Source organism: Streptomyces sp. NPDC006332, from assembly GCF_040612855.1.
GTDB lineage: Bacteria > Actinomycetota > Actinomycetes > Streptomycetales > Streptomycetaceae > Streptomyces.
On the sequence record NZ_JBEXRA010000006.1, the window covers coordinates 113,819 to 170,896 of the forward strand.

Here is a 57,078-nt window from a genome sequence, read left to right on the forward strand (position 1 = left end):
GGCGAGCTTGCTCCGGTCGACCTTGCCGTTCTTGGTCAGCGGCAGTTCCTCGTGCCAGATCACGGCGGTGGGGACCATGTAGTCGGGCAGGTCGCGGCGCAGGGCCTCGCGCAGTTCGGCCACGCCGGGCCGTCGCTCACCGGCCGGCACCAGGTGGGCCACCAGCCGGTCGCCCTGGGCGCCGGGGCGTCCGGCGACGACAGCCTTGGCGACGGCGTCGAGGGCGACCAGCCGGGTCTCGACCTCGCCGGCCTCGATGCGGTAGCCGTTGACCTTGATCTGGAAGTCGCTGCGGCCGAGGATCGCGATACTGCCGTCGGGCAGATAGCGGCCCAGGTCGCCGGTGCGGTAGAGGCGTTCGCCGCGGCGGCTGTCGTGGCCGAACCGCTCGGCGGTGCGGGCCTCGTCACCCCAGTAGCCACGGGCCAGGCCGGTGCCCGCCGCGCAGATCTCGCCGGTCACCCAGTCGGGACAGTCCTGCCCGTCCCGGTCGAGCACATAGGCGCGGTTGTTGGCGTTGGGGCGGCCGTAGGGAATGGACTCGCTGCCGTCCTCGTCGGGGCCGACGGGGTGCAGGATGTTCCAGATCGTGGTCTCGGTGGGCCCGCCGAGCGAGATCACGTCCACGTCGGGCTTCAGCCGGCGCAGCGCGGCCGGCAGGGCCGGCGGGACGCGGTCGCCGCTCATCATCACCAGGCGCAGCGCGGGCGGGACGGCCTGGTCGGCGAGGGCCTGGTCGTGCAGCAGGGAGACGATGGCGGGCACCGAGTTCCAGACGGTCACCCCGGCGCTCTCGCACAGTTCCAGCCAGTGGGCGGGGTCGACGGCCCGGTCCCGGTCGGGCATCACCAGGGCCGCGCCGGCCGACAGCGCGCCGAAGACGTCCCACACCGACAGGTCGAAGTTGAACGCGCTGATGGCGAAGAACCGGTCCTCGGGCGTGATGCCGAACCGCTTGTGGCAGTCGGCCACCACGTTGGCGACATTGCGGTGGCTGACCATGACGCCCTTGGGCTCACCCGTGGTGCCGGAGGTGTAGAGCACATAGGCGAGGTCGTCGGGGCCGGCGCCCGGCAGCGGGCCCGGCAGGTCCGCCGGCGGGTCGGTGGCCTCGGCGGTGTCGGTGAGGTCGAGGTGCTGTACCTGTCGTTCGCCGTCGGGGTCCTGCCAGCCGGTGTTGGTGAGCACGTGGCGCACCCGGCCGTCGCGGAGCATGTAGTTCTGCCGCTCGGCGGGCAGTGCCGCGTCGACCGGCAGATAGGCGGCGCCGGCCAGCACGGTGGCGAGGATGCCGACGATCTGCTCGGGCCCCCGGCTCATCACCAGGCCGACCAGCTCGTCGCGGCCGACGTTCCCGGCGCGCAGCCGGGCCGCCGCCGCGGTGGCGCGGCGCAGCAGTTCGCCGTAGCTGACCTCACGTTCGGAGGTGATGACGGCGGGCGCGTGCGGGGTGCGTTCGGCCTGGGCGCGGAACGCGTCGCCCAGCATGGTCTCGGGCAGCGGCGCAGCGGTGTCGTTGGCCTCGCGGCGCCGCTCGCGCTGCGCCTCGGGCAGCAGGTCGAAGGTGTGGCGCTGCCAGGCGGCCTCGTCGAGGAGGGTGTCGAGGAGTGTGCGGTAGCCCTGGGCGAGGTCGTCGAGCAGGCCCTCGGGGAACAGCTCGTCGACGCCGTCGAGTTGGACGACGAGCCCGCCGTGCTGTTCCATCGCGAACGCGTTGAGCCACACCTGCGGGGTCTGGCTGACGGTGTACACCTCCGGCCCGAACAGCTCCAGCGCGGAGCCGTCGACATCGCCGCCCACATGACCGATCGCGCTGTTGAACGTGAACGGCATCCGGGCGCCGGCCACCCCACCGCGTCGTCGCGCCAGTTCCTGCATGACGTCGCTGCCGGAGAAGTGCCGGTGGTCGAGGTCGCGGCGCAGCCGGGTCTGCAGGGCGCGGGCCCGCTCCTCGAAGCTGCGGGTCCGGTCGACGTCGATCTCGACGAGCATGGTGTCGGAGAAGCTGCCGATGGCCTGGAAGGCCCGCGGGTGGATCGGCGGGCGGTTGGCCACCGTGGTGTTGAGGGTGAACCGCGGACCGCCGCCCCAGGTGGCGAGGGTCTCCGCGTAGGCGGCGAGCAGCAGCGCAGACGGGGTGAGTCCGGCGTGCGCGGCCCGCTCCTTCAGCGCGGTCCACGCCCGTGGGTCCAGGCGCACCTGCCGCTGGGAGAAGCGGGTGCGGGTGAGCGCGGACGGGCTGGTGCGCAGCGGCAGGTCCGGGTGCGGGGCGAGGTCGTCGATCCGTTCGAGCCAGTACTGGCGGGAGCGGCGGGCGGGGGCGCGGTCGCGCGCGGACTCCAGCGCGGCGACGTACTCCGCGTACGGCAGTTCGGTGGGCGCGCTCTCGTCGGTGCCGTCGCGGTAGCGCTGCCACCAGGCCTGGAAGAACAGGAACATGCTGATGCCGTCCATGATCAGCCCGTCGTGGCTGACGTGGAGGATCATGCGGTCGTCGGCGAGGATGGTCACCTCGACGGCGATCAGCGGCACCTGGTCGGTGGCGAGCACCCGGTGCGAGCGTTCCTCGCGCAGTTCGCGGCGGATGCGGGACTGTTCCTCGGGGCTCTCCCGGCGCAGGTCGAGGCGGGCGATCCGGGGCCGGTACTGGCGGAGTTCGGTGATCTGACGGTCGTCGCCGACGAAGCGGGAGCGCAGGCCGCTGTGCGCGTCCACGACCGCTTCCAGCGCCGACTCCAGGCGATCGACGTCCCACACTCCTTCGATCTCGTGGTAGACGTGGCTGGCCACGTCACCGATCTCGAAGATGCCGCTGCGGCCCAGCAGATAGGCGCGCTGCAGGGTGGTGAGCGGGAAACCGGGCCCGTGTCGCTGCTCCTCGGCGAGGTGGGCGATCAGTTCGTCCTTCACGCTCTTGACGCGGGCGATGAACGCGGGGTCCATGCGCTCACGGCCGCCCTGGAGCCGCAGGTCGTTGCCGGACAGGGCGACGGACAGGCCGCGGCTTTCGATCTCGTGCAGCACCTCGCGGTAGCTCATCGGACGTTCGCCTCCGTGAGCGGTTCGACGGCCGCGGGCTCGGCGCGTTCCTCGATGATCGTGGCGAGGGTGTCGATGTCGTGGCTGCCGAGGAGTTCCTCGACGCTGAGGTCCACGTCGAGGGCTTCGAGGACCTGGTACTGGAGGGTGACCGCCTGCAGGGAGCTGGTGTTCAGCTGGCTGAGGCTGCGCTCGCGGACAGCCGCGTCGTCGGGGAGTTGCAGCACGGCCCGCACCAGGCCGCTCAGCCACGGCGTCAGCCGGGGGCCGGTCTGGGTCGAGGAGGCGGCCGCCGGGAGCGGCGTCGGGTGGAAGAAGACGGCGTCCGTGAGGCGGATCTCGCTGCCGGGGGCGACGAGTTCGACGGTGCGCGGCCAGCTGCTCGGCTCGGGCATGCCGAGCGTACCGGCGAGGTGCGCGGCGAAGCGCGGCATGACGGGAGCGGCGACGTGGGCGAGGAGCCGGGCGGCGGCCAGTTCCAGGGCTGTGGCGGTGCGGGCCTCGTTCTCCCAGCCCGCGGTCTCGGCCAGCAGCGACTCCTGGCGGGAGAAGCGCAGGGTGTCCTGCACGATGCCGTCGAGTTCGGCGGCGGCCTGGTTGAGGGAGAAGCCGTCGGAGTCCAGGGCGCCGGTGACCGCGGCGAGTCGGGCGCCGAGCCGTCCGAGGAAGGAGGAGTGCTCGGGCGTCCAGTTGCCGGCGTCGGGGGCGGTGCCGCCGTAGTGCTTGGCGATCCGGGAGCCGAGGTCGTTCAGCCAGGTCTGCCAGGTGCCGATGAGGGTGTCGGTCAGGGCCGACTCGTAGGCCGCGCGCTGGAAGTTGGTGCGGGTGCCCTCGGGGCGGGTGGCGGCGAGGAAGTAGCGGACCGAGTCGACGGAGTCGGGGCTGAGGATGTCCTTGCCCCAGACGGCGTGCCGCCGGCTGGTGGAGAACTTGCTGCCTTCCAGCAGGTAGAACTCGTTGACGTGGTAGTCGATGTCCGGTGTCCAGTCGGGGAACGCCAGCCGGTACAGGGCCGGGTAGAGCACCGAGTGGTAGAAGCTGTTGTCGTAGCCGAAGAAGTGGACGATCTTCCAGTCCTGCTGGGGCGCGGACGCCTGCCAGTTCTCGCCCAGGCGGGAGCCGAGGGCCTGGATGCCGTGCAGGAAGCCGTACGACATCTCCGGCCACACCCAGATGACCTGGCCGTCCACGTCCTTCTCCGCCGGGGGGACGCCCCAGGAGGACGGGTGGGTGAGGGGGATGTCCATGCTGGGGCGGCTGAAGAGCCGGTCGGCGAGTTCCCGCAGGCGTGCCGGGACCCGGCCGAGGTGGTGGTGGGCGGCGATGTCGCCCTGGAAGGTGTGCAGGGGCAGCATCCACCGGGCCATCGGGCCGCGGCGGGGCGCCGCTGCCGACGCGGTGGAGACGGGCTCGGTGAGGTCCGTGACGGTGTTGGGCTCGCCGCACTCCTCGCAGATGTTGCCGCTGGTGCCCGAACCGCAGCCGGGGCAGCCGCCCTTGACGTCGACCTCGTAGAGGTACCGTCCGCTCTCCGCGTCGAAGAGCGCGTCGGCCTCGGTGACCTGGGCCGTGCCGGAGGAGACGACCCGGGAGAAGAAGTCCTTCAGCCCGCCCCGGTAGTCGGGGTCGTCGTTGGTGACCGTGTACTGGTCGGGTGTGATGTCCATCAGCGCGAGGGTCGCGGCTATCTCGGCGCTGTAGTGGGCCGCGGTCTCGGCGGGTTCGCGGCCCTCGGCGCGGGCGGCGGCCGGCACATAGCTCTGGTAGTCGTCGCTGCCGGTCAGGTGCCAGGCGTTGGTGCCGTTCATCCGCTGGTGCCGGACGAAGACGTCGGCGCCGAGGTAGGGGCCGGAGAGGTGACCGAGGTGGAGGTCGCCGTTGGGGGTGGGCGGGGTGGAGAACACGAAGACCGGCCGGTCGCCGAAGTTCTTGCGCTCACTGTTCCGCGCGGAGGCCAGGGCGCGTTCGGCGTCGCGCCAGTACTGGGTGAGGAAGACCAGGTCGTCGTCGCCGGTGTTCTCCAGGACGTGGGACTCGAAGGGCTCGAACAGCGCCACCGTGCCGGGGGCGGCCGGGTGGCGGCGCCCGTCGACGATGAACTCGCCGCGGCCCGCGACGATCACGAAGAACTCGGTCTCGTCGTGCTGATGACTGTCGGAGGCCTGACCGGGGGCGACCCGTCCCCAGCCGGCGCCCGTGCCGAGGCCCTCGATGGTGCTCATGTCGATACCGAAGGCCTCGGAGAGCACGGTCTCGTCGTACGTGTTGATGATCACGCCGCGTCCTTTCGCTGGGACGGAAGAGGGAGCAGATCGGCGGTCTCCGCCGCGATGGCGGGGCCCAGCCGGTATCCGGAGCCGTTGGCGGCGCCCGCGAAGACCACGCGCCCGTCGTCGGTGAGCGCGCGGACCAGGGGCTCGAAGTCGGGCCCGTACGCGTCGCAGAAGACTCGGCCGGAGGCGCAGTGCTCGACCAGGTGAGGGGCGTACCGGCGCAAGGTGGAGAGGGCCTCGTCACGGTCGGTCGGCGACAGCGCGGCCGGCACCGTGTCCGGGTCGACGTCCCACTCCTGGCAGGTGTAACTGAACAGCCAGTGGCCGCGCTCGTGGTACGGCAGCAGGAAGGCGTCCTCGTCCTGGAAGACCACGGCCTCGTCGTCGGCGGTCGGCACCGTCTCGATGTGCAGGGCCACGACCTTCTTCACCCGGGCGCCGAGCGGGGCGACGAGTCCCTTCCAGGCGGGGGCCGCGAGCCAGGGGCCGGGGGCGAGTACGACGTGCCCGGCGGTGAGCGTGTCACCGGTGCCGAGGTCCAGGCGCACCCCGTCCGCCGCCGGGGTCACCGCGGTGACCTGGGCTCCCTCACGGAACGTGGCGTTCGGGCGCAGCTCACGGGCCAGGAGTTGGCTGAGGGCGTAGACGTCCGCGTACTGGCAGCCGTCCCCCTCCCAGGCGCTCATGCCGTCGGGCAGCTGAGCGACGACCGCCGGGAGTGCCGCCGCGGGCCGCAGTCGTGCCTCGGGCAGGTAGACGCCGCGCAGCCGGGTCTCCTGCGGGGTGGGGGCGACGACCGTCATCCGCAGGCTGTGCACGGGCAGTTCGGGGCGGGCGTCCTTGAGTGCCGCGTACCACTGCTGGCTGTAGGAGGCCATGCGGCGGACGCGGGGCGTCAAGCCGCGCGGGAAGTGTAGGCCGGCCGAGCGGCGGGTGGCGCCGCTGCCGATGGCGTCCCGCTCCAGCAGCGCCACCGAGGCGTGCGGGTCACGGGCGAGGATCTCCCGGGTGATCAGGCAGCCGAGCACTCCGGCGCCGACCACCGCGTAGTCGTGGTCGGTGTGCCGCGCCGCCATCACGCCCCCCACGGCATCTTGGTGCCGGCCTTGGACGACCACTCGATGAACGACGCCAGCTGCTCGTCGCTGCGTACACCGGACAGCCGGTCGGCGATGCGCTGGCTGCGCCAGGCGTTGAGGCTGAGGTTGGGGTCGGCCAGGCCCCGCTGGCCCCGGGCGGCGTTCTGCACGAAGATGCTGCGGTCGGCGGGGCCGTCCCAGCGCACCGCGTAGTCCTCGTCGATGCGCAGTTCGTCGCCGTCCCGTTCGAGGCGGTCGGCGATCGGCGCGAGGAAGTCCATGGCGGCCGGCCGGAATCCGGTGGCCCACACGACGACGTCCGCCTCGAAGTGCTCCCGCGATCCGGGCTCGTCGTTGTGCCGGACGGTGATGTCCCAGCCACCCGCCGCGCCGGCCTCGACGCCGACCACCTCACGGTTGGGGTGCAGCCCGACCAGGTCGGGGTTGCCCTCCACGAACCGGTGGACGTAGATGCGCTGGTAGATGTCGCGCAGCGTGGACTCGGAGATGCCGTCGCTGGTGAGGATGTGCTGGGCGTTGAACGCGGCGCGCACGTCGGTGCCCAGGCTGAAGAAGTAGTCGGAGTGGTCGGGCATGTAGTAGTCGTTGGTGAACGGCGAGTCGTCGATGGGGAAGTAGTTGCGGCGCCGCGATATCCAGGAGACCCGGCGCGGCAGTTCGGCTCCGGAGCGGGCGATCAGGTCCGAGAACGCCTCGGCGCCGGACTGGCCGCCGCCGACCACCACGACCCGCTTGCCGCCCAGGTTCTGGGCCGAGGTCATGAAGTCGTTGACGTGGAACTGGGTGGCGCCGAGGTGCGGGCGGCCCTGCTCCGGCACCCAGGGCTGGTTTCCGACACCGACCACTACGTTGTCGGCGGTGACGGTGCGGCGGTCGGTGCGGACGGTGAACACCCCGTCGAAGCCGACCTCCTGGACCGTCTCGCCGAAGACGATGTTCTCGTTGCGCCGGCTCGCCCAGGCGAGGTAGTTGCGGAACTCCAGCCGCGGTACGTCGTCGAACTGGGCGTTGAGGAAGTGGTACACCCGGCCCTGGTCGTGCAGATAGGCCAGGAAGGAGAACGGGGACTTGGGATCGGAGAGCGAGACCAGGTCCTTGAACATGGAGACCTGCAGGGTCGTGCCGGGGATCTGCTGGCCGTCGTGCCAGCCGAAGGACGGCTTGCGGTCGATGAAGAGGTTGCGCACCTCCGTACGGCTGTGCAGCAGTGACGCGAGGCTCAGGTTGGCGGGTCCCACGCCGATTCCCAGGCAGCGGTAGTGCGTGGAGTCAGGCGTCGTTTTCTCGTACCCCATGGTCGGATCTCTCCTTCGGACAGGTGCCGGCGGCATGCCGACTCAGGACGTACTGAACATGTGACGTGAAACGTGACGAATCGAACGGCGAAGGGCGTGCCTGGCTGCGGTTGCGGTGCGGGTGTGGGTCACGGCCCCTGGCGGGGGGGGGCGTCGAAGGTGAGCCGGGCGATTCAGGCCCTCGTGGGCTCGTTCTGGGCCGGGTTTTTGCCCCGGCCCGTCGGGCGGCTGCGGTGGGTGCGGCCCGGGTTCTACGGCCGGTGCGCGGGCACCGCCCGGACGGCGGTGCCGAGGCCGGCCACGAACGGGAAGCCGGCGATGCGGCGGGGGCTCAGGTTCTCAGGATCGGCGCCCGCCCGGCGGTCGAACGCCGCCGGGCCGCCGGGTGTCCCGCGGTCACACCCCCTCTCCGCCGGGGGCGGGGGCGCCGTCGGCGAACGTGCAGTGCAGCCCGGCCCCGTCCAGGAACTCCAGCCAGCGAGTGGCCTCGTCGGCGGACTCCGCGGCGCGGTTCAAGCCGGCGGGCAGCGCCCCGTCCAGCATCCGGGTGATGCCGAAGGCGAGCGGCAGGGACACACAGCGGGCCATGGCGCTCTCGGTGTCGTCGCCGGTCAGGTCCAGCAGGCAGGAGCCCTGCCAGCGCACGCCGCCGGCGGCACGGACGTCGAGGGCGACGGACAGCACCACGCGGTCGCGGTCCGCGTCGGTGGTGGGATGGCGGGCAGCGAGGTCCTTGGCCAGGGAACGGATCTGTTCCTGGTCGCCGCTGCTCACGGTGGTGAAGACATCGCTCCAGGCCTTCCGCCAGCCCGCGTTGCGCAGGGTGCCGCGGACGAAGGTGCGCAGCCGCCAGCCCTCCGGTATGCCGTACTGGGCCACGAACGGCACACTGTCGCGGTTGGGGTAGACCTCGAAGTCCTCGCCACCGAGGCGGTGGGTGAGGACGGCCTCCCAGGGGCGGGCCACGGTGCGCTCCACGCCCTGGTCGATGGTGCGGGCCGGGGAGCCGAGGGCGGCCAGGACACCGTAGGGCGCCCAGCTGAAGCGGTAGCGGAAGTCGTTGGGGACGGCGGGAATGCCACCGCAGTAGGAGGTGAAGTCGACCGACTCGGCCGTGTCGCCGACCGCGGCGCGGGCGCTTTCGACGAGCCGGTGGGCCATCAGGTGGTCGATGCCCGGGTCGAGTCCGGCCTCGGTGAGCACCACGACGCCCGCGTCCGCCGCGGTCGCGGCCAGTTCGGTGAGCGCGTCGGAGACGTAGCTGGTGCAGGCGAAGTGGGCCCGGCTCTCCAGGGCCAGCCGCAACAGGCGGGGGTGTTCGGCGGCGGGCAGCATGGAGACGATCACGTCGCCGGCGCCGACCGCGTCCTGGAGGGCGTCGTCGGTGAGCGCGCGGGCCTCGGCGCGACCGGTCAGGCCGAGCGCGGTCAGGCGGTCGGCGGCGCGTTCGGCGGTGCGGTCCCACAGCACCACGCGCTCGGCCCGCTCGCACAGCAGGCCCAGGCCGGACGGGCCGGTGGACAGGCCGGTGCCTATCCAGTGGACGGTGCCGCTGGCGGGGGCCGGCGCGGCCGCCTCGGGGGTGTTTCGGCTAACGGGCACGGGTGCTTCCCTTGAGGTCGGTGGCGAGGGCGGTCTCGAAGGCCAGCAGCGCGCGCTCCCAGGCCGTGCCGGAGTCGTTCAGGCGCAGCAACTCGGGGTACAGCTCGGCCGAGAAGGCACGGCTGGACTCCACGGGCAGCAGCGAGGGCAGGTTGTCGATGGCGATGAGGTCGGCCGGCCGTGCGCCGGCGCGCAGCCGCCGGACCGGGTGCTCCCAGTCGGTGATCTCGTCGTAGACCGGCAGGACGTTGCACTCGGAGGTGACGTCGCAGGTGACATCCGCGATGAGGGACAGGCGCCGCTCGGGGGCGTCGAGGTCCGCGGAGGTGAGGAAGGGCGGCACGGGCCGTGTGGTGAGCACGGTGTTGACCAGAATGTCGTGGTCGAGCAGTGCCGTCCGGTCCAGGTCGCGGGTCTCGGCCACGTCCCAGCGGGTGGGGGTGATGCCCGCCGTCTCCAGGGCGTCGCAGGCGCCGCGGCCGCTGCGGCCGAGCGCGCCGATCACCAGGGCCCGCTCGGTCGCCGGTGACCGCGGTGCGGCGAGCCGGGCGTCCAGTGCGGCCCGGTCCAGCGGCTGCAGTGGGGCGTCGAGCAGCCCGCGGTGGTGGAGCACGGCCAGGGCCGCGCCGACGTAACCGGCCCAGTACCCGAACGCGGCCAGGCGCCGGCCGTCCTCGTCCGTCAGGTACTCCAGGTCCAGCAGCGCTCCGCCGGCGGACGTGAACCGGCCGAGCAACTCCCGGGCACCGGTCTGGCCCTTGTAGGCGTGGCCGAAGTAGATGTGACGGTGGGCCAGGTGGTCGGGTTCGTCGGGCAGTTCCTTCAGGCCCAGGACGTAGTGGTCGCGCGGGGCCTCGGTCCAGCTGCCGGACGGCGCGGTGCGGCAGCCGGCCGCGACGTAGTCCGCCAGCGGGAAGGCACGCTGCGGCGCCTCCTCCACGGTGATCTCGACGCCCTGCGCGACGAGCCGCGCGGCGTCCTCGGGGACGAGCGGTGCGCGGCGCTCACCGGTACGGGACTCGTGCCGCATCCACAAGCGTGGCCTGTCCGACATCGGCTTCGTACTCTCTCTCTTCGTTCGTGCGGGGTGCTGTATGTGACTGGTGCGACGGCTAGAGCACCGGGATGCGGGCGTTGGCCAACGGCCGGTACGTCACCTCGTCCGGCAGCTGGGCCGGGTCGAAACCCGCCGCGAGCAGTTCGCGGACGACCGCGACCGTCACGGTGACGGCCAGTCTCTGCCCGGGGCAGCGGTGGGCCGCGGCGCCGAAGGTGAAGACCGCGGGGTCCGGGCGGCCGGGCCGGAAGGCGTGCGGGTCGGGGTTGGCGGCCGGGTCACGGTTGGCGGCGGCGAGGACCACCAGCACCTGTTCGCCCGGGGCGATCTCGGCGTCGCCGTGACGGAACGGCTCGGCGACGAAGCGGCGGGTGTTCTGGATCGGCGCGTCATGGCGTACGACCTCGCGGACGAACGCCTCGGCGTCGGCGAGGCCGGAGGGCAGCCGCGCGCCGCGCGCCAGCGCCACCAGGGTGTTGCCGATCAGGCCGGCCGTGGCGTCGTAGGTCTGGGACAGGAAGCCGACCGCGTTGGCCAGCAGCGGCGCGGTACGGGACCAGGAGGCGTGGCGTGCGGCCCGTACCAGGTCGGCGAGCAGGCCCGTGCCGTCCTCGCCCCGCTCGATGCCGGGCCCCAGCAGCTCCTGGAGCCGGCCGGCCGCGAGCGCCGCGGCCTTCTGCTGCTCGGGGGTGGCGGAGGCGGGGATGCACTGGACGAAGTCGCCGATGAGCCGGGCGGCTTCGGCGTCCGCGCCCTGGTCGAGCCCGCACAGCGCCGCCACGACCCGGGCGGGCACACCGAACATCAGCTCCTCGAAGGGCGGGTCGCCGCCCGCCGCGAGGACCTCGCGGGTCCGTACGGCGGCCAGGTCGGCCGCGCGCGCCGTGTCGACGTGCCCCAGCGCGTCGACGACCACCGCCTTCAGACGGTGCTGCGGTTCGCCGTCGGTCATCCGGACCAGGTCGCCGAAGACGTCACCGGCCGGGGTTCCCACGATACCCGCGGGCACCGGCTCGGCGGGCGGGCGCACCCTGAGGGCGGTGGCGTTCAGTACGGCTCGCACCGCCGCCGCGTCGCAGGCCACCCACGCGCCCACGGCCTCGTCGAAGGCCAGCGGACGCTCGGCCACCAGCGTCGCGTAGTAGGGGTACGGGTCCGGCTGCCGGACCGCTTCGATCGGGGTGGTCACCCGGGAACTCCTTGTCGATTCGACGGTGGGGTGGTCACAGGTCGCGGGCGGCACGGGCGGCTCGACGGGTGTCGAGGGTCCCCGCGATGGTCAACCGCATGATTTCCGAGGTGCCCTCGTAGATGCGCAGGGACCGGATCTGCCGGTACAGGCGCTCGGTGACGCTGTCCTTCATGACGCCGGAGGCACCCAGCAGTTGCACGGCGGTGTCGACGATGCGCTGGGCCTCCTCGGTGGCGTGCAGCTTGGCGATGCTGGAGTGACGGGCGAAGCGCGGGCTGCCCCGGTCGGCCTCCCAGGCGGCCCGGGCCACCAGCAGGGCGGACGCGTTGAGCTGGACGTCCATGTCGGCCAGGGACGCCTTGGTCAGCTGGTGGTCGATGAGCAGGCCGCCGCCGACCTGTCGGGTCCGGGCGCGGGCCAGGGCGGTGTCGGCGGCCCGGCGGGCGAACCCGAGTGCCGCCGCGCCCACCGTCATCCGGAAACGTTCGAGCAGGTCCATGGCGATGACGAAGCCCCGGCCGGGCTTGCCCAGCACGGCCTCGGCCGGCACCCGGCAGTCCTCGAAGGCGAGGTGCGCGAACGAGCGCGGGGCGATCGGCACCGGCCGGTCACCGACCCGTACGCCGGGGGTGTCCGCGGGCACCAGGAAGGCCGTGAGTCCCAGCGGGCCGGGGCCTTCGCCGGTGCGGGCGATGACGATGTACACATCGGCGATGGTGCCATGGGCGATCCACGCCTTGTGCCCGTTGAGGAGATAGCCGCCGTCATCGGTGCGTTCGGCGGTGAGGCCGACCGCGGCGACGTCGGAGCCCGCCTGTTCCTCCGAGACCGCGAAGGCGCCGACGAGCGAGCCGCGCGCCATGCCCGGCAGGTAGCGGAGCTTCTGGTCGTCGTTGCCGAAACGGATCAGGGGCGTCGCAGCCAGTGCCTGGATGGAGAAAGCGAAGTCGGCCAGGTCCTCGGCGTACGCGAGCGCCTCACGCATGAGGCAGATGGCGCGGAAGTCGCCGGGTCGCACCTCGGGGTCGGAGCCGGGCTCCAGGAAGGCGAGCCAGCCGTCCTCCCCCAACTGCCGTACGAGGCTCAGGCCGGCCTTGTCCGGATCCTCCGCGCGGACCTCGTCCCACCGGGCGGTGCGGTCGTCGCACCAGGTGCCGATGGCCTCCGCGAGGCGCCGGTGCCGGTCGTCGTAGAAGGGGAGGGCGAGGATCTCCGGATCGAAGCTCGTGCTCGGGTCCAAGGTGGTTCTCCGTGCTGGGAGGGGGGCGGAGGGCGGTGGTCGTGCACGGAAGGTCAGATGAGCAGGTCGACGTCGTCGCTCGGGGCGGTGGGCGCGAAGGCCGCCGGGGTCCGCTCCTGTGCCCGGATCTGCTTGACGAGTTGGTGCTCGACGAAGTAGGCGAAGGAGGCGTAGCCGCGCCAGATGCGGCGCCATTCCTGCTGGACGGCCGCGTCGCCGGAGTTGCGCCGCACGTCGTCGAGGTAGGAGACGATGATGTCGGCCGACTGCCGGGCGTGTCCGGCGGAGAAGTTGTCGATCGACAGATGGGCCTCCTCGTAGGAGACGTCGAGGTTGTACCGGCGCAGCTTCTGTATCTCGTGGAGCCGCATCTCCCCCAGGCCGAACATCTCGATGCCCAGGTTGTATCCGAGGATCTCGTTGTAGAGCGTGTCGGGGAAGAGCGACAGGCAGACCTGGTGGATGGAGAAGCCGTAGAGGTGGTCGGGGAGGTCGCCCTGCTCGAGGAACTCCGGCTGCCGGATGTGCGGCAGGTGGATGTCCATGCTGGCGAGGACCTGGTGGATGAGGGTGATGTGGTTCTTGGTGACGTCGCCGCGGCCCATTTCGTCGGCGTAGATCCCGAACAGCATGGCGTCGCTCTGCCGGTGGTTGCGGCCGAGGTTGCCGATGCGGTGGGCCCAAGTGCCGTCGATGAGGCTGCCGAGGGCGAAGGTCGTCTGCTCGAAGATGACCTCGTCGCGGTGCGGGATCTCGGTGAGCGGCTGGTAGGGGTCGACCAGTTTGTCCCAGTAGACGCGCTCGACCCGCTCCATCAGCGCCTCGGGCGTGTAGTCGAAGTACTCGGCGTCGGTGAGCCGTCCGCCGCCGCCGTGGGTGAAGAGGATCTCCGCGTCGGCCAGGCCCGCCTCGGCCCGGTCCCGGGCCACGGCCAGGATGTGGGGGTACTGCTCGACGTTGACGACGCGGTGGAACAACCGCCGGTCGTCCAGCCCGCTCTCGGCGTCCGCGAGAACGATGTCGTCGAGGTCCTCGGGTGCCCTGCCGCGCAGGGCCCTGGCCCACTCCTCGGCGTGGTCGTCCCCCGCGGTGTTGGGGGCGAAGTCGAGATCGGCGGGTTCGCCGGCCGCCACGGCCTGCGCCCATGCCGTGAAGGTGGCCGCCTCGCGCTCGTCGAAGATGCCGAACATCGGGCCGCCGAACTTGATGGACTTCAGGAACCGGCAGGTTCCGTCGCGGCCCGGCCTCAGCTGCCGCGAGGCGCGGAATTCGGCGACGAACGCGGCCAGGTCGGTCGTGTCGCCGTCGAACCAGTCGGACAGCCGCCGGTCGCCCATGCGGACGCTGCGGTGCTGGCGGCCGGCGAAGGGCGCGTGCCGGGCCACGATCTGCGCGACCCTGGCGTCCAGGGAGAGCCCCTCGTGCCAGGCGGCCAGTTCCGTGAGCAGGGCGGTGTGTTCCCGCTCCAGCCGGAGGACGAGGGCGATCGCGGTGAGCGCGCGGCGGCGGTCCTCGTCGCCGGTCGGTGACTGGTCGGTGAAGGAGAGGTAGTCCGCGAGGACGGTACGGGCCTCGGCCTCCGACAGGTGCGGCTCGGTGCCCAGCAGCAGGTCGTCGACGCCCAGCGCGGCCATCGCGTAGTGCACGCCGACGACTTCCGGCAGGAAGGAGGCCGGCAGCCGGGAGAGCGCGAGGTGGAAGGAGGCGTGCAGGACGGTCAGCGGGCGGGCAGAGGCCTGCCGGAGGAAGTCCGCGGCCTCGATCTCGGGCAGGTGGACGCCCAGTTCGGTCAGGGCCCGCCGGCGCCGGGCCGGCTGCCCGCGCTGCGGGATGCCCTCGCCCTGCAGCTGGAAGTACTGCCCGAAGAGGCGGTTGACGATGACGGACGGCTGGGTGGCGGCCTGCGAGACGGTGTCGAGCCAGCAGCCGCCGAGCAGCGCGAGGGGGGCGCGCTGACGCAGTACCAGCTCGCGTGTCTCGGGGGCGGCCGCACGCAGCGCGACGAGGTCCGGCGTGAGCTCGGTGCGGGTCCGCTCCACCCACGCGGCGACGGCGTCGGCGTCCGCGGGCGGCTGGGACTGGGGCTGCGACTCCGACCGGGCGGCGGTGAGGAACGCGTCCAGGGCGTGCCGGGCGACGAGCAGCGTGGTCTCGCTCTCCTGGTCGCCGAGTAACTGCCGGAAGATTCCGTCCGGTTCCCCGGCGACGACCGCCGCGGCCTCCTCTGCGGCCTTGGGGCTGAAGTGGAAGGGGGCGCGGGGCAGCGACGTGGTCAGGTCGGGAAGGGGGAATCCGGTCTGTGCGTTCATCGAAGCTCCCGGGTCTCGGTCGCCGCCGCCTCGGCGGTCGGTGCGGTCGGCAGTTTGCGCAGCAGCACGCCGACCCGGACGCCGGGCACGCTTGCCGCCAGCAGGTAGTGGCCGTCGTCCCGCAGCTGCCCGGCCGCGGCCCGGTCCGCGAGGTTGATGAGCGGGTCGGCGGCGAAGCAGTGGCCGATGCGGGGGATGTTGTCGAGGAACAACTGCTCCTTGGTGAACCCGGCCTGACGTTCCTTGAGTACGACGAGGGGCTTGTAGAGGTTGAGGTGCAGGACACCGTCGATGTCGCCGATCTTCATGTCGGCGGCGTCCAGGATGCGTTCGTTGACCACCCGGGCGAGGTCGGAGCTGATCTCGTTGGTCCACTCCAGCGCCCGGGGGTCCTGCGCGGACGCCCCGGCCACGATCTCGTAGGCGTCCGGGCCCTGCGGGACGTCGCTCACCAGGGCGGCGGCGGCACCGTCGCTGAACAGGGCGAAGTTCTCCATCCGCACCGCTTCGTCGGAGATCCGGTCGGTGCTGACGACCAGCACCGTGCGGTGGTGTCCGGCGGCCACCATCGCCTGTGCGGTGCGCAGGCCCACCAGGAGGTTGGTGCAGCGGTTGAGGGTGACGCCGGTGAACGCGGCGTTGTCCAGGCCGAGCCCGGACATCACCGTTTCCATGAACTTGCCGTGGGTGCGCGGGCCACCGGGGAAACGGGTGGAACACAGCACGAGGCAGTCCACGGACGAGGGGTCGGTCCCGGCGGCGTTCAGCGCCGCCAGACCGCTGCGCACGGCGAGGGTCTCCAGGCTCTCGTCGGTGCGCCGGACGCTGCCCCAGCCCCACAGGGATGCCTTGGGGGGCATCCCGAACTCGCGGGCCTTGCGGGACAGGTCCTTGACGGTGGTGTGGTCGGCCTCGGTCTCGCCCAGGACGTAGCGGGGGGCGGACAGATGTACCTGTGCGAGGTTCACGGTGCGGGATCACTCTCCGGTCCGGCCGGCCGGGCCGGCGCCATCATCGCGTTGGCATCGGGGTACGGGACGGCTTCCGCCCCGAACCCGAAGGTGCCGAGGTCACGGATCTCCGTCGCCGCGCGGACGACCGCGCCGAGCGCGGCCCGGGACATCGCCGAGCCGACGCTGATCCGGCGCACCCCCAGGGCGCCCAGTTCGGTCACCGTCAGCGGCAGGGCGGGCGAGCCCATCAGGACGTTGACGGGGCGGGTGACGGCGGAGCACACCGCGCGGATCGCGTCGGCGTCCGGGAGTGCGGGCGCGTAGAGCACATCGGCGCCGGCCTCCTCGTACGCCCGCAGCCGGCGGAGGGTGTCCGGCAGGTCGGGCCTGCCCTGGAAGAAGTTCTCGGCCCGCGCGGTCACCGTGAAGGGGAAGTCGAGCTCCCTGGCCGCGGCGACGGCGGCGGCCACCCGCTCGACGGCCTCCTCAAGAGGGCGTACGGGGTCGTCGGCGCGGCCGGTGGAGTCCTCGATCGAGCCGCCGACCAGGCCCGCGGCGGCGGCCAGCCGGATGGTCTCGGCGACCTCCTCGGGCGTGTCACCGAATCCGCTCTCCAGGTCCGCCGTCACCGGCAACGTGGTCGCGTCGACGATCGACCGGGCGTTGTCGAGGATCTGTTCGCGAGTGAGGGAGCCGTCGGGCAGACCGCGGACGTGGGCCAGGCCCGCGCCGGTGGTGGCGAGCGCGCTGAAGCCGAGCCCGGTCAGGACGCGTGCGGTGCCCGCGTCCCACGGGTTGGGGACGACGAAGGGGTCGGGGCCCTCGTGGAGCTTGTGGAAGGTGACGGCCCGTCGGTACTGGTCGGTGGCTGACTGGCTCATGCTCGAATCCCCTCTGCGGTGCTCATGAGGCAGGTGTGAGGCACTGCTCAGATAACCTCAACATGCGTACCGCCAGGTGGGTTCACGCCACGATCGGCGTCCATGAGCGACCGCAGGACATCGGTGACGGCGCCGGGCCGGCCGTCGAAGTAGAAGTGGCCGCCGTCGACCCAGTGCTGGGCCGGCTCGTCGGCGCATTCGCGCGCCCACGGCTGGAGACCGGCCTCTTTCACATGCGGGTCGTCCACTCCGTTGATGAGGGTCACGGGCACGGACAGGGGGGCGCCCGGCCGGTAGGTGTACTGGGCGACCATGCGGAAGTCGGCCTTCAGGTTCGGCAGCAGCAGCTCCTGCAAGGCCTCGTCGGCGACCACTTCGGGGGGCAGCCCGCCGAAGAAGCCCACAGCCTCGGTGAACGCGCGGCCCTCCAGGCGCGCGGTCTCCAGCACGCGCCTGCTGGGCAGCAGCGCGGGCGCGGAGCAGCCGGAGGCGACCAGGTGGCGGCAGTCGGGCAGACCGCCGAGACGGCGGGCGACCTCGAAGGCCAGGACCGCGCCGAAGCTGTGCCCGAAGAGGACGAAGGGCCGGTCGGCGGTGGCGACGATGGCGGCTGCCGCACCGTCGGCGAGATCCATCACGTCGGTGGCGGAGGGTTCCTGGTATCTGGGGCCACGGCCCGGGGGGCACACCGCGACGATCTCGGCGTCGTCTCCCAGATCCCGCTGCCAGCCGAGGAACGAGCGGGGGTTTCCGCCCGCGTGGGGGAAGCAGTAGACGCGGGCCGCGCGCTCGGGCGCCGCCGGGTCACGCAGAAACCACGGAGAAGAACTCACAGGATTTTACCGATCTCTCGCACCTTGGAGCGGTCAGCCGGCCGTCCGGGGACCGGCCACATTCCAGCCGACGTCGCCGAGGGTGGTGGCTTCGACCCGGTGCTGGGAGTCCGCGTGCGGGAGTACACAGACTCCCAGTGTTCCCGTCAGCACAAGGGTGGCGACAGCGAATCCGACGCGGGCCCCGAACGAAGAACGTCCGGATATGCGGGAGAGTAAAGAACTCGACGACATGCACCCAAACCTCTCTTGCCAAACACGCACACAGGAATCGAGGAGAATTTCCAGGGGATGGCAAGGGGGCTCGCCCGACGCCAACCACTGAGGCGATCTGCGGCTCAAACTGATCACCTGGCTTCAGACTTCCTTGCCCTGAGCCCGGACTGAAGATTTAAGATGGCTCGGGTTTCCGCACCGCCGAAAGCCGAGGGATCCATTTCGGCGAAAATCGCCGAAAACGGACACCGAGGGGGGATGGTCACGATGTCGATCGACCACGCAGACATGGACACATCAGAACGATTCGGGATCGAAGCGGCTACACCGCAGGAGGGGCCGGAGGGGGCGCTGCGAGCCATTGCCGAACAGTTGGCAACGCTGTCACGGCTAACCAGTGGAGGCCTCACCGGCATCACCAGAACGAAGCAGTCGGTAAGCGTGTCGTTTTCCGAAGAATCCCGCATCGCATACCTGCACGGGCTGGACGCGATCAACTCCGCCATCGATGACGCCCTCAACAGCGCGCGCCAGGAAATACTGACCGCGCAGCCCGACGGACCCCGCCCGGGTCAGGTCCTGGACGACGCCCTGGAATCCGTACGTCGCCACATCGAGGCCGGCGTCGCCATGCGTACGCTCTATCAGCACACCACGCGTTTCGATGAGGCGACGAAGAACTACGTGCGGGCGGTCACGAATTACGGAGTAAGAGTCCGGACCCTGGCGGAATTCTTCGACCGCCTCATCATCATCGACGACTCCGTGGCGTTCATTTCCGCCAACGAGAGCCGAACCGTGGGACTGGCAATCCGGGAACCGGCGATCGTGCGCTTCCTCAAGGACATCTTCGAGCGCTCCTGGGACCGCGCGAAGGCCTTCCCGTTCGTCCCCCTGCACGCCGCGAAGGCCGCCGACGACGTCATCCCGTCGCTGCGCGAGTCGATCAGCGGGCTGCTCATCGGCGGCTACTCCGACAAGCGGATCGCGCGCCGCCTCGGCATCAGCGAGCGGTCGTTACAGGGTCATATCGCGGCGATGAAACAGCAGTTGGGGGCGAACACGCGGCTGCAGCTCGGCTACCTGCTGGGTCGGGACGAGACCACGCTCGTGCTGTGAGCGCCCCCCGGAGTGCGGGGGACCGCCCATGTCCTGTGCGCCCAGGTCAGCGCGTCGGCTCCACCGAGGAGGCCGGAGTGTCCTCCTGGACCGGCGGGACCGGCGGGACCGCCGGCGGCGTCTGAGAGGCGCGGCCGGGGCGAATCCGGGAGACGGCCACACCGCCCAGGCAGATGGCGCCGCCGAGGAGCGTGACCCAACCGGGCACCTCGTCCAGGGCCACCCAGGAGATGAGGATGACGATCGCGGGCACCGCGTAGGTGGTCGCGCCCAGCCGGCCCGCGGTGGTCCGCGACAGCGCGTAGGCCCAGGTGCTGAACGCCAGGGCGGTCGGGAACAGGCCCAGGTAGACGACGTTGAGGGTCGCCGAGAGCGGTGCGTCGGACAGGTCCGAGACGAGCTGGCCGCTGAACGGCAGGCAGGCGACGGTGCCGATGAGGCATCCGAACGTCGTCACCTGCATCGGGGTGGCATGCCGCAGCGCGGGCTTCTGCGACACCACTCCGGCCCCGTACACCAGGGCCGCCAGCAGGCACAGCCCCACACCCAGCACCGATGACGAACCGTCACCGGAGGTGGAGAAGCCCACCACGACCGCGCCCACGAAGGACACGCCCATACCGGCGAGCAGCAGGGGCGGGAACCCTTCCTTGAGCAGCCAGCCGCCCAGCAGCGCGATCACCATGGGTCCGATGTTGACGACCATGGAGGCGGTACCGGCGTCGACCTTCTGCTCGCCCCAGTTCAACGCCACCATGTAGCACCCGAACCAGAGCACTCCGGACAATATGATCCCGGGCCACGCCTTACGGGGCGGTATGCCTCCCCGCTTGACCAGGAGAACGCACACCAGCGCGAGGGAGCCCGTCGCGAGCCGCCCGAGGGCCAGGGCACCGGGGCCGAAATAGTCCGCCGAGGCACGGATGGACACAAAAGCCGAGGCCCATAAGAAGACGGTGACCGCGGCGGCAAGCAGGGCACCACGGTCCATTTCGGAACGCTCACTCAGTGGATTCATGCGAGCGATCTAACCATGTGTAGGGGTCATCAAACGGAACGATGACGACTGCCGCGATCACTACTCCGACCATCGCTCGTCCGGTGCGGTCTCCGGGCCGCTCTCCTGACGGCAGAGGCCGAACGCACAGCGTCCGCCGCCCGGTTCTCCCGGGCGGCGGACGCTGTCATGACCTTCTCGGTCCGAGTATTAGACCGCCTTGTGGCCCAGCAGGATGTCGACGCCCTCCTGGCTGCCGCTCACCGTGACCTGCGTCGCCACCGGCGGGTAGCCGCTGGCGATCACCGTGTACTGCTCGTTGGCGAGGTCGGTGAAGGCGTAGCTCCCGTCGACGCTCGTGGTGCGCGTGCCGACGACGTTGCCGGCGGCGTCGATCAAGGTGACCCGGGCGTCGTCCAGCGCACGTCCGTCCTGGTTGTGCACTGTGCCCTGCAGGGTCGCCGCGACGGAGAGCTGGATGTCACAGCGGGTCGTCTCGGCCGAGATGGTGGTCGGCACCGCGGTCGGGCGGTGACCGGGCGCGCTGACGCTGAGCGTGTAGTCGCCGGGCAGCAGGTCGCCGATCCGGTAACCGCCGTCCGTTCCGGTGGTGACCGAGGCCGTCACGTCACCGCGCTGGTCGGTGGCCACCACCAGCGCGGTGGGCAGCGCCTCGCCGTCCCCGCCGCGCACCGTACCTGCGAGGCCGCCCGGGCTGGGCAGGACCACGAGGTCGCGGGAGACGGGTTCGCCGTTCAGGCTCAGGGTGACGACCTGCGGCTGGTAACCGGCGGCCGAGCCGATGAGGACCAGGCTGCCGCGCTCGGACGTGTCCACGGCGTACGTACCGTCCGCACCGGAGGTGGCGCGGGCCAACTGGTGACCCGAGCCGTCCAGCAGCGTGATCGCGGTGCGGGGTACGGGTGCGCCCGCACCGTCCCTCACCTGCCCGCGGACGGCGGCCGCACGGTCCGTGTCCGCACCGTCCGCGTCCGCACGGACGGCGGCGACGGCCACCGGCGTGACCGGGCTCGGAGCCGCCACCTCGGCCTCGACCTGCGCCTCGGACTCCTGCGCGGGCGCGCCCGCACTCCTCTTGGAGCGGAACAGCAGCGCCGTGATGATCGCGGCGAAGGCGAAGAAACCGGCCGACCACCAGTAGGCGACTTCGTAGCTGTGCAGCGCGGCGTTCGCCTTGACCAGCGGGTCGTTCAGATGGTCCTTGGCGTAGTTCGTGGCGGCGGTGGCGGCCAGGGTGTTCAGCAGCGCGGTGCTGATCGAACCGCCCACCTGCTGCGTGGTGTTGACGGCCGCCGACGCCACGCCCTGGTCCTGGGCCTGCACACCCAGGGTGGCGTAGCTCATCGCCACCGGCATCGACATGCCGAGCCCGGCGCCGAGCAGCAGCAGCGGTGGCAGCACATGGGTCGCGTAGTCACTGTGCAGGCCGAGGCGGGTCAGCCAGATCATGCCGCCCAGGGCGAGCAGCATGCCGACGGGCACCACGATCTTCGGCCCGATCTTCGGCACCAGCCAGTTGGTGGACAGCTGCGCCAGCACCATCAGCGCGCCCACCATCGGCAGGAAGGCCACGCCGTTCTTCACCGGCGAATAACCCAGCGTCGACTGCAGGTAGTAGGTGAGGAACAGGAAGACGCCGAACATTCCGGCGGACGAGATGAGCACGGTCGCCAGGGCACCGGCGCGGTCACGGTCGGCCAGGACCCGCAGTGGCAGCACGGGGTGCTTCGCACGGGTCTGCCACAGGAAGAACGCCACCAGCAGCACACCGCCTGCGGCGAGGAAGCCCCACGTCATCCAGTTGTCCCAGTCGTGGGTCTCCGCGTTGGCGAAGCCGTAGACGATGCCGAACAGACCGCCGGAGACCAGGATCACTCCCGGGATGTCCAGCTGGGGCCGCTCGGTCGGCACAGAGCGGCCGATGAGGAAGATCGCACCGATCAGCGCGGGAACCGCGATGACGTCGTTGACGTACAGCGTCCAGCGCCAGTCCAGGTACTCGGTGAGCAGGCCGCCGAGGACCAGGCCGATGGCGGCACCGGAGCCGGCGATGGCGCCGAATATGCCGAACGCCCTGGCGCGCTCCTTGGCCTCGGTGAACGTCGTGGTCAGCAGGGAGAGCGCCGCCGGCGCGAGCAGCGCGCCGAACAGCCCCTGCACCGCGCGCGCGACGACCAGCATGGTGAAGCCGTTGGCCGCACCGCCGACCGCCGAGGCGGCGGCGAAGCCGACGAGGCCGATGATGAAGGTCGTCTTGCGGCCGAAGAGGTCGGCGAGACGGCCGCCGAGCAGCAACAGACTGCCGAAGGCCAGGGAGTAGGCGGTGACGATCCACTGCCGCCCGTTGTTGTCGAAGCCCAGGTCCTGCTGGGCGGACGGCAGTGCGATGTTCACGATGGTGGCGTCGAGTACGACCATCAGCTGGGCGAGACCGATCACGGCCAGCGCCCACCATCGGTGCTTCGGCGGGACATGAGTGTGGCCGGACGGACCGGCCTGGAGTGCGGCGGCCGGAATGGCTTCCACGATGCTGCTCCCCTCAAGGGGCTTGGATTGCCCGGACCACCCACACCGGTCCGAAACCGTTTCGTACAGCAACCTAGGTACTCGCGCAGCGAAACTCAAACGTTTCGATCGCCACCGGACATACTGTGGGGCAGGTCACAAACAGTGACGGACTGCCCTTACATTTCCTCCACCGAAACCGGCGGATCGTGAAGCCCACCGATCCGATTCCGTCACGCATGAGAGCCCACGAGGCGTCAGATCACCGCACCTCCTGAGACGATGACGCGGACCATGACAAGCAATGGGGGGTCGAGCATGCTGGTGCTCATACTGGTGGTCGTCGTTCTGCTACTCATCGGCGGCTGCGTCTGCGTCTTCTGGGAGGCCCGGGGCGACGCCCCACGCTGGGCACGCGGCGTGGCCAAGGCAACCCTGCTCGGCAGCGAACTGGCCCGAAGCGCGAGCCGCACTTCGCGCTCACGGCAGAGCGACATGGGGGGCGAGTAGCCGTCCGGCCGGCACGCCCTGAGCCGCCTTCGGGACATCACCCGACCCGGGCGGCCCTGGTGGCAGACGTGCCCCGCCCTGCGCGCCGAGGCGCCACTCGGACGGGGTCCTGCCCGGGGGACTGCCGTCGCGCGGAGAACTGCTCACGTACCCGGATCATGTGGCCGATTTGCTGCGGTCATGCCGGGCCGTCACTCCCATCACCAGACGCACGACCCACCGACTGAGGGAAATCGTGCGGGAGATTCTGCCGACCGGCGGGCCCCCGAGGAGCAACGTGACCGACCCCCACACCCTGCACGCCGGACTGGCGCTCGCGGGCGAGCTCGCCGCAAAGGACGACGGCAGCCACTTCACCACCTACTTCAACACCCTGCTCATCGTCGGCATCACGACGACCATCGTCATTCGCCAGTTCACCGCCCAACGGGTCACGAACCGTATGTTCTTCTGGGTGGCCGTGCTCATCGTCCGCGGCTGCGTTCCGCCGGGACCCGCGGAGATGAAGCCTGCGAGCATCACCCTGCTCGTCCTCTCCCTGCTCGCCTCGGTCGTCTTCGGTCTCTGGCGGGGAGCGTCCTTCCCCATGTGGCGGGACGCCGAGGGGCATGTCCTCCGCAAGGGCGACCGGCGGATTCTCTTCCTGTGGCTCCTGACCGTGGCCGCGCGCCTGGTCTTCGGCGGAATCGGAGCCGTCGCCTTCCACGAACCCTTCAACACCGACGCGCTCTGGCTCGGCATGGGCGTCACCCTGGCCGTGCAGCACGTGGTCATGACCCGCCGCAAGGCAAGCGCACCGCTACGCGTCACGGACGGCGGAGCGGTACCCACGGCCCGATGAGGGACGGCGCGGAGCACCGGGCGAGGCAGTACCGACCGAAGTGAGTGCGGCCCGAGGGCCCCCTCATGCCGCCATCAGCGCCGCCAGGGCGCGGTCCATCGCGGCGTTGAATTCTTCCGGCGCCAGCGGCAGCCGGGACTTGACGTCCCGACTCCACTGGCCGGCGAGTTCCGGGCGGACGCCGTTGGTCATGGCCCAGGCGGCGGCCTTGGTCAGGTGGTAGGCACCCGCGCCCTTGCCCCCGAACCGGCGCCGGCCTGCCCTGCGCTGTACCGGCCGGATGTGTCCGTGCCTGCCGCGAGCATCGCCGGCGTCGTCGTTTTTCCCGGTTCCGGCACCGGCCTGCAGGACCAGGTGGCCCGGGAAGCCGGAGCCCACCCTCGCGGAGACGGCCGCACGCCTGGAGCGTGAAACCCGCACCGAACTCAGTACGACCGACATCCTCGACGCCGTGGAGGACGGGCGGAACCGACGTTGATCGTCATCGACTGCTCCAGCCTTGTGCACTTCCTCCTCGACCACGGCAGGACCGGAACCGCGATCCGCGAGCGGGTGGGCCGCGCCGACACGCTCGCAGCGCCGGGCCTGCTGGACTACGAGATCACCTCGGCCGTCTTCGGGCCGGCCCTCGGCCGGCGAGGGGGAGAACCCGCAGGCGGCGGTCGCCCCCAAGAAGAGCAGCCAGGACTTCGTCGGCGCACTCGGGCGCGGCCGGCGCGGTCCCGTTCTCACCAGTCGCGCAAGTCGGCGTCATGGCAGGAGTGGCGGACGGAGTGGCAGCCATCGCGGTGCCTGTACCAGCCCAGGGCCGGCGTTGGCGCGCACCGCCACCGCACCGCCACCGCCACCGCCGGGAGGGGGCCCTGGACCGCTCGCCCCCCGGCCCAGGCGTGAGTGAACGCCCCGGAAGCTCTCTCAGTGGAGGTGGGATCCCCCGTTGACGTCGTAGGTGACGCCGGTGAGGTAGCCCGCTTCGCGGCGGGTCAGGAAGGCGATGACGTCGGCCACGTCGTCGACGCTGCCGATACGGCGGACCGGAACGTCCGCGATCATGGCCGCCTTACGGTCCTCGTCCAGCTTTCCTTGCGTGATGTCGGTGTCGATCAGGCCCGGGGCGACGGAGTTCACCGTGACACCGGACGGGCCGAGTTCACGGGCGAGCGCCTTGGCGAAGCCCAACAGGGCGGCCTTCGCGGCCGAGTAGGCCACTCCCCCGAAGACGCCGCCGCCGCGCTCGGCCGACACGGAGGAGAGGAAGACGATGCGGCCGAAGCCGCGCTCGGCCATCCCCGCGGCCACCCGGTGGGTGACCAGGTAACTGCCGCGGACATTGACGTCGAAGATCTTGTCCCACTCGGCGGGCGTGACATCGAGGAAGCGCGTCGGCGAGGTGATGCCCGCGTTGTTCACGAGGGCTCCGATCGGCGGGAGCGCCGCTTCGGTCTGCGTGATTGCGGCGTCGACCGTTGCCGCGTCGGTGACGTCCGCCGCCAGGCCGAGCGCCTGCACGCCGTGCCGGGCGGCGACCTCCCGGGCGGTGTCCTCGGCGGCCTCCTTGTCCAGGTCGAGGACGGCGATGTGGTAGCCGGCGGCGGCCAGCGCGTGCGCGGTGGCGCGTCCGATTCCGCGGCGGGAGCCGGCGCCGGTGACAACGGCGGTACGGGGGGTGTGCTCGGCAGACATGCGGTTCTCCTGAGGAAAGGAAAGGGGCGCGGGGTGGTCCCGCTTGGGGATCAGAGTTCGCTGCGGACGCGTTCCTTGACCGCCGCGACGGAGAGGCCGTAGCGGTCGTGGAGCGTGGGCAGCGCGCCCGCGGCGAGGAATTCGTCCGGCAGCCCGATCGGGACGATGCGGGCTGTCTGCTGGGCGAAGGCCAGACAGGAGGCCACCGACTCGGCGAGGCCACCGACGACGCTGTGGTTCTCCAGGGTCACCACCAGGCGCCCCTTGGCTGCCTCCCGCACCACCGCCTCCCGGTCGAACGGCTTGATCGTCGGCACGTGCAGGACGGCGACGTCCACGTGGTCGGCTTCGAGTTCCGCCGCCGCGCTCAGGGCCCGTACCGTCATCAGGCCGGTGGAGACGAACAGCACGTCGCGTCCGCCACGCAGGAGTGCCGCCTTGCCGAGTTCGAACCGGTAGTCGTACTCGTCCAGGACCGTGGGAACGGCTCCGCGCAGCAGGCGCATGTAGGTGGGGCCGGGGTGGGCGGCCAGTGCCGGTACGGCCTGTTCGATGTCGACCGAGTCGGCAGGGTCCACGATCGTCAGGCCGGGCATACCGCGCAGGATGGCCAGGTCCTCGGTCGCCTGGTGGCTGGGGCCGTAGCCGGTGGTCAGGCCGGGCAGGGCGCCGACGACGTTGACGTTGAGCTGCGGCTCGGCGATGTCGAGGCACAGGAAGTCGTAGGCACGGCGGGTGGCGAAGACGGAGTAGGTGGAGGCGAACGGGGTCAGGCCCACCTCGGCCAGCCCCGCGGCCGCGCCCAGCATCACCTGTTCCGCCATACCCATCTGGAAGAAACGGTCGGAGTGGGCCTCACGGAAGACGTGCATGTCGGTGTACTTGGCCAGGTCCGCGGAGAGTCCGACCACGTCGGGGCGTTCCTCGGCGAGCCGGGCCAGTGCGTGTCCGAAGGGGGCTTTGGTGGTGCGCTGCCCCTCCTCGGCGATCGAGGCGATCATCGCGGAGGTGGTGAGCTTGCGCTTCGGCGCCGGGGCCTGCCCGGACGACTCCTGAGCCGGTGCGGAGGTGTTCATCGAACGGGACCCTCTCCATGGGTGGTTGCGGGCGCGGAGCCGGACCGCTGTAGGTGACGCTCCGTCAACTGGTCGCGTGCCTGCTGCCATTCGTGTTCCTCGACCCGCATGAAGTGCGCCTTCTCCCGCTTCTCCAGCATCGGGACCCCGCACCCGATCCGCGTGTCGCAGATGACCACGCTCGGCGATCCCCGGTGCTCACGCAGCCCGTCGAAGGCCGCGACCAGTGCCTCGACGTCGTTGCCGTCCACCCGGACCGCGTGCCATCCGAAGGCCTCCCACTTGGCCGTGACGGGCTCGGTGCGCAGCACGCCCTTGGTCGGGCCGTCCGCCTGCAGGGCGTTGACGTCGACGATGGCGGTGACGTTGTCCAGGCCGTGGTGGGCGCAGGCCAGCGCCGCCTCCCAGGTGGAGCCCTCGTCCAGTTCGCCGTCGGACAGCAGGTTGTAGACGTGGGCGGTGCTGCCCTGGTGACGCAGGCCGAGCCCCATCCCGGTGGCCACCCCCAGGCCGTGTCCCAGGGAGCCGCCGGAGATCTCCATACCGGGGGTGTAGGAGGCCATGCCCGACATGGGCAGACGCGAGTCGTCACTGCCATACGTGGTGAGCTCGCCTGAGTCCAGCACGCCCGCCTCGGCGAGCGCCGCGTACAGGGCGATCGCGTAGTGGCCGATCGACAGCAGGAACCGGTCCCGTCCCGGCCACTTGGGCTCCTGGGGACGGTGGTTCAGGACGTCCTGGTACACGACCGCCAGGACATCCGCCACGCCCAGCGCCTGCCCGATGTAGCCCTGCCCCTGGGTCTCCCCCATGTCCAACGCGTGCATCCGGATGCGGTAGGCCGACTCCTGCAGTGCGCGCACCCGCTGGGCGGGCGACACCCCCGCCGCGGGGGTGGCCTGAGTGGTCATCACAGTCATCTCATCTCTTCTCTCGGTGGACTGCTCGTAGGTGAGCAGCGCTTGCGGCGGACGGCTCTTCGGTGGACAGAGCGCTCAGCGGGCTGCCCCGGCCGTCAATGGGCCTTGAGCGCCGGTTCGGCGGACGCCGTGAAGACCCGCTCGGCCTCCCGGCGCTCCGCCTCGCCCCACGTCTCACGCGTCACCAACGTGGCCACGAAGCCCAGCAGCCCGAAGCAGCTGAAGAGAATCGCGGGCCCGGTCCAGCCGGTCGCGGAGTACAGCGCCGTAGCGATCAAGGGCGTGAACCCGGAGACCACCGCGGAGAGTTGGTAGGCCAGGGAGGTTCCGGCGGTACGGGTGCCGGTGGCGAACAGCTCGCAGAACCAGGCGCCCTGGACACCGGCCAGACAGTTCTGGCAGACGGCGTAGCTGATCACGAAGGCGACCAGGACGAGCGCCGCGGTCTCGGTGTTGACGAGCAGGAACAGCGGGATGCCCCAGACGACGCTCACCGCGCAGCCGAACAGATAGACCGGGCGGCGGCCGACCCGGTCCGACAGGCGGCCCCACAGGGTGGTGGCGGCGATGCCGAGCGCGGCGGCGGTCACCAACGCGGTCAGGGTGGTGGTGCTGGACACGTCGGGGGCGTCATCGTCGTCGAGGTAGGACAGGACGAACGTGACCGAGATGGCGTATCCCGCGGTCTCCGTGATGCGCAGGCAGAAGGCCCGCAGCACGTTGCGCCAGTCCTCGCGGACCACCGCGAGCAGCGGGTTCTTGACGACTTCGCCGGATTCCTTGAGCGCCTCGAACTGCGGCGATTCGTCGACTTTGAGCCGGATGAAGATGCCCACAGCGATGAGAACGGCACTGAGCAGGAACGGCACGCGCCAGGCCCAGGTGTCGTCCAAGGTGTGCCGGCTGAACAGGAAGGCGAGGTTGGCGAGCAGCAGACCGACCGGGAAGCCGGCCTGTGTGATCCCCGTGTACAGGCCGCGCCGCCGCCCCGGGGCGTGCTCGAACGTCATCAGGATCGCGCCGCCCCACTCGGCGCCGAAGGCGAGCCCCTGGATCAAACGGACGACCACCAGCAGGATCGGCGCCCAGACGCCCACCATCTGATAGGTGGGCAGACAGCCGATGAGCACCGTCGCGACGCCCATCAGCAGCAGCGATCCGACCAGTACCGGCTTACGGCCGATCCGGTCCCCGAGGTGACCGGCGACGATGCCGCCCAGCGGACGCGCGGCGAAGCCGATCCCCAGCGTCGCGAAGGACAGCAGGGTGGCCGACAGCGGGTCGGAGTCGGGGAAGAACACGTCCCCGAAGTAGAGCGCCGCGGCTGTACCGAAGCCGATGAAGTCGTACGTCTCGATGGTCGCGCCGACCCCGCACCCGACGGCGACCCGCAGGCTCTCGGGCGACCCCTCCGCCGCCTGGGCGTGCGCCTTGGACTCAGCCATGCCGATCCTCCTTGATCGTAGGCGGGCCATCCGTCCCGGAAGATACCCACTGTTGGCTGTTAACAGTTAATAGTCGAGAGCGATGCTGCGGGGACTCCGGGGTGCTGTCAACCCATGCGGCGGGGTCGACGTCATCTACTCGGGTAGCGTGCTCGGCTCCCCCTTCGCCCAGCTACGCTGATCGCCCATGGAACCGAAGGAGGGTTCGACCGTGTCCGGTCCGGCGCTGACCAGTCTCACCCGCTCGACAACCCTCCGTGAGCGCGCGCTCGTGGCGTTGCGGACGGCCATCACCACCGGGCAGTACCGCCCGGGCGACCACCTCGGGGAAGTGGAGATCGCCGAACGCCTGTCGGTCAGCCGGGGCACGGTACGAGAGGCACTGCGCCATCTCCAACAGGAGGGCCTCGTCACCGCCGGTGCGCGTGGCATGCTGCGGGTGTCCGAGCTGACACCCACCGAGGTGCGGGAACTCTTTCAGGTGAGGGAGGCTCTGGAAGGGCTCGCTCTGACGCAGATCATCGCCTCACCGCACAGGCAGGAAGCGGCCGAAGCCCTGCGGCACGCCCTGGAGAAGCTCAAGGACGCCTTCGCGTCGAGGGCGGATCTGGCGGTGCGGGTCGAGGCTGATCTCGGTTTCCACCTCCTGCTGTGCGAGTTGTCCGGAAACTCGGTCCTCCTCAGGACCTGGCGGGCGTTGGAGGGACCGATGCGCGTGGTGATCATGAGCGCAGCCGACGACCGCCGTGACCTCGCCATGTCCGCACCCCACCACGAGCCCATCGCCGACGCCATCGCGCGTGGCGACGCCACAGCGGCCAGGGAGATCCTGCACACGCACATGACCTCGGCCGTCGAGCAGTTGGGCATCGGCTAGTCGGCCACCCCCGGTGACGCGCCCGGCGCGTGGCCCTTCTCGCCACGTTTCCACCGCCTCGCGCCGCCTTTCCGTCGCCCTTCCCACCGCCTCGCGCCGCCATTCCGTCGCCCTTCCCACCGCCTCGCGCCGCCTTCCCACTACCGGGCCGTGGGCAGCCAGCCGACCGCCCTGCCCGGCCCTCCGGACGACCTGGAGATCTTCAGGGGGAGGAACTGGAAGCAGGCTCCGGTGGGGGGGAGTTGGTCGAGTCCGGCAAGCCCCTCGATGAACACGGCCCCGCCGCCGAGGCCTTCGACATGTACCGGGCCGCCGTCGTGCGCGGCTCCCATGCTGGGGCCGTCGGTGCCGACACAGCGCACTCCGCGGTCGAGCAGGTGACGCATGCAGTCGACGTCCGGGGCGGGCCACCCGGGAGACTGTTTCAGTACGGCGACGTCGTAGGCGTATCCCCGCCCGCCGTTACGGGTGGTGTAGTGGCGGTCCCAGCCGGTGCGGAACAGGACGATGTCGCCGGCGCGCAGCGTCCCGTGCTGTTCCTCCCAGCCCTCCACGTCACTCCGGGTGATGAAGGGGCTGGCTCCGGGACCGGCGCCGCGCTCCTCGACCGCTCCGACGTCGATGACCGCTGCGGCGCCGCAGAAGACCTTCACATCGACCATGTCGCCGGTGATCGGGTCCGATCCGGTGGGGGCGTGCTCCTTCACGAAGTGGGCCGGGGCGTCGAAGTGGGTTCCGATGTGCTCGTCCAGCAACAGCACCTCGGTGAAGTACGACCCGCAGTGGCTGCGCAGCACGTGGTGGCCCTCGTCCACATCCTCGAACCAGTTCCAGATGTGCCTGAGAAAGGGGACATGGGGCGGCCAGGTGGTGGGCAGCCGTTCGTCGAGGGTGAGGGTGAGGTCGACGAGATCGTGATCGGTGAACATGTCAGTCTCCGTGATGTGGGCCTCGGGAGGATCGGTCGCCCCGGGGGTTCGATGGTCCCGAGGGTTCGATCGTCCCGGCGGTCAGATTTCCAGGCGGATCAGTTGTAGGGGCCGGCCGAGGGTGGGTAGGTCCGCCGCAACACCTTCTGCGCTTCGGGCGAGTTCAGTGTCTGGGTGGTGACCAGGGGCTCGACGAGGGGGATGTTCTTCGTCGTCGGCTTGCCGAGCATGGCGTTGACGTCCTGGGTGACGGCCTGGATCCCCTGTCCGACGGCCTCCTGGAGGAAGAGCCCCTGGATGACGCCTTCCTTGAGCAGTGCGACGGTGGTGGGACTGCCGTCGGCGGTGGCGAGAGCGATCTTGCCGACCAGCCCTCGGGTCTTCAGCACCTTGGCGGCGCCCGTACCAGCCCCGTCGTGCATACCGTATATGCCGGTTATGTCAGGGTGGGCGGTGAGCAGGTCGTTGGTCTGGGAGACCGCCTCGCTGACGGTCAGGGTGCGCGCCTGCAGCATCTGCACCAGCTTGCAGCCCTCGCGGTCGAAGCTCTCCCGCGCTCCCCGCAGGTACTTCTGCGCGTTCTCCCTGTCCTGGGGCAGCGACAGCATGCCGACCTTGTTGCCGCCGCGCTGCTTGGCCTCCTTGCAGACGAAGCTGCCCTCCTCCACGCCGGTGCGGTAGTTGTCGGCGGTGATCGCGGAGGTGTAGTCGGTGGCTCCGGGCTGGGGGCCGATACCGGCGAAGGAGACGGGCACCTTGGCGGCCTTGGCCGCCGCGAGGACCGGTGGGGTGCTGGTGGAGCTGACCGGACCGATGACGATCATGTCGGCTCCGGCGGAGATCGCGGTCTTGACGTTGGCCAGCTGGGCGCTGGGCGAGTTGTTGGCGTTGTACTGGGTCACCTTGATGCCGTGCTTGCGAGCCTCCTGCTGGACGCCCGAGTAGACCCACTGCCAGTACGAGATGTCGAGCGAGGGTGCCAGGTAGGCCAGCTTCAAACCCTTGACGGTCTTGGCCTGCCCCGGGGCGACCGAGCTGCTGTCCTGGCAGCCGGCCGCAGCCAGGACCGCGGCCAGCGCGGTCGCGGACAGGGCGAACGATCTACGAGACCGACGGGTGCTGCGGGAGCGGGTTGAGCGCATGAGGGACGTCCTTTCCGGAGGGCGGGGGATGGGGAATGGGGGGCAGGGATGGGGAGTCACGGGGAGTTTGGGACGGGGCGTACGGGGACTCACGGGGAGTCGCGGAGGGAGAGCCAGGCATCTGGGGACGGGTGGGTCGCGCCCCGAAGGGGTGCGGGGAACTGCGCGAACCAGTCACGACGAACCCGCAGCAGACCTGCCGGATCTCCAGCGCAGTGGACCCGGCGCACGGAGACCCGGAACACCGGACCTCCAGCGGAGCGCTACGCGCCGCGTCCCCGGCTCTGACGGGTCACGCGCTCGGCGAGTACAGCGAGGAGGATGACCAGGCCGGTGATGGTGCCTTGGTAGAAGCTGTTGACCCCGAGCAGGTTCACCGCGTTCTGGATCACCGTGACGAGTACGGCTCCGGTGAGGGCGCTCACCGCGGAGCCCACCCCGCCGAACAGGCTGGCGCCGCCGATGACGACGGCGGCGATGGCCTGGAGCTCCAGGCCGTTGCCGGCGGTTGCCTCGGCGTTGGCCAGGTAGGACACCGACAGCACGGCGGCGAACGAGGCCAGGAGGCCGGACGCGGTGTAGGCGGCCAGCTTGATGCCGCGCACCGGCACCCCGATGAGCCGGGCGGCGCGCTCGTTGCTGCCCACCGCGTACAGCCAGCGGCCCTGGGTCGTACCGGACAGCACCAGCTGCAGGAGGACGACCAGCACGATCAAGTAGAGCAGGTAGTTGGGGATGCCCAGATACTGGCCGGAGTTGATGGAGCCGAAGCCGGCGTCGCCGACCGGCTGGGAGTTGCCGCTGGTGACCACGAAGGCGAGGCTCGCCGCCACCGAGTAGGTGACCAGGGTGACGATGAACGGGGCCAGTCCGAGGACGGCGACGCACACCCCGTTGGCCAGGCCGCACAGGGCGCCCACGCCGAGCGCGCCCAGTACCGCGACGCCGGCCGGAACACCGTGGTTGAGCAGGGCGGCGGCGACGATCCCGGTCAGCGAGAACACCGAACCGACGGACAGGTCGATCCCGGCCGTGACGACGACGAGCAGCTGGCCCAAAGCGATGATGACCAGCGGCGCGGCGGTCTGGGCGATGTTGGTGATGTTGCCGCTGCTGATCGCGGCCGACTGGACGGTGCTGAGCAGGAGTTCGACCAGAACACAGGCGGCGGCGATGACCAGCTCCACGCGGAACCGGGCGGCGGCCCGCAGCAGCCGTGCCCCACCCCCGCGAACGGGCTCGATCAAACCGGGGTCGACATCCTTGGGGTCGGTGTGGACGGTGGTCACCGGGGTCCTCCTTCCGGGGCAACTGCGTGGCGTTCGGGGCCCGCACGGCCTTCGGAGCCCGCGTGACCTCCGAAGTCCGCACCGCCTTCGGGGTCGGCGTGGCCCGCGGAACCCGCGGGGCGGGGCCGCGTCCCGGCGGCCGGGGCGCCGCTCGCGTTCAGGGCGTCGACGATGCGCGTCTCGGTGAGCTGGGCGCCGGAGAGGGTCGCGGTGACCCGGTGGCCCACGAGCACGTGCACCCGATGGCAGCGGGCGGCCAGTTCCTCGGGGTCGGAGGACCACCACAGGGCACCCCCGCCACCGGCGGCGACCTCGTCGATGGCCTGGAAGATGTCCACCTTTGCGTGGGTGTCGACGCCCCGGGTGGGATCGTCAAGCAGCAGCAGCCGTACCCCCAGCGGGGCCCAGCGGGCGAACAGCACCTTCTGCTGGTTGCCGCCGCTGAGTGCCCCGGGCGGGGCGCTCATGTCGGGCAGTTTGATGGCGAACCGGTCGACCAGCCGCCGCGCGGCGGCCACGTCCGGGCGGGCGATCAGGCGTCGCCGGGCCACCCGCTGCGGGCCGACGAGATGCTCCAGCACGCTGAGGTCGGCCCACACGCCGTCCCGGGCCCGGTTGCCCGAGACATAGCCGGCACCCGCGCGCAACGCGCGCCGCGGCGACCAGCGGACGGTGGGCCGGCCGAGGACCCGCATCGTCCGGCCGGGCGGGTGGGGGCGGTCGCCCCAGGCCCGGAGCAGCAGGTCGCTGGCGGCGCTGGGATCGAGCGAGGTGATGCCGACGACCTCGCCGGGGCCGACCCTGAGGGGCGCCTCAGCGTCGGGCACCTCGAGCAGGGGCGGCCCGTCGGTCGCCGCGTCCGCCTCCGGAACCGGCCGGTCGAGCGCCCGCGCGGCGTCACCGACCATGGCCGTCAGCAGGCCCGGGTCGTCGATGTCGGCCAACGGCACCCGGTCCACCACGGTACGTCCGTCGCGCAGCACGGAGGCCACGTCGGCCACCTCGCGGATCTCCCGGAAGCGGTGGCTGACCAGCACCACGCCCACCCCGTCGGTGGTCAGCCCGCGCAGGACGGTGAACAACCGCTCCACCTGCGGCCGGTTCAGCGCGGCGGTGGGTTCGTCGAGCAGCAGCAACCGGGAGCCCTGCGCGAGCCCGCGGGCGATCTCCACCATCTGCTGGCGGTCCAGCGGGAGGTCGCCGACCCGGGCGTCCAGGTCGATGACGGTCGTCTGCCCCAGCGAGTCCAGGGCCGCGCGGGCCGCGGCACGGGCTCTGCGCCGGCGCCCCCGTACTCGTACCCGCCCCCGGCTGGGGAGCAGCAGTTCGTGGGTGGCGATGTTCTCCAGCACCGACAGGTGCGGCAGCAGTGACAGTTCCTGGTAGACGATGGCCACCGGAGGGTGGTCGCGGTCGCGCGGGTCCTCGGCCGCGATCTCCAGTTCACCGGTGTCCGCGCTCTCGATGCCGGCCACGATGGCGAGCAGCGTCGACTTGCCGGCCCCGTTGGCGCCGAGCAGTGCGTGGACCTCGCCGGACCGGACGGTCAGGTCGACACCGTCGAGCGCGCGGGTGGAACCGAAGGCTTTGGCGAGGCCGCGAACGGCCAGAAGGGGAGGAGGAGTGGGGAGGGGAGAGGGTGCGGCGGTCATTGCTGTCGCCTCGATCCGAGGTGCTTCCTGTCGGTGGCACGTCGCTGCTGTGTACTCGCGCACCGAGCGCGGCGTGTGACCGAGAAGTGACTTGCGGCTGGACTTGAATCTGGTGTTTCCACTACATGACGGCCGTGTCGCAGGTCATAGTGTGTGACCGAAATGCCGAGTGTCAACAGACAGCAGACGATTGTTGTCGGTTATCATGGGCGGGACTCAGTAGGGACGGTAACCCCATGGCCGCTGAAACCCTGTCCAACCTGGACCGCAGCACATTGCGAGAGCGGGCCCTGCACGCCCTGCGGACCGCGATCCTCGCCGGTCAGTACCAGCCGGGCGCGCATTTGGGAGAGGTGGATCTGGCCAACCGGCTGGGCATCAGCCGGGGCACGGTCCGAGAGGCGCTACGACACCTGCAGCAGGAGGGACTGCTGGTCCCCGCCGCCCGAGGCATGCTCCAGGTGCACCGGCTCTCGCCGACCGAGGTGCGGGAGCTGTACCAGGTGCGGGCCGCCCTGGAAAGCCTGGCCGTCGTCGGCGTGATCGCCTCCGCCGGGCGCCCGGCCGCGGTCACGGAACTGCGGCAGGCCCTGATCCGGCTCGACCAGACCGCGGGCGACTTCGCCGCCCAGGTGGAGGCGGACCTCGGCTTCCACCTCCTGCTGTGCGAGCTGTCAGGCAACTCGATGCTGGTCAGGACCTGGCGGCACCTCGAAGGCCCGATCCGGGTGACCGTCATGAGCGCCGGCAACGAACAGCGCCGCCTGCCCATGTCGGCCGCCCGGCACGAACCGATCGTCGACGCCATCGAACGCGGCGACGAGGCCGGCGCACTCGAGGTACTCCACCAGCACATGGCTCTCGCCGGCACCCAACTGGCCACCCCTGTCGACCAGCCAGACCTCCCGGTCTCCAGGCCCCGGCCCAGTACCGAGCAGTAGAGCGCTGTGTCGTGGAGTTCGGCGCTTCGGCGCTTCGGCGCTTCGGCGCTTCGGCGCTTCGGCGCTTCGGCGCTTCGGCGCTTCGGCGCTTCGGCGCTTCGGCGCTTCGGCGAGAAGGTAGCGGGCTTCACGGAAGAGCGGTCGCGCCGGTTCAGCACGGCGATGCCGCGCCTGGCAGACGCCTCGGGCCCCGCTTCGGACGGTCAGTTGAGACCAGAATTGAGACCCGGATAGTCGCACGGCCAACGCTCAGCGCCGTCGCCGCACCAACTGAAAGCAAAAGCCCCAGGTCACGGCGAGTGAGTCCTGAGGCTTCCACAGAGCCGCCTTCGGGATTCGAACCCGAGACCTACGCATTACGAGACCATGAGCGATCGTGTTGCGTGGTGCCTCGTCGCGCTGTCTGGTGACGTTTTTCCTGATCAGAGAACGTACGGCAGGTTGACCTGTGCCACCCCCTGCTGCACGGTCCAAAGGGCGTCTGTCCACCGGCTGTCCACCGAACGGGGCAACCGGAAGTGGGTCGGTGGCTGGCATGGCGAGGATGCAACACAGCCCCTGTCGAAGCCAGTCGACGCATTGGGGTGCTTGGCCGACCCCGACAAACCACCTTCGTCGCTGCCAGCCTGATGCCTGCCAGCGCCCCTACGGGCAGCCTACGTACCGGTCGGCGCTCTCGGCCGTGCCGCACGCCGCGCGGTGGGGTCAGCACCGGCGTGCAGCACGACCAGCACATGCGCCTGCATAACGCCTGCACCGCTGCTAAAGTGAAGGCATGACCGCGATCACGATCCGGGATGTCCCGGAGGACACAGTCAACGCTCTGAAGGTCCGTGCCGCACAGGCGGGCAAGTCGCTCCAGGCGTATGCCCTGGACCTTCTCTCCCGGGACGCCGCCAAGCCCACCCTCGCCGAGATGGCCACCCGCCTGGAGCGTGAGACCCGCGCCGAGCTCAGCACGATCGACATCCTCGACGCCATCGATGACGGGCGGAACCGACGTTGATCGTCGTTGACTGCTCCAGCCTCGTCCACTTCCTCCTCGACCACGGCAAGACCGGCAGCGCGATCCGTGAGCGGGTGGGCCGCGCTGACTGCCTCGCAGCGCCAGGCCTGTTGGACTACGAGATCACCTCGGCCGTCTTCGGGCTGGCCCGCGGCCGTCGAGGAGACAAGCCGAAGATCACGGAAAAGGAAGCCCAGAAGGCGATCACCGACTACCAGGCCCTCGCTCTCGACCTGCACCCCACGCTGGCCCTGTGGCAGCGCGTACGCGAACTGTCGAACAACCTCTCCGTCTACGACGCGCACTACGTGGTCCTCGCGGAGAGCCTCGGCGTCCCACTGATCACCAGCGACGCCAGGATCGGACGCAGCGGGGCAGCACGCTGCACGATCGAGACCTTCGAGGCATCCAGCACCTGAGCGTCAGCACCAACAGTGCAGGGTTCCACCGCCCGCGGACGGTCCGCGGTGTCCCAGAGCTGTCACCACGCCGGGTCTGGCCTTGGCGTCTGCTGCGCCGATCAGATGCGGACACCCCCTTGCCCTGAGCCGCAGCACATCCGTCGGGGACTCAGACCAGCGGGCGCCCTGGCCAAGCAGCACTTTGCGAACGCTGCGAGCTTCTCAGCCAAGACGGCCAACTGCGCTCGCCGCGGCGGGTACAGAGAGCTTTAAGGCGCGGTCACCGGCAAGGAAAGCACAGCCAGGGCCTCGTCGGCGCACTCGATGATGTGGGCGGAGGTCCACTCACCGCTGCCTCCCGGGCAGATGATCTGTCATCACGACGACTCCCCACCGGCGCCGTATCGCGTGATCGCCGAGTGGGGAGAACGGAGGGAGGTGACGTTTCCCGCCAGCCCGGTCGAACCACCGGACGACACCGATCACAGGGTTTGGTCGGTGATCCGCCATGATGAGCCACATACCTCCGCGTTCTGGGAGGTGACGCTGGCTTACGGTCACGTGGAGGAGGCCGTTGCCCCGAGCCTCGATCGGGTACCTGCTTCTGGGCCTCGCCGTGCGGCTCCGGAACGAGTCCAACAGATGTCCGCAGAGTTCGAGGACGCCTGGCGCGCGAACCCGGAGCTGCAGACCGAGCGGGATCGGGAGCACACCCGACGGATGCTCGCGGACGGCTGACCGGCACCGGAGCCTGAGCGGCTCTGTTATTCCTGTCCCCAAGTTCGGATGATCTTGGCCTACGAGCGCATCGGATGGCTCGTCCCCCGGCAGCGACAGTCCAGGAAGGCGGCAAGCACCGCACCCACGCCCTCGCGGTCCGCATTGGAGCGGAGGCTGCAAAAGGCCGAAGCCGAGGCCGAACGCCTTCGGGCCGAGTTGGATCAGATCGACTAGCGACCGCTTCGCCCTGGTTGAAGTCCACAGGAGTGTGTCCCACCTCCCGGTTCCCCCAGTGTGTACCCAGATAGCATCCAGTGGGACGACAGGGAGAACCGTCTCGATCAAGGCAGGGGAACGAGCCGGAGTGACAGGCGGGATGGCGCGGTTGCGAGTACCGGTGGGCGAGGACGCGGAGCGGTGGGTCACACGCGTGGGCTGTCGTCGCGTTCTGTTCATCGTGCACAACGTGACGTCCGCGACCCGCCTGCTGGACGTACTTCCGCTATTCCACAGCGATGTTCGCGTACAGATGCTCGCCACCTGCACGGGTTCATCTCCTTTCCTTGCCGGCGTGCCCGAGTTGTTGGCTCAGGCGGGGCTGCCTGTCCTCCCTTGGGAACAGGCCAAGAACACAACGTTCGATCTGGCGGTGGCCGCGAGCTATGGCGGAGAACTGGGGTCGATACGCGGCAAGTTGGCCGTTCTGTCCCATGGGGTGGGATACAATAAGAGGCTGGCGACACCGGACACCGGACACCGGACACCGGACACCGGACACCGGACGCCGGACGCCGGACGCCGGACGCCGGACACCGGACACCGGACACCGGTGTTCGGCCTGGCGCCGGAGTGGCTTCTGCAGGACGGGCGTCCACTCGCGACCGCCACGGTGCTCTCCCACCCTGAACAGCTGGAAAGACTGCGCTTGGCCTGCCCTGAGGCGGCGCCCACCGCGGTACTCGCGGGGGATCCTTGCTACGACCGTATTCTCGCCGCTCTCCCCCAACGCGACCGTGTCCGCCGTGCACTGGGTGTGGGGCCCGGTCGGCGGCTGATCGTCGTCAGTTCGACGTGGGCACCGCGTTCCCTTTTCGGCGGTGCGGGGGCGGGAGGAGCGGGCGAGCCGGGTGCGGATGATCTGCTGCCCTGGCTGCTGTCACGTCTGGCGGCGGAGCTGCCGGCCGACGAGTACCGGACGACCGCTGTTCTGCATCCGAACATCTGGTACGGCCACGGTCCTGGCCAGGTCCGCGCGTGGCTGGACAATGCGCGGCAGGCCGGCCTTGAGGCGATCCCGCCGCTCGACGGGTGGAGACAGGCACTGATCGCCGCCGACTGCGTCCTCGGGGACCACTCCAGCGTCACCTACTACGCGGCCTCCATAGGCATCCCCGTCCTCCTCGGAGCGTTCCCCCAGGACGACCTCGACCCGCACTCCCCGGTGGCTGCCCTCGGCCGTACGGCTCCCCGGCTCCTCCCCCGCGGCAGCCTCCGCGCACAGATCGACCGGGTCATTGCTTCGCACGACCCCGGCCGCTACAAGGAACTGGCGGAGCAGACCAGTTCGTCACCAGGAGAGTCGGCCGCTCTGCTGCGCCGCCTCTTCTACGGCCTCATGAACCTACCCGAGCCCGAAGGGCACCCAGCTCTGCTCGACCCGCTGCCACTGCCGCCGTACCTCCCCGCCCGCGTCACCGCGCCGATCCGCGTCCTCGTGCGGCAGATCGGTTCGGATCCGCCAGAGGTCACCCTCGCCCGGTACGCCGTCGTCGGCGACGAGCCCGCCCCGTCGGAAGACCCGGCGGCGCAGGTCGACACCGCGCACACGGTGGCCGACGAGGAGACACGGGAGGCCGGCCGGCTGCGCGTCGCCGACATCGTCGTACGGCATGCGGCCGAAGACGACCCACGGCTCGGCCCGCCGGCCGCCTGGGCGTCGGAGGCGCTCGACCGTTATCCGTACTGCGGGCTGGTCGCCTATGTCGACGGACCGGACCGCTGTGTCGTAGGCACCCGCAGGGGAGACCTCGTGAGGATGTCCGCCGCCACGGACCTCGACGGGCGGTCCGACCTGTGTGATCCCGCCGTGTACGCCTCCGCGCTCTACGCCTGGCTCGCGAGCGGGCAGCCGTTGGCCGCTGTCCTCCCTGCGATCGTCGTACGCACCGGCGCCACGGCACATCACGTCACCGTCGAACCGCTCCCGTCGCCCCCACCGCCGACCGGGTCTCACGCCTCCAGTTCGGCGAGCGTCATCCGGATCCGCTCGGCACCGACCCGGTCACCGTTCTCCTCGTAGTGCACAGCGGCGGTGCGAAGATCCTCCGCCGCCTCCGCCGGACGGTCCGAGAGACTGTGGCACCGGGCTCTCGACTCGAAGACATCGGCGAGCTGCAGCCCCGCGCCTGCCTGTTCCATGGCCTTGACGGCCTTGTCCAGACACACCCGCGCGAGGTCCGCGTCCCCTGCGTCCAGGTGCGTCTCGCCCAGGCTCATGTAGACCCGTCCCTCGTTGTAGGTGTCGCCGCCCTCGGGCAGTCGGCGGAACCGCACCAGCGCGTCGTTGAGCCGAGCGAGGGCCTCCGCGAAGTGCCGCTGCCTCGTCTGGGCCCGGCCGATGTGGTGCTCCAGCAGGGCCGTGGCGCGAGGCAGGTCCTCCCACCCGTCGTCGCCCTCCCGGATGCGCCCCAGAATCTCCCGCGCCTCTTCGAAGCACCGCTGCGCCTCCGCGTACTTCCACCGCTTGAGGCGGAGCAGCCCCAAGGCCTCGACTGCGCTCGCCTGCCCGCGATGGTGGCCGCAGGCCTCATCCGCGGCCACGGCCTGAGCGAGGACCTCCTCGGCGTCGTCCGCCCGCCCGGTTCCCATGTACCCGAAGGCGAGTTGCACCAGCATCCGGCCCACCGCACGCCGGTCACCGAACTCCGCGGCGCAGCGCCGGGCGGCCTCGACTCCGAGCAGATGCGTGTCGATCCACTGGGCATGGAAGCCGAGCAGCAGATGCAGACCCCACATCGCCTCGCACAACTGCCATACGAGGTCGTCGAAGCCGTGGTGATCTGCCGCCCGGATGACGGCCGCGAGGTTCTCACGCTCGCGGCGCAGGTCCGCCAGCGCGTGCTTGCCGTCCGCCGGATCACGATCCTCGGGAAGAACGAGTCCCCGATAGGCGGGGCCGAGCCGCCAACGCAGCGGCATGACCCGGAAGTCCGCTTCGGCCGCCCACCGCAGATGCCCGACCGCCACCCGACGAACCCCGGCGGAGATACCGCCATGACCGTCCTCCGCCGCCGCGAGCTCACGTGCGTGCGCCCGCGCCAGATCGTGGAAGCGGTAGCGCTCCTCACCGACCTCCTCCAGCAGATGCACGCCGGCCAACTGCTCCAGCGATGCCCGGGCCTGGTCCTCCCCCACGCCTGCGGCATGGGCGGCGCACATGACGGTCACGGTCGGCCATGCCCAGCCCGCGATCGCTCGGTAGAAGGCGGCGCACTCGGGGGTCAGTTCGCTGTACGAGGCATCCTGGGCGTGGCGAACAGGATCGACGGTGCCACGTGCGTCGTCGGTGCTTCCCGATCGCATAGCGTCGCCTCCCTGGCCCTGGCCGTGGATCCGTTCGGACAGCTGTCGCGCCACCCGCTCCCAGGCCAGGTGCTCCCGGACCGCGAGACCGGCACCCGTGGTACACAACGCGAGAGGAACACCACCCGCCGCTTCCGCCACGGCCTGAACGACCGCGTCCGGAGCCGCCGCACGCTCGCTCCCTGCGACCCGCCGGAGCAGGAGGACGGCATCCGCGGTCGACAGCGGCCGGAGGACGAGCGGACGAGCCCCGTGCTCGGCCACAAGTCGACTCAGCCGGTGCCGACTCGTCACCAGGACGAGGCACCCGGGCGAAGCCGGGAGCAACGGGACGACCTGGGCGTCGGCATGGGCGTTGTCCAGTACGACCATCATGCGTCGATCGGCCGTGCAGTCGCGGAACAGATCCCGCTGACGGGCCTCATCGCCCGGCACCATGGCAGGCGGAACCCCGAGCCTCTCCAGGAACCGCGCAAGCACGTCGGAAGGCGAAAGAGCCGTACCCGAGGACGCTCCGGCCAGGTCCACGAACAGGATCCCGTCGGGGAACCGCTCCCGTAGTGCGTACGCGCACTGAACGGCGACAGCCGTCTTGCCGATACCACCCGGCCCGGTAAGGGCGGCAATCGTCGGTGCGCCCTGTACGGGGTCCGCATCGTCCAGCAGTGCTGTGATCCACGCGATCACGTCCTCGCGGTCCGTGAACACCGCGGTCGTCGGCGGCAGCATCTGCGGACGGGAGGCACCGCAAGCCACGGCAGGCACGGCACGCGGCGCCAGCCAGGAGGCCTCACGGGCCCACTCCGCGACTTCGCGCGCGAACTCCGGCGATCTGCGGGCGACTTCCATCAGCCGTAACGCGGCTGCCGTCTGCTCTTGCTCGGTGACGGGCAGGGTGGGCTGCTCCTCACCGCCTCCGGAACCGGTGCTTGCTCGACTCAGCAAGCCGTAGAGCCTCTCGGAGGTCCGCCTGCCCATCTCGCCGCCCGCTCCGGAAAGGGCGCCCGAAGCGACTGTGCCGACAGTCGAGAGCACCATACTCATCAACGGTTCCACTCAGGACTCTCCCAACTCGCCGTTCCCGCAATGGTATCGACGAGATCGGAGCACGGGTGGAAAGGGCCGATGCCGCGAGGGTGCAGTGTGACGGATCTGCAGGAACCCCGCAGCCGGGCCCGGCCCAGACCGATGGAAGGTCCCTCGCAGCCGCACTCACCCGGGCTGCGGAGCCGAGTCGCTTGCGTTCCTCCGCGAAGCGGGAAGCTTTCTCTTCCACCGCTCCACATCGATGGCGGTCTGTCAGCTCGGTGACACCTCGGAACGTGCCAAGAAGCGGTTCCTGCGTGTGCTCACGGCCAATCATCGCCAGGACCCGAGCTTGACGTGAAGGCTGTCAGGACCTGACAGTCCCGACACCGCCGATAGCCCCATCTCAGACCGGCGACTTTCACCCGTCGGCCAGGGGCGGCGATAGCCCCCTGACGGGGTTTCACGCACGGCTGTCCACCGGTTGTCCACCGGGACCCGTTGCGCTGGCCTGGTCCGTACCCTATGGGCAAGCAAAAGACCAGTTCAGAGCCTCGCTCCGTCGATCTCGTCACAGAAACCGAACCTCCGACCTACGCATTGCGATGCGTAGACCGCAGGTGCCCGATTAGCCCGGATCTCAAGGTCACCCAAGCCAAGAAACCCCAGGCCAGAGGCTCGACCTGGGGTTCACCATGGAGCCGCCTTCGGGATTCGAACCCGAGACCTACGCATTACGAGTTTCCTTGACCAGTGGTCGCGAGGGCTCGCAGCAGGTCGTATCAGCTGGTCAAGCCCCGTTATTCCCGTCTACGACCTCCGGCGAACGAGGGCGAACCGCAACTAGGACTGCAACTGCGCCCACCCTGGCCACGCGCCACGGGTGGACTTCGGCATGCAACCACTTCGAGCAAGTGGCTCCACGTACTTGCGCGACCGTCCACGACCCCCTACGATTCGAGTAAGCGACACCGCTTACGCAAGCGGCCCCCGCCGGTGTTGGAGCACCGAACGAGGGCCTACGGAACAACCTGCTGACACAGGAGAACCGATGCTCAACCTTCTCATGACCCCTCGTACGGCCCGCACGGTGCGCGGCCTGATCGGCTCTGTCGCCGATGCTGTCCGCTCCGTCGTCGCCCCCGCCTCCCTCGTCGAGGAGAAGGCGCCGGCCGTCGCGACCGTCCCGGACCCGGCCGACGTCCTCACCGCCGACGAGCTCCCCCCGGTCGAGACCATCGAGTCCGCCGCCCACGAGTACGAGCGCGCCGCCGACCAGGCCCGCCGCGCCGACCGCGGCAAGCGCGCCGCGAAGAAGGTCCTCGACCGGCTCCCGGCTGGCGTGTACGGCACGTGGCGCGTCTTCCGTACCCCGTCCTCCCGGCAGACCCCGGACCTCGCCGAGATCACCCGCATCTTCAAAGCGAACGGCCTCGGCCCCGTCCCCATGAAGGCCTGCGCGCCGTCGCTGAAGGTCGAGCGGGTCGAGGTTGCCCCGGCCGGCGTCGAACTGCTGGCGGGAGTGGCCGCCTGATGACCGAGACCCCGAAGGCGGCCCGCACCCTGCGGGCCGCCCCCGGGCGGCGCCTCATCGCCGCCATCAGCCCGCAGCCGGGCGACAGCGACCCGGACATGGACGAGGCCCTGCGCCGCGTCCGCGCCCCGAAGGCGGTAACCCAGTGACCACGAATCCGGACCGTCTCACCGAGCTCCACGCGGCCTGCCGCGAGGACTACGCCAAGGGCGCCGCCCAGCGCACCCGCGCCGAATTCGCGCCCGCCCGCCCGCTCGGACTGCCGGACCCCCGCGAACTCGACACCGCCATCCGCGTCGGCCAGAAGATGCTCGACCGCTACGGCACGGTCGAGGGCGCCGACGTCTTCGCCTACGTCGAGGCCCACGGTGGCATCACCGAGGCTCTGCGGATCCTGCTGCGGACCCTCGGTGCCGAGCCAGACGAAAGGCCGGTGTCTCCAATTGGAGACACGCCCCGCTGCCCGGCCGCGCACCCCGAGGACCCGACCGGCTGCAACGGCCCGGCCGTCGTCACCGTCCTCGACCGGGAGAACGCCGGCGCTCAAGGGTGCGAGCACCACGCCGCGCGACTCCTGGCCTCCCTCGACGGCGGCCGCGTCTACGGCCTCCCCGACGCCGAGCCCGGCACCGCCATCCGAGTGTTCAAGGCCGCCGACGGCCTGCGCCCGTTCCCGTGGGTGAAGGGCCCGCGCACCCGCGACGCCCAGCTCTCCCGCGACGAGGTCCGCGCCAGGGGTGAGCGCCCGTGAGTACCGAACCCCGCACCGTCACCCTGCACACGAGCGACCACGGCGACGTCACCCTTCCTGAACCGTCCTGGTGCGTCGGCCACCCCGACCAGCGCGCCGAATACAAGGTCGACGTCTCCCACGACGGGCCCGAGCACGTCATCGCCCCCGGCGGACGCGAGACGTTCACGGCGTTTCTCACGCAGGCCCCGTTCTCCGACGTCGACCGCAGCATCGGGCTGCACGTCGAGGTCGCCGACCTCACCGGCACCTGCACCCCGGACGAGGTCGAGCAACTCGCCGACGACCTCGTCGAGTCCGTCGAGCAGCTGCGCGTCCTCGGCCGCCAGCTCGCCGACCTTCTCGACGGGGGCGAGCGGTGAGCGTCCGCTACATCCGCCGTCCGACCGAGGTGGCCGCCATCCGTGCGGCCGCCCGGTCGGCCCGGCCCCTCCCGCCCGTCCCCGCCCTCATGGCCGCGCTGCTCGACGCGAACGCGCGCCGTGACCGCGAGGGCACCACCCTGGCCGCGCACCGTGTGGTGCGGGCCGCCGCCCCGGAGGTGGGCGAATGAACCTGAAGAAGATCCGCGCCAAGAAGGCCGCCGACCGCCGGCACCGCCAGCTGCTGCTCGCCGCCAACCACGTCGTCAACCGCAGCGTCCTCGACCGCAGTGTCGAGCAGGCCGCCCCCGCCGAGATCGCCGCAATCGCCTTCGGCCGGTACGAGCTGCGCATCAGCGACGACGAGGCCCTCGACTACCTCAACGCCGTCCTCGCCGAACGCGGCTGCCCGCTGCGCACCGCGGACACGAACGCCCCGGAGGATGTCGCGTGACCAGCACCATCCGCAGAGAACTGTCCACCGGGCAGGCCTGGGTCCTCGGCACCACGGCCGCCGCCATGGTCGCCGTCGGAGCCTTCGGCGCCGGAGGTACCTACTCGAACGCCGTCTCCGAGTTCCACCGCCAGGCCACCGCGGCTGGCGTCGTCGCCGCGGGCGAGGGCCTCACCCTGATCCTCGCCCTGATCATGCTGGGGCGGACCATGCTCGGACAGCCCGCCCCGGCTGTGGTCCGGGCTGGCATGTGGCTGGCCCCGCTGTCCGCCAGCTGCATCGGCCTCGCGATCGCCACCGACACCCGCGAAGCCGTCGTGTACGCGGTCACCCCGCTCGCCATGTCCGGCGCAGCAGAGGGACTCGGGTTCATCGCACGCAGCGTCGTCGTGTACCGCACTGGTCGGGACGCCGAGGCGGACCGCCGTAATGCGGCCACCGTCCAACAACTCGCCTATCAGCAAGCACTCTCGAACGGTCACCCCGACGACGACGTCAAGGCAGCCGCAACGCGCAAGGCGTGGAAGCTGGCCGGGCACGTCGGGGTCGGCGACCAGCAACTCGGGGAGAGCCTCATCGATGTCTCCCGGGAGAAGTTGACGCAGGGCGCCGGTCACGCGCTTGGACGGATGCTCGCCCTTCCCGGAGCTGATGCACCCGCTGATGCGCCAGCCCGTCGGCCGGCCACCGCGACCGAGGCGTTGCGGGAGCACTTCGCGGCCATGGACCCGGCCGACGCGATCCGCCTCGCAGCCGACGCGCGGCCTGATGCGCCCCCGGCGGAGCTTGCGCACCTGCTCGGCACGTACGGCGTTCCCGTGGATCCTGTGGCGGTCGCTCTGGCCCTCGGCAACAAGCCTGCCGAGTACGAGGTGCATCGACCTGATGCGCCCGCGCATCAACAGGTCAGCGCCCCTATCGGCGAACTGGAGCCGGTCACGTTGGAGGCCGCGGTGATCGAGGCCGCATCAGCCCTGGGACCGGACGCGAAACCGCGCGAGATCGTCGAGCACGTCGAGCGGCACCGCCGCCTGGTCGTCACCGAGCCCTACGTCCGCACGGCCCTGTCGAGGGCCGCGAAGAAGACCGAGCCGGATACCCCGACCACACCGATGGAGGGCGGATACGCATGATGCGCCTCATCTTCGGGGCCGTCCTCGGTCTCCTCGTCGCCTACCCGTCCCTGCTCGCCGTCGTCCTGGCCGTGGTCGCCGCGCTCGTTTCGCAGCCCGCCGTCCTCGCCGCGGCGGCCGGCGTCATCCTGTGGCCGCGTATCAGCCGCCGCATCAGGGGGTGGGCGGCGTGAGCGACGCCCTCGAAAAGGCTGAGGCCGCCGTCACCGAGGCCTCGGTGAACACGGCCGCCGTACAGATCGCCCTCGCCGCAGTCGAGCTGGCCAAGGTCGCCCAGCAGCAGCCCCAGCAGCAGGCCTGCCAGCACCAGCACAAGCAGGGCCGTGGCGCCGGTGAGTGGCTGGCGATCGCCGCCGCGGTGTGCGTCGGCGGGGTCGGGATCGCGTTCGCGTCGATCGCCATCGCCATCGGCGCGACCTGCGCGACCGCCTGCCTGCTCATCCTGCGCTCACTGTGGCGGGACCACCTGAAGGGCCGCTGACCTGCCCTTCCGTCCTCCGCCAGGTGTGGGCATACGCCCACGACTGCGGGGGTGCGGTGGGGCCGGACAGCCCGGCCCACCACCAGGAGGAATCCCATGGACCGCACCAAGCACCTGTCCCTCGCCGACGACGCCGTATGCCGGGCCGAACGCCTCACCGGGCACGCCGAGGAAGCCGCCCGCTCGAACGACTTCCGGCACAAGGCCGCCCCGCTCGCCGAGGCCGGCGCCCTTTGGTCCGACATCGCCAAGGCGCACGCCGCCATCGCCGCCGTACTGCCCGAGACGGAGGACACCAATGCGTGACGACTTCACCGCCGCCGATCTCACCCTCGGCGAGAAAGCCCGGATCGGCGTCCTGGTCGCCCGCATGGCCAAGCGCGGTGCGGCTGGCCCCAACGTCGACATCAGCGACCTGAAGCGCCGCGTCGAGCGCATCGAGAAGCAGGCGCTCCGCCGCAAGAACAAGAAGTAGGTGCGCCACGGGGCGGCCGTACCCGGCCTAGGAACCGCCGGCCGCCCCGTGTCCCGGACCGCCCAACAGAACGACCGGAGAGACCAGCATGACGGACACCACGGTTCACCCGACAACAGCCCCGCCGAGCACGCCCGAGACTGCCGTACCCGAGCAGGCAGCGAGTGCGCCCGTACTCGTCGACAACCCGAAGCTTCCCGAGCCCGGAGTGCACACCGAGAAGCGCAAGCCGATCCTGCCGCCGTGGCTGAAGGACAGGGCCGAGTTCCTGACAACGGCTCGCCACGCGGGCCAGCGTGCCGGGTACGCGGCGATGTACCACGGGGTGCGCCTGCCCTGGTACGGCCTGCAGCTGACCGCCATGTCACTGCGGGGCGCCTGCCGGTTCGTCGCCGACACGAACCGGTGGCTGTGGGACCGGGAGGCCGCACCGCTGCGTGACTACGCCGTGCGGACCGACGACGTCACCGAGTACATGACCCTCGCCCGCCTGCGCGGCAACCGGGTCCGTCTGCGCGGCCTGGTCGTCATGACCGCGGCCGTGTTCGGCACCGGCTTCGCCCTGTGGCTGCTGGTCATGGCGCCCGCCTTCCTGTGGGTGTTCGCGGCCGGCGCCGTCCTCACCCTCGGCTACTTCGGCCAGCAGCCCGACGCGCCCGTCATCGGCCCCGCGGTGATGCGCACCGAGCTGCAGAAGCTGACCGGCACGATCGTGCTCCGTGCCCTCGACGCCATCGGCAACCCGAAGATCAGCGGGGCCGTCAAGGACTTCGGGAACAAGTCGGCGCACGGTATGGGCTTCACCTCGGAGATCTGCCGCGACGGCCCCGGCTACCGGGCCGAACTCGACCTGCCGTTCGGCGTCACTCCGGACGACGTCGTCGAGAAGCGGGAGGCCCTCGCCTCCGGCCTGCGGCGCAAGCTGGGCTGCGTGTGGCCGTCCGGCGACACCGAGAGCCAGGACGGGCACGAAGGCCGGCTGATCCTGTGGGTGGGCGACCGGCCGATGAACGAGACGACGAAACCCGCGTGGCCGCTGCTGAAGGACGGCCAGGTCGACCTGTTCAAGCCGATCGTGTTCGGCAACGACTACCGCATGGCCGACATGACCGTGACCCTGATGTTCGCGGCCATCGTCATCGGTTCCATTCCGCGCATGGGTAAGACGTTCCTGCTCAGGCTGCTGCTGCTCATCGCCGCCCTCGACCCGCGCGCCGAGCTCCACGCGTTCGACTTCAAGGGCACCGGCGACCTCGGCCCGCTCGAACCGGTCTGCCACCGTTACCGGGCTGGCGACGAGGACGACGACGTTCTGTACGTGCTGCACGCCTTGCGGGAGATCAAGGAGGAACTGCGGCGCCGCGCGAAGGTGATCCGTAACCTGCCGCGGTCCATCTGCCCGGAGTCCAAGGTGACGCCGCAGCTGGCCAGCGACAAGAAGTACGGCCTGCACCCGATCGTCGTCGGCCTGGACGAGTGCCAAGTCCCGTTCGAGCATGAAAAGTACGGGGCCGAGCTGGAGTCCATCTGCACGGACATCACCAAGCGCGGGCCCGCCCTCGGCATCGTCGGCCTGTTCGCCACCCAGCGCCCCGACGCCAAGAGCCTCCCGCCTGGCATCAGCGCGAACGCGGTCCTGCGGTTCTGCCTGAAGGTGATGAACCACCAGGCCAACGACATGGTCCTCGGGACCGGCGCCTACAAGTCCGGCATCAAGGCCACCATGTTCAGCCGCTCCGACCGCGGCATCTGCTGGATGTCCGGCGAGGGCGACGACCCGCGCATCGTGTCGTCCGCGTTCGTCGACGCCCCGGGCGCCGAGCGGATCGTGGCCCGGGCCCGGAAGATGCGCGAGGAGTACGGCAACATCACCGGCCACGCCATCGGCGAGGGTCCTGCGGAGACGGCCGGTCTCGACGTCCTCGCCGACGTGCTCAAGTCGGTGGGCGCCGACGAGAAAGCCGTGTGGTGCGAGCGCATCGCATCCCGTCTCGCCGAGCTGCGGCCGGACGTCTACGGCGAGTGGAAGGGCGAGAACGTCACCGCGGTCCTCAAGCCGTGGGGCGTCAAGACGGACCAGGTGTGGGGCACGACAGACGAGGGCGAAGGGAAGAACCGGCGCGGCATCAAACGTGCCGACGTCGTCGCTGCCATTGCTCGCCGTGACGCCGACAGGGCCGCCGCGTAGGCAGACAGGGCTGCTAGACCTAGCACCCCGCCCCGCTAGGTCTAGCAGCGCCGCTAGCACCGAATCCGGCCCCTGAGCAGGCAACTAGCGTCTAGCAGGGGCGCCCCCGGGAAACGGGAAACACCCACTTCGGCAGGAGGAGACACCCCATGTGGCTTGCTATGGCCGCGCTGATTCTCTGGCTCGGCGGCTACGCAGTGTTGTGTGCCGTGAAGCCGTTCGCCCCGTGTCGACGGTGCGCGGGGACCGGGGAGATCGAGCGGTTCCGTAAGACGCGGACGTGCCCGCGCTGCCACGGCCGCAAGCTCCGGCTGCGCGTCGGCCGCCGCGCCCACAACGCGTGGCGCCGAACCCACCAGGCCGGCACCCGCTGACGCACACCACAGCCCCCGTTCGGTCCTCGCGACCGGCGGGGGCTTCGGCATGCCCGGCAGCGATGCTGCACGAACTCCCCGTGTACGTTTCCCGGATGCGGCAGATAGCGATTCTGGGTACCGTCGTCGCGCTCGCCACGGTGCCGCCTTTGGCCTTGGGGCTCGGCGTCAGCGAGAGGGCAGGGCTGGCCAGCCTCGCCATGGTGAGCGCCGTGGCCACGATCGGTGGGGTGCTGTGGGGGGCTCGCGAGCTACGGGCCGAGTACCGGAAGCTGAAATGGCGGACGCGGGGTCTGCACCTGGTTACGCAATCGGAGCTAGCGGCCGATGAGCAGGAACGCCTTCGACGCCTGATCCTGCCCCCCTCCTCCACCGGCCTGGACGTGCTCTACGTCCGCGAGTTGGTCCGACTCCACATCCTTGAGCACGCCGCCGAGAACCTCGGCACGCCTCTTGCACTCACATTGCTCGGAGTGGTCGGAGGCACCGGGGCGAGCGTCTGGTCCCTCTGGGCCTGATGGTCAACTGCACCACTGTGTGTGGACGAGAGCTGTGCCAAGCCCGTGCCATCACTGGGAGAAACTTGCAGGCCAGGACCGACCAACCGCATCCCTTATGCGGTTAGGCCGACCCATCACGCGTCATCCAGCAGGATCCCGGGCCTTCACTCACCAACGGTCACAACACGGACACATCCCTCCACGCGAGGCCCGTTGACACGGATGATGCCGATCACGCACCACACGTTCTTGGGGGGACCATGCGTCGCACCACCACCGCCATCCTGCTCGCCGTCGGCCTTGCGCTTACGGGATGCGGGAACAACCACGACGACGCCAAGACCGCCGCGAAACCGCACGCGTCGCCGACCGTCGACAAGGAGACGGCATACCTGGATGCCGCGCACGAGATCACCTTCAACGGGTCACCGTCGGACGCCGAGTTGCTCGCATATCCGGAGTCGTGGTGCGCTGCCTTGGATGAGGGGCACAGCGTGGCGTGGCTGCTCGGGGAGGGGGACCTGTATCCGATCGGAGATGAGTGGGGGACGGTGAAGCAGGACGCGTACGAGCTGGTGGTGGCTGGGGTGAAGGCGTACTGTCCGGGGAATCTGGACGCGGTGAAGGCGGAGTTGCGGGCGTCGGGCGAGTACTGATCTCCGCACGTGTGGCCCCGCTCCCGGGTGGGGGCGGGGCCGTCGTCATGCCGTGGGCATCCTGCCCCTACTTGCGCGCAATCCCAGCAACCTCGTGCACACGGGCAATCTGCCGCAATCCGCGGCCGCGCCCCGCCAATCCTGAGCATCCTGGACGCACCACCACCAGGATGCGGAGACGTGATGACGCTCAGGTTTCTCGGCACGACCAGCGATGACGGAGACTGCCCCACCCTGTACGAGATCGACGGCACGGACGAGATCCTCGTACAGGGCGAGCGGGAGACCGACCCGGAGCACCTCGTGCAGCTGCGGGACGTCAAGCCGTCCGAGACGTTCGTACGCGTCCCCCGCAGCCTGCTGACCCGCTACGCGCCGAGGACGCCGGCCCCCGAGCTCCAGCCGTTCGCGTCCATCTCGCACCTCTTCCGCGAGTTCAGGCACACCGCGTGGCGGCTGGAGACCCGCCGCGGCTACGCCTCCGACCGGCGCAGCGAGAAGTGGGCGCGCTGGCAGGCCGGCGAGGACATCGCCCAGGATCCGGCCAACGGTTGGCGGGAGAACGTGGCCGTACAGACGGCCGCCGGGAAACGGTTCGAGCGCGTGCGCCTGGTCGACGACCCGCCCACCGAGGGACAGCAGTTCCTCCTCGCCAGCGCGCCCGGCAACATCGCTGCCGGGGAGGACATCCGCAACCTCACCCGCGCGCAGGCCGAACAGCTGCGGCTACCCGCCTTCGACTTCTGGCTCTTCGACAGTCGCATCGTGGCCCGGTTCGCGTTCGACGAGGACGACACCACCCTCGGCGTGTACGTCACCGAGGATCCTGCCGAGGTCCTCGCCGCCTGCCAGGCCCGGGATGCCGCGTGGCACCACGCTGCGCCTACTACCGAGGTCGCTGGGCGGGTACGTTCCACCGTGTGACGACCGACTTCCAGACCGCCCGTGAGGCCCTCGGCGCGCGGCTGCGCGAACTGCGCGCTGAGGCCGGCCTGGAAGGAAAGGCCATAGCCGCCGAGCTCGGGTGGCAGACGTCGAAAGTCTCCCGGCTGCAGAACGGCAAGCAGACCCCCACCCGCGGCGACCTCACCGCGTGGTCGCGAGCGATCGGCCGCCCGGACGTCGAGGCCGAACTACACGGTCTGCTGGCCAGCCTCGACATGAAGCAGCGGCACCGGTCCTGGCGGCGCCAGCTGGCAGGCGGGCACCGCGGCCGCCAGGAGATCGCCGTCCGCCAGACCGAGAACACGCAGATGATCCGCGGCCTCGAGGTCTCCCGTATCCCCGGGTTGTTCCAGACGCCCGAGTACGCGCGCGTCATCTTCGACAGCAACGCCGAGTTCCGCGGTATCCCGCCCACCACCGAGGCCGCCGTCGAGGCGCGCATGCGCCGCCAAGATTCGCTGTACGACCCGGAGAAGACGTTCCGGTTCCTCGTGTGCGAGGCCGCCCTGTACCACCGCGCGTGCCCCGTGGACGTGATGGCCGAGCAACTCGACCGGCTGTACAACCTCGTCGGGCAACGGCGCATCGAGGTCGGGATCCTGCCCTTCGGGACGCAGTTGCGGCGCACCGCCCCGCACGCCTTCTGGATCTACGACGAGCGTCTCGTCATCGTCGAGACGATCAGCGAAGAACTCTGGCTCACCGGGCACGAGGACATCGCACTGTACGAACGGGCATGGGAGTGGCTGGCCGAGGCCGCCGAGTACGGGGCACCGGCACGCCGCCTGATCGGCCGTGCACGGGCGTCTCTCGACCTCGCGTAGGCAATCAGCAGCAACCCGCCATCGGGCGTCCGCAATCGCGCGCAATCGCCGCACAGGCCCGCAATCGCACGCCCTACGGTCCTGCCATGGTCCACCCGATGAGCGTCGCCACGAAGTACGGCGCCGGAGATACGTGGCTCGCCAACTGCCACACCCGCCCCGCCGACGTGTGGAAGGCGTGGCACTCCGGTGCTCTCGCCCCGATCGTCTCCGGCGCGCACTGGCTCGTCGCCGAGACGAGCGTCTCCCACGGCATGCCGGCCGCCGCCCGTATCCGCGAGGAACAGCGCGGCCCGGTCCTGATCGACCCGTATGGAGACGTGGCCTGGTGGCTTGTGCCCCTCGACGCAGCGGAGGAACTCGCCGACGTCCGACAGATACGGATGCGGCACGCCGGGTGGACGCTGCGCTGCCCGCCTTCGGGCCGAGAGATGGAGCGCCTGCAATGGCTCTGGGACCCCAACGGGTCCGGACACCTCACCGATCCTGCAGTGCTCGCCGCCGCGTTCGGCCCCGGCGGATACCGACCCCGTACGGAGGACCAGGCATGACGGCAGAGACTGAGCAACTCGTCACCTCGCGGGAGGCTGACCTGAAAACGCTAGGCAAGCACCTGGTGCTCACCTCCGAGACGATCGGGGAACGCGCGGCGGCTCAGGCCCTGGCCGAGGAGGAGAGCATCCTCACCCGCGCGAACGTGCGTGCCGCTCTCATCGTCGACGGGCCCCACGGCGCGACGGCCCGGTGGGAGGGCCTGTCAGGGCGTCAGTACACCCTCGGCCTGGACGAGACTCAGCGCAGGTTCCTCGACCTGGTGCTGTCGGTGGTGGGCATCGGGCACGTCACCATCGCGGCCGTGCGTGGCCTCGACGAGCGGCGCCTTCGGATCATCATGCGGGCCATCCTGCGACTCGCGGAGAACGACACCCTCGCGGTCGGCACGCGCATCTAGGCCTCGCTCCCGGGAGCCCGGCGGCGGGCGCCGGCAGCGAGCGGGCGGTCGCCCTCGTCCCCCGTCGGGGGCGACCGCCATCCATTCCTAACCGCCGTGGACGTCCCGCAGTTCGTCGAGCCATCCGTACAGGCTGGGGTCCGCGTCCAAGGTGTCGGCGAGCAGCTGCGCCCCGATGCGGCGGGGCATGCCCGGTTCGAGCCACCGGTGCCCGTCGGGGCACGCCATGTGCGACGGGTCCTCGCTGTGGTCGTCGAGGTCCAGGCCGATGAGTAGACGCTCCCGGGCGTCGCATTCGGGGCAGGCAACGGGCTGGCCCGTGACGCCGAAGGACGGCTTCGGGAGCGGCCAACGGAGTGCGGGAGGTGTGCTCATCGGGTGCGGCTCCTGTCGGACTGGCGGATGGCTTCCTTGATGTCGTCGGCCATGGCGGTGGCGAACCGCCGCCGCTCTGCGGGGGTCGGGATGGTCATCGTGTTCACGGTCATGTCGACCGCGACGGTTGTGCCGCCGCCCTGTCGGAGCAGCTGCTCGAACATCGCGGTCTGCTGCGCGTCGAGGACCCGCTCAGGGCGGCCAGTCGCGTTGACGGCCATCGTCGCGCCGGGCTGGAGAAGGCCACCCGAGTCGTACTTCGCGGCGGGTGCGAAGCCCCACCGGCTGGTGAACATCGAGTTGTTGTAGCCGCGGGCGGACTTGCCCATGTGGACGCCGGCGCCGCCGGACGATTCGACGTTCATTCCGGCGAGGGTGCCCGCGGTGTGCCCGACGCCCGCGTTCGTGATGCCGATCATGAACGGGCTGTTGAGGTTGCGGACCCAGCCGGACGGGCCGTTGTTCCCGACGAACGCGCCGGTCGCCCACCGGCGGTGCGGGCGCTCCCCGCGGATCACGGACTCGATCGCGGACATGAGACCGGAGCAGTCCCAGGACGGGTTGCCGTTGCCCGCCCACTGATACGGGAGGCCATCCTGGGTCTTCACCCACGACAGGGCCCGCTGCACGGCAGGCCCGCCGACGGCTTTCTTGTCCTCGTTGCCGAACCAGCTGAGCATGCCGTCGACGGCCTTGTTGGCAAGGCCGCGCATCAGGTTCCCGATGCCGCTGGCCGGGATCTGCCCGATGAGTGGACGGACCAGCGCGCCGAGGGCCTTCTGTGCCGCGGACTTGAGGCCGCCGATGACCAGGTCCTTCGCCCACGACGCCGCTGAGGAGACGGCGCCGCCGATCGCTCCGGTGACCTTGCCGATGATGCCGCCGCTGGCGAAGTGCTGCGTCGGCCCCTGGTAGCGCTGGCGTTCTTCCTGCTGGGAGGGGTTCCCGCCGGTTCGGGTGGGCCGGTCCTGGCCGAGCATGGCGTCGATGCCGCGGTGTCCGCCGAGGTCTTTGACCTGCTGGTTGGAGAGGATGCGTTCGCCGGGGGTGAGCATCGCGGGGACGGTGTCCGAGTTTCCGCTGCCGGGAACGACGCCACCCTTGTTAAAGCCCAGTTTGATTTGCGGCAGGCTGATCTTTGAGGAGATCTTCCCGGCGATGGAGTTCCACATCTTGCGGATGCCGTTGTTGTAGACAGTGTTGACGACGAACCGGACCGGGCTGGCTATCTTCGATTTGATGCCGTCCCAGACCCTGCCGAGCGCATCCCGGAGTGTGGAGAATGCGGTAGTCATCGCCGACTTGAAGTCGCCGATCTTCCCCCGGACCGTGGTGAAGATCGACGAGATTTTGTCGCGGGCCCCGTTCCACAGTCCCGTCCACGTGTTCGTGATGGACGTGCGCAGCCCCGACACGGAGTCCTTGACGTTCTTCCACGCGCCGGAGATCGCCGACCGCAAGCCCGACCAGAACGAATCCCACTTCGCGCGGGCCGAGTCCCAGATGCCTTTCCACGTGTTCACCAGCCACGTCTTCAGCGCGGAGAAGATCTCCTTCGTCTTGGTCCACAGCTGCGTGAACCACGAGATGACCCCCCGCACCAGGTCAGGGATGATGCTGTGCCCAACCAGGGCGTCATACGCGTCCCGGAACGGCTTGACGAGGTACTTGTTGACCCATTCCATCGTCCCCGCGAACATGTCCTTCACGGCCTGCCACGTGCCCAGCACGATGTTCCGGAACGTCTCGGACTTGTTCCAGGCGTAGACGAGAGCCGCGCCCAGCCCAACCAGGGCCAGCACCACCACGCCGATCGGGTTGGCTGCCCACGCGGCGCTCAGCGCGGTCGTGACGGTCGTCAGCAGGCCCTGCGCCGTCGTCACCAGACTTGTCGCCAGAGCCCACGCCTTCATCGCGGTGACGATGGCGAGAACGCCCGTCGCGAGGGATCCGAACAACGTCGAGTGCTCCCCGATGAACGTGAAGAACGACGTCAACGGGCCCTTCACCACTTCGGCGAGGTTGGCGAACGCGTCGGCGATCGGCTTCACCATCGGGACCAACGCCTGCAGAGCGGCGCCGACCACGACGATCAGGGTGGAGGCGATCTCGTGGCTCATGCGGAAGATCGACGTCAAAGAGCTCTGGATCTCGGGGAGTGCCGTGACGCGCCGCAGCTCCGCGAACGCATCACCGAGTTTCGTGAGCGCGTCGCCGCCGCCCGCCGCTGCGGCGCCGAGGATGTTCTTCAACGCGCCGAACGCGTCCCCCAGCAGATGGCCGAACCGCTTCGCCATCTCGATGCCGTGATCGATGGCCTTCTCCAACCGGCCAGACTCGAACGCGTCAGTCAGCTTCTGTGAGATCCGATCCGACGCGCCGGCCATCGCCGTCGTGATCCG

At 70.4% G+C, this 57,078-nt stretch carries 51 protein-coding genes and 2 pseudogenes (2 of these 53 only partly in view); 26 read left to right on the top strand and 27 right to left on the bottom strand.

The window, feature by feature from the left end; all coding sequences use genetic code 11:
- From ABZ027_RS08065 to ABZ027_RS08120, 12 genes are all read right to left on the bottom strand, one after another.
- A protein-coding gene (locus ABZ027_RS08065) for an amino acid adenylation domain-containing protein (protein ID WP_356765574.1) crosses the window boundary here: on the bottom strand, window positions 1-3,039 show its 5' portion. It extends 291 nt beyond the left edge of the window; 3,039 of the gene's 3,330 nt are visible here — the first part of the coding sequence; the start codon lies at window positions 3,037-3,039; the stop codon falls past the left edge of the window.
- A complete protein-coding gene (locus ABZ027_RS08070; protein WP_356765576.1) occupies window positions 3,036-5,315 on the bottom strand; it encodes a class I tRNA ligase family protein in 2,280 nt (759 codons plus the stop codon). Before ABZ027_RS08070 ends, ABZ027_RS08065 begins: the two co-directional genes overlap by 4 nt.
- Complete coding sequence (locus tag ABZ027_RS08075; RefSeq protein WP_356765577.1) at window positions 5,312-6,400, bottom strand: FAD-dependent oxidoreductase; 1,089 nt, start codon at window positions 6,398-6,400, stop codon at window positions 5,312-5,314. The genes ABZ027_RS08070 and ABZ027_RS08075 overlap by 4 nt, the downstream gene beginning before the upstream one ends.
- Window positions 6,388-7,707: a SidA/IucD/PvdA family monooxygenase gene (locus tag ABZ027_RS08080; protein ID WP_356765578.1), complete on the bottom strand. Its 1,320-nt coding sequence runs from the start codon at window positions 7,705-7,707 to the stop codon at window positions 6,388-6,390. Before ABZ027_RS08080 ends, ABZ027_RS08075 begins: the two co-directional genes overlap by 13 nt.
- A gap of 396 nt (window positions 7,708-8,103) precedes the next feature.
- Window positions 8,104-9,309 carry a saccharopine dehydrogenase family protein gene (locus tag ABZ027_RS08085; RefSeq protein WP_356765580.1) on the bottom strand — a complete coding sequence of 402 codons (1,206 nt, stop codon included), beginning with the start codon at window positions 9,307-9,309 and terminating at the stop codon, window positions 8,104-8,106.
- Window positions 9,299-10,363, bottom strand: a complete 1,065-nt coding sequence (locus tag ABZ027_RS08090; RefSeq protein WP_356765582.1) for a saccharopine dehydrogenase — start codon at window positions 10,361-10,363, stop codon at window positions 9,299-9,301. Before ABZ027_RS08090 ends, ABZ027_RS08085 begins: the two co-directional genes overlap by 11 nt.
- A 58-nt stretch (window positions 10,364-10,421) precedes the next feature.
- Complete coding sequence (locus ABZ027_RS08095) at window positions 10,422-11,555, bottom strand: cytochrome P450 (RefSeq protein ID WP_356765584.1); 1,134 nt, start codon at window positions 11,553-11,555, stop codon at window positions 10,422-10,424.
- A gap of 34 nt (window positions 11,556-11,589) precedes the next feature.
- Window positions 11,590-12,798, bottom strand: a complete 1,209-nt coding sequence (locus ABZ027_RS08100) for an acyl-CoA dehydrogenase family protein (RefSeq protein WP_356765586.1) — start codon at window positions 12,796-12,798, stop codon at window positions 11,590-11,592.
- Window positions 12,799-12,851: 53 nt separating this feature from the next.
- A complete protein-coding gene (locus ABZ027_RS08105) occupies window positions 12,852-15,107 on the bottom strand; it encodes an iron-containing redox enzyme family protein (RefSeq protein WP_356765588.1) in 2,256 nt (751 codons plus the stop codon).
- On the bottom strand, window positions 15,104-16,075 hold the full coding sequence (locus ABZ027_RS08110; RefSeq protein WP_356765590.1) for a 3-oxoacyl-ACP synthase: 972 nt from the start codon (window positions 16,073-16,075) through the stop codon (window positions 15,104-15,106). Before ABZ027_RS08110 ends, ABZ027_RS08105 begins: the two co-directional genes overlap by 4 nt.
- Complete coding sequence (locus tag ABZ027_RS08115; RefSeq protein WP_356765592.1) at window positions 16,072-16,941, bottom strand: isocitrate lyase/phosphoenolpyruvate mutase family protein; 870 nt, start codon at window positions 16,939-16,941, stop codon at window positions 16,072-16,074. Before ABZ027_RS08115 ends, ABZ027_RS08110 begins: the two co-directional genes overlap by 4 nt.
- A 47-nt stretch (window positions 16,942-16,988) precedes the next feature.
- A complete protein-coding gene (locus ABZ027_RS08120) occupies window positions 16,989-17,774 on the bottom strand; it encodes an alpha/beta fold hydrolase (protein ID WP_356765594.1) in 786 nt (261 codons plus the stop codon).
- 483 nt (window positions 17,775-18,257) lie between these two features.
- Here ABZ027_RS08120 and ABZ027_RS08125 point away from each other — a divergent pair, with 483 nt between their 5' ends.
- Entirely contained in the window at window positions 18,258-19,109 is an 852-nt protein-coding gene (locus ABZ027_RS08125) for a LuxR C-terminal-related transcriptional regulator (RefSeq protein WP_356765596.1), read from the top strand.
- A 46-nt stretch (window positions 19,110-19,155) separates the two neighbouring features.
- Here the strand turns inward: ABZ027_RS08125 and ABZ027_RS08130 are convergent, their stop codons facing one another.
- Together ABZ027_RS08130 and ABZ027_RS08135 are read right to left on the bottom strand one after the other, a co-directional pair.
- Entirely contained in the window at window positions 19,156-20,100 is a 945-nt protein-coding gene (locus tag ABZ027_RS08130; protein ID WP_356765598.1) for a DMT family transporter, read from the bottom strand.
- Window positions 20,101-20,316: 216 nt separating this feature from the next.
- The gene (locus tag ABZ027_RS08135; protein WP_356765600.1) at window positions 20,317-22,653 is read right to left on the bottom strand and encodes an MFS transporter; all 2,337 of its coding nucleotides are present in this window, start codon (window positions 22,651-22,653) and stop codon (window positions 20,317-20,319) included.
- A 297-nt stretch (window positions 22,654-22,950) separates the two neighbouring features.
- Here ABZ027_RS08135 and ABZ027_RS08140 point away from each other — a divergent pair, with 297 nt between their 5' ends.
- Both ABZ027_RS08140 and ABZ027_RS08145 read left to right on the top strand, forming a co-directional pair.
- Window positions 22,951-23,142, top strand: coding sequence for a hypothetical protein (locus ABZ027_RS08140; RefSeq protein WP_356765602.1), 192 nt, complete (start codon window positions 22,951-22,953; stop codon window positions 23,140-23,142).
- Window positions 23,143-23,419: 277 nt separating this feature from the next.
- Entirely contained in the window at window positions 23,420-23,983 is a 564-nt protein-coding gene (locus tag ABZ027_RS08145; RefSeq protein ID WP_356765604.1) for a hypothetical protein, read from the top strand.
- Between the two features lie 63 nt (window positions 23,984-24,046).
- On the opposite strand, the pseudogene ABZ027_RS08150 reads toward ABZ027_RS08145, so the two are convergent.
- The 5 genes and pseudogenes from ABZ027_RS08150 to ABZ027_RS08170 all read right to left on the bottom strand — a co-directional run.
- Window positions 24,047-24,229 (bottom strand): annotated as a pseudogene (locus ABZ027_RS08150) (short-chain dehydrogenase); the annotation flags it as partial.
- Window positions 24,230-24,898: 669 nt separating this feature from the next.
- Window positions 24,899-25,666, bottom strand: a complete 768-nt coding sequence (locus tag ABZ027_RS08155) for an SDR family NAD(P)-dependent oxidoreductase (protein WP_356765606.1) — start codon at window positions 25,664-25,666, stop codon at window positions 24,899-24,901.
- Between the two features lie 50 nt (window positions 25,667-25,716).
- Complete coding sequence (locus ABZ027_RS08160) at window positions 25,717-26,742, bottom strand: transketolase C-terminal domain-containing protein (protein ID WP_356765608.1); 1,026 nt, start codon at window positions 26,740-26,742, stop codon at window positions 25,717-25,719.
- Entirely contained in the window at window positions 26,739-27,662 is a 924-nt protein-coding gene (locus ABZ027_RS08165; RefSeq protein WP_356765610.1) for a transketolase, read from the bottom strand. Before ABZ027_RS08165 ends, ABZ027_RS08160 begins: the two co-directional genes overlap by 4 nt.
- A 95-nt stretch (window positions 27,663-27,757) precedes the next feature.
- Window positions 27,758-29,107: an MFS transporter gene (locus ABZ027_RS08170; RefSeq protein WP_356765612.1), complete on the bottom strand. Its 1,350-nt coding sequence runs from the start codon at window positions 29,105-29,107 to the stop codon at window positions 27,758-27,760.
- 187 nt (window positions 29,108-29,294) lie between these two features.
- Between ABZ027_RS08170 and ABZ027_RS08175 the strand changes: the two genes are divergently transcribed.
- Window positions 29,295-29,984 (top strand): GntR family transcriptional regulator, encoded by a 690-nt coding sequence (locus tag ABZ027_RS08175; protein ID WP_356765614.1) that lies wholly within the window; start codon window positions 29,295-29,297, stop codon window positions 29,982-29,984.
- A 140-nt stretch (window positions 29,985-30,124) separates the two neighbouring features.
- Here the strand turns inward: ABZ027_RS08175 and ABZ027_RS08180 are convergent, their stop codons facing one another.
- The 4 genes from ABZ027_RS08180 to ABZ027_RS08195 all read right to left on the bottom strand — a co-directional run bounded on the left by ABZ027_RS08180 (window position 30,125) and on the right by ABZ027_RS08195 (window position 34,996).
- On the bottom strand, window positions 30,125-30,913 hold the full coding sequence (locus ABZ027_RS08180) for a cyclase family protein (protein WP_356765616.1): 789 nt from the start codon (window positions 30,911-30,913) through the stop codon (window positions 30,125-30,127).
- Window positions 30,914-31,011: 98 nt separating this feature from the next.
- Window positions 31,012-32,055: a substrate-binding domain-containing protein gene (locus ABZ027_RS08185; RefSeq protein ID WP_356765618.1), complete on the bottom strand. Its 1,044-nt coding sequence runs from the start codon at window positions 32,053-32,055 to the stop codon at window positions 31,012-31,014.
- 263 nt (window positions 32,056-32,318) lie between these two features.
- Window positions 32,319-33,344 carry an ABC transporter permease gene (locus ABZ027_RS08190; protein ID WP_356765620.1) on the bottom strand — a complete coding sequence of 342 codons (1,026 nt, stop codon included), beginning with the start codon at window positions 33,342-33,344 and terminating at the stop codon, window positions 32,319-32,321.
- Complete coding sequence (locus tag ABZ027_RS08195) at window positions 33,341-34,996, bottom strand: sugar ABC transporter ATP-binding protein (RefSeq protein WP_356765623.1); 1,656 nt, start codon at window positions 34,994-34,996, stop codon at window positions 33,341-33,343. The genes ABZ027_RS08190 and ABZ027_RS08195 overlap by 4 nt, the downstream gene beginning before the upstream one ends.
- Before the next feature lie 236 nt (window positions 34,997-35,232).
- Between ABZ027_RS08195 and ABZ027_RS08200 the strand changes: the two genes are divergently transcribed.
- Complete coding sequence (locus tag ABZ027_RS08200) at window positions 35,233-35,937, top strand: GntR family transcriptional regulator (RefSeq protein WP_356765625.1); 705 nt, start codon at window positions 35,233-35,235, stop codon at window positions 35,935-35,937.
- 34 nt (window positions 35,938-35,971) lie between these two features.
- Here the strand turns inward: ABZ027_RS08200 and ABZ027_RS08205 are convergent.
- Window positions 35,972-36,034 (bottom strand): annotated as a pseudogene (locus ABZ027_RS08205) (hypothetical protein); the annotation flags it as partial.
- A gap of 678 nt (window positions 36,035-36,712) precedes the next feature.
- Here ABZ027_RS08205 and ABZ027_RS08210 point away from each other — a divergent pair.
- From ABZ027_RS08210 to ABZ027_RS08220, 3 genes are all read left to right on the top strand, one after another.
- Window positions 36,713-36,943: an antitoxin gene (locus ABZ027_RS08210; RefSeq protein ID WP_356765627.1), complete on the top strand. Its 231-nt coding sequence runs from the start codon at window positions 36,713-36,715 to the stop codon at window positions 36,941-36,943.
- Window positions 36,940-37,362, top strand: a complete 423-nt coding sequence (locus ABZ027_RS08215; protein WP_356765629.1) for a type II toxin-antitoxin system VapC family toxin — start codon at window positions 36,940-36,942, stop codon at window positions 37,360-37,362. The genes ABZ027_RS08210 and ABZ027_RS08215 overlap by 4 nt, the downstream gene beginning before the upstream one ends.
- 1,078 nt (window positions 37,363-38,440) lie before the next feature.
- Window positions 38,441-40,363, top strand: a complete 1,923-nt coding sequence (locus tag ABZ027_RS08220) for a hypothetical protein (RefSeq protein WP_356765631.1) — start codon at window positions 38,441-38,443, stop codon at window positions 40,361-40,363.
- On the opposite strand, the gene ABZ027_RS08225 is transcribed toward ABZ027_RS08220, so the two are convergent.
- On the bottom strand, window positions 40,294-42,591 hold the full coding sequence (locus tag ABZ027_RS08225; RefSeq protein WP_356765633.1) for a tetratricopeptide repeat protein: 2,298 nt from the start codon (window positions 42,589-42,591) through the stop codon (window positions 40,294-40,296). The two genes, ABZ027_RS08220 and ABZ027_RS08225, sit on opposite strands and share 70 nt — an antisense overlap.
- A 1,132-nt stretch (window positions 42,592-43,723) precedes the next feature.
- On the opposite strand from ABZ027_RS08225, the gene ABZ027_RS08230 reads away from it, so the two are divergent.
- From ABZ027_RS08230 to ABZ027_RS08315, 18 genes are all read left to right on the top strand, one after another.
- On the top strand, window positions 43,724-44,206 hold the full coding sequence (locus ABZ027_RS08230) for a hypothetical protein (RefSeq protein WP_356765635.1): 483 nt from the start codon (window positions 43,724-43,726) through the stop codon (window positions 44,204-44,206).
- Window positions 44,206-44,355 carry a hypothetical protein gene (locus ABZ027_RS08235; protein ID WP_356765637.1) on the top strand — a complete coding sequence of 50 codons (150 nt, stop codon included), beginning with the start codon at window positions 44,206-44,208 and terminating at the stop codon, window positions 44,353-44,355. Before ABZ027_RS08230 ends, ABZ027_RS08235 begins: the two co-directional genes overlap by 1 nt.
- Complete coding sequence (locus ABZ027_RS08240; protein ID WP_356765639.1) at window positions 44,352-44,957, top strand: hypothetical protein; 606 nt, start codon at window positions 44,352-44,354, stop codon at window positions 44,955-44,957. Before ABZ027_RS08235 ends, ABZ027_RS08240 begins: the two co-directional genes overlap by 4 nt.
- Window positions 44,954-45,319, top strand: coding sequence for a hypothetical protein (locus tag ABZ027_RS08245; RefSeq protein WP_356765641.1), 366 nt, complete (start codon window positions 44,954-44,956; stop codon window positions 45,317-45,319). Before ABZ027_RS08240 ends, ABZ027_RS08245 begins: the two co-directional genes overlap by 4 nt.
- Entirely contained in the window at window positions 45,316-45,510 is a 195-nt protein-coding gene (locus ABZ027_RS08250) for a hypothetical protein (protein WP_356765643.1), read from the top strand. The genes ABZ027_RS08245 and ABZ027_RS08250 overlap by 4 nt, the downstream gene beginning before the upstream one ends.
- Window positions 45,507-45,773 (top strand): hypothetical protein, encoded by a 267-nt coding sequence (locus tag ABZ027_RS08255; protein WP_356765645.1) that lies wholly within the window; start codon window positions 45,507-45,509, stop codon window positions 45,771-45,773. Before ABZ027_RS08250 ends, ABZ027_RS08255 begins: the two co-directional genes overlap by 4 nt.
- Window positions 45,770-46,906 carry a hypothetical protein gene (locus tag ABZ027_RS08260; protein ID WP_356765647.1) on the top strand — a complete coding sequence of 379 codons (1,137 nt, stop codon included), beginning with the start codon at window positions 45,770-45,772 and terminating at the stop codon, window positions 46,904-46,906. The genes ABZ027_RS08255 and ABZ027_RS08260 overlap by 4 nt, the downstream gene beginning before the upstream one ends.
- On the top strand, window positions 46,903-47,079 hold the full coding sequence (locus tag ABZ027_RS08265) for a hypothetical protein (RefSeq protein WP_356765648.1): 177 nt from the start codon (window positions 46,903-46,905) through the stop codon (window positions 47,077-47,079). Before ABZ027_RS08260 ends, ABZ027_RS08265 begins: the two co-directional genes overlap by 4 nt.
- Window positions 47,076-47,387 (top strand): hypothetical protein, encoded by a 312-nt coding sequence (locus ABZ027_RS08270; protein WP_356765650.1) that lies wholly within the window; start codon window positions 47,076-47,078, stop codon window positions 47,385-47,387. The genes ABZ027_RS08265 and ABZ027_RS08270 overlap by 4 nt, the downstream gene beginning before the upstream one ends.
- Window positions 47,388-47,483: 96 nt before the next feature.
- Window positions 47,484-47,693 carry a hypothetical protein gene (locus ABZ027_RS08275; protein WP_356765652.1) on the top strand — a complete coding sequence of 70 codons (210 nt, stop codon included), beginning with the start codon at window positions 47,484-47,486 and terminating at the stop codon, window positions 47,691-47,693.
- Window positions 47,686-47,862: a DUF6257 family protein gene (locus ABZ027_RS08280; RefSeq protein WP_356765654.1), complete on the top strand. Its 177-nt coding sequence runs from the start codon at window positions 47,686-47,688 to the stop codon at window positions 47,860-47,862. Before ABZ027_RS08275 ends, ABZ027_RS08280 begins: the two co-directional genes overlap by 8 nt.
- An 88-nt stretch (window positions 47,863-47,950) precedes the next feature.
- Window positions 47,951-50,050, top strand: a complete 2,100-nt coding sequence (locus ABZ027_RS08285; protein ID WP_356765656.1) for a cell division protein FtsK — start codon at window positions 47,951-47,953, stop codon at window positions 50,048-50,050.
- A 436-nt stretch (window positions 50,051-50,486) separates the two neighbouring features.
- Complete coding sequence (locus ABZ027_RS08290; protein ID WP_356765658.1) at window positions 50,487-50,942, top strand: hypothetical protein; 456 nt, start codon at window positions 50,487-50,489, stop codon at window positions 50,940-50,942.
- 242 nt (window positions 50,943-51,184) lie between these two features.
- A complete protein-coding gene (locus ABZ027_RS08295; protein ID WP_356765660.1) occupies window positions 51,185-51,580 on the top strand; it encodes a DUF732 domain-containing protein in 396 nt (131 codons plus the stop codon).
- 183 nt (window positions 51,581-51,763) lie between these two features.
- Window positions 51,764-52,504 (top strand): DUF6879 family protein, encoded by a 741-nt coding sequence (locus ABZ027_RS08300; RefSeq protein ID WP_356765662.1) that lies wholly within the window; start codon window positions 51,764-51,766, stop codon window positions 52,502-52,504.
- A complete protein-coding gene (locus ABZ027_RS08305) occupies window positions 52,501-53,349 on the top strand; it encodes a helix-turn-helix transcriptional regulator (RefSeq protein WP_356765664.1) in 849 nt (282 codons plus the stop codon). The genes ABZ027_RS08300 and ABZ027_RS08305 overlap by 4 nt, the downstream gene beginning before the upstream one ends.
- A 98-nt stretch (window positions 53,350-53,447) precedes the next feature.
- A complete protein-coding gene (locus ABZ027_RS08310; RefSeq protein WP_356765667.1) occupies window positions 53,448-53,900 on the top strand; it encodes a hypothetical protein in 453 nt (150 codons plus the stop codon).
- The gene (locus ABZ027_RS08315) at window positions 53,897-54,301 is read left to right on the top strand and encodes a hypothetical protein (protein ID WP_356765669.1); all 405 of its coding nucleotides are present in this window, start codon (window positions 53,897-53,899) and stop codon (window positions 54,299-54,301) included. The genes ABZ027_RS08310 and ABZ027_RS08315 overlap by 4 nt, the downstream gene beginning before the upstream one ends.
- A gap of 87 nt (window positions 54,302-54,388) precedes the next feature.
- Here ABZ027_RS08315 and ABZ027_RS08320 read toward each other — a convergent pair whose 3' ends face one another.
- Both ABZ027_RS08320 and ABZ027_RS08325 read right to left on the bottom strand, forming a co-directional pair.
- On the bottom strand, window positions 54,389-54,676 hold the full coding sequence (locus tag ABZ027_RS08320; protein WP_356765671.1) for a hypothetical protein: 288 nt from the start codon (window positions 54,674-54,676) through the stop codon (window positions 54,389-54,391).
- Window positions 54,673-57,078, bottom strand: partial view of a hypothetical protein gene (locus ABZ027_RS08325; protein ID WP_356765673.1) — the 3' portion only. The gene runs 2,031 nt beyond the window's last position; 2,406 of the gene's 4,437 nt are visible here — the last part of the coding sequence; its start codon lies off the right edge, out of view — the gene reads right to left on this strand; it ends in the stop codon at window positions 54,673-54,675. The genes ABZ027_RS08320 and ABZ027_RS08325 overlap by 4 nt, the downstream gene beginning before the upstream one ends.

Bases quoted from the DNA above. Each gene is read 5' to 3' on its own strand.
- ABZ027_RS08290 (WP_356765658.1), top strand. From the start codon at position 50,487: ATGCTGCACGAACTCCCCGTGTACGTTTCCCGGATGCGGCAGATAGCG.
- ABZ027_RS08105 (WP_356765588.1), bottom strand. From the start codon at position 15,107: ATGAACGCACAGACCGGATTCCCCCTTCCCGACCTGACCACGTCGCTG.
- ABZ027_RS08210 (WP_356765627.1), top strand. From the start codon at position 36,713: ATGACCGCGATCACGATCCGGGATGTCCCGGAGGACACAGTCAACGCT.
- ABZ027_RS08275 (WP_356765652.1), top strand. From the start codon at position 47,484: ATGGACCGCACCAAGCACCTGTCCCTCGCCGACGACGCCGTATGCCGG.
- ABZ027_RS08090 (WP_356765582.1), bottom strand. From the start codon at position 10,363: ATGTCGGACAGGCCACGCTTGTGGATGCGGCACGAGTCCCGTACCGGT.
- ABZ027_RS08195 (WP_356765623.1), bottom strand. From the start codon at position 34,996: ATGACCGCCGCACCCTCTCCCCTCCCCACTCCTCCTCCCCTTCTGGCC.
- ABZ027_RS08140 (WP_356765602.1), top strand. From the start codon at position 22,951: ATGCTGGTGCTCATACTGGTGGTCGTCGTTCTGCTACTCATCGGCGGC.
- ABZ027_RS08160 (WP_356765608.1), bottom strand. From the start codon at position 26,742: ATGAACACCTCCGCACCGGCTCAGGAGTCGTCCGGGCAGGCCCCGGCG.
- ABZ027_RS08235 (WP_356765637.1), top strand. From the start codon at position 44,206: ATGACCGAGACCCCGAAGGCGGCCCGCACCCTGCGGGCCGCCCCCGGG.
- ABZ027_RS08125 (WP_356765596.1), top strand. From the start codon at position 18,258: ATGTCGATCGACCACGCAGACATGGACACATCAGAACGATTCGGGATC.
- ABZ027_RS08130 (WP_356765598.1), bottom strand. From the start codon at position 20,100: ATGGACCGTGGTGCCCTGCTTGCCGCCGCGGTCACCGTCTTCTTATGG.
- ABZ027_RS08230 (WP_356765635.1), top strand. From the start codon at position 43,724: ATGCTCAACCTTCTCATGACCCCTCGTACGGCCCGCACGGTGCGCGGC.
- ABZ027_RS08285 (WP_356765656.1), top strand. From the start codon at position 47,951: ATGACGGACACCACGGTTCACCCGACAACAGCCCCGCCGAGCACGCCC.
- ABZ027_RS08295 (WP_356765660.1), top strand. From the start codon at position 51,185: ATGCGTCGCACCACCACCGCCATCCTGCTCGCCGTCGGCCTTGCGCTT.
- ABZ027_RS08080 (WP_356765578.1), bottom strand. From the start codon at position 7,707: ATGGGGTACGAGAAAACGACGCCTGACTCCACGCACTACCGCTGCCTG.
- ABZ027_RS08315 (WP_356765669.1), top strand. From the start codon at position 53,897: ATGACGGCAGAGACTGAGCAACTCGTCACCTCGCGGGAGGCTGACCTG.
- ABZ027_RS08115 (WP_356765592.1), bottom strand. From the start codon at position 16,941: ATGAGCCAGTCAGCCACCGACCAGTACCGACGGGCCGTCACCTTCCAC.
- ABZ027_RS08310 (WP_356765667.1), top strand. From the start codon at position 53,448: ATGAGCGTCGCCACGAAGTACGGCGCCGGAGATACGTGGCTCGCCAAC.
- ABZ027_RS08175 (WP_356765614.1), top strand. From the start codon at position 29,295: ATGGAACCGAAGGAGGGTTCGACCGTGTCCGGTCCGGCGCTGACCAGT.
- ABZ027_RS08280 (WP_356765654.1), top strand. From the start codon at position 47,686: ATGCGTGACGACTTCACCGCCGCCGATCTCACCCTCGGCGAGAAAGCC.
- ABZ027_RS08265 (WP_356765648.1), top strand. From the start codon at position 46,903: ATGATGCGCCTCATCTTCGGGGCCGTCCTCGGTCTCCTCGTCGCCTAC.
- ABZ027_RS08200 (WP_356765625.1), top strand. From the start codon at position 35,233: ATGGCCGCTGAAACCCTGTCCAACCTGGACCGCAGCACATTGCGAGAG.
- ABZ027_RS08170 (WP_356765612.1), bottom strand. From the start codon at position 29,107: ATGGCTGAGTCCAAGGCGCACGCCCAGGCGGCGGAGGGGTCGCCCGAG.
- ABZ027_RS08300 (WP_356765662.1), top strand. From the start codon at position 51,764: ATGACGCTCAGGTTTCTCGGCACGACCAGCGATGACGGAGACTGCCCC.
- ABZ027_RS08320 (WP_356765671.1), bottom strand. From the start codon at position 54,676: ATGAGCACACCTCCCGCACTCCGTTGGCCGCTCCCGAAGCCGTCCTTC.
- ABZ027_RS08155 (WP_356765606.1), bottom strand. From the start codon at position 25,666: ATGTCTGCCGAGCACACCCCCCGTACCGCCGTTGTCACCGGCGCCGGC.
- ABZ027_RS08220 (WP_356765631.1), top strand. From the start codon at position 38,441: ATGGCGCGGTTGCGAGTACCGGTGGGCGAGGACGCGGAGCGGTGGGTC.
- ABZ027_RS08185 (WP_356765618.1), bottom strand. From the start codon at position 32,055: ATGCGCTCAACCCGCTCCCGCAGCACCCGTCGGTCTCGTAGATCGTTC.
- ABZ027_RS08165 (WP_356765610.1), bottom strand. From the start codon at position 27,662: ATGACTGTGATGACCACTCAGGCCACCCCCGCGGCGGGGGTGTCGCCC.
- ABZ027_RS08180 (WP_356765616.1), bottom strand. From the start codon at position 30,913: ATGTTCACCGATCACGATCTCGTCGACCTCACCCTCACCCTCGACGAA.
- ABZ027_RS08255 (WP_356765645.1), top strand. From the start codon at position 45,507: ATGAACCTGAAGAAGATCCGCGCCAAGAAGGCCGCCGACCGCCGGCAC.